Genomic DNA, 53,841 nt, shown 5'->3' with positions numbered 1-53,841 from the left:
GAGCAAGGGGAGGGGATTGCGGGGGATTCCCAGGTTGAACAGGAGCCTGCTCTTGCGGCACCTGTTCAAGAGACACCGTCAGCCACCAAGGAGCCGTCAGTAAGTGAGCAGAAGCAACCTCAAGAGCAGAAACTGGAACGGGTACAAAGCGAGGTACAACAAGTCAGCGTTCAGACTGAACCGAAGGCGCAGCAGAATGAACAGTCCGGCAATAAGACAAAGGGCAACTTTGCATTCAAAAAGTGGGGCAAACCCCGGGCGAAGAGTTTTCCTTCCGCTACTGAAGAGAACAAGGGAACAGCAGATGGAGGGCAACTGGACGGGAAAGAGGAGGCAGCCGCTCCGCAGCCAGCCGAAGGCGAAGCAACGGGTTCGAAGGCTAACGAGACTGGGAAAGAACAGCCGGTGGAAGCTAAGGACACCAAGGACGCCAAGGACGGCAAGGACGCCAAGGACGCCAAGGACGCTAAGGACACCAAGGAAGGCAAAGATTCAAAGGAAGGCAAAGATTCCAAGGCAGATGTGGAATCGCAGTCGGGAAAGGAAGCGAAGGAAGCCCAAGGGGAACCCGCGCAAAAGGGAGCAGCGAAGGAACCTTCACTCGGAGATGCTCTAGGGGCTTTAGCAGGAGAGGATAAGGAAGCACCCGCCAAGGCCAAGAAGGTGAACATCCACGGCGAAGATCCGGGGCAAATCCTCGATCAGCTGACCCGGATTCAGCCGACAGAGATGGGAGACGCCTATGCCCAGGCGGTGGATGGTTCCGCAGAGGCTTTTGCTAAGCAGAAGCAGAAGACCCGGCAGGGGCTTCCGCTAATTCCTGCACCGACGGGACTGAAAGGCAAAGTCTTTCAAGCCCGGAAAAAGCCAGCGCCACTAAAACACTCCACACCGGAGGGGTATAAGAGTGAGCGTACCGGTGGGACCGCAGCTACGGGGAACCTGGAGCGAATGAACATCAGATCTTCCAGCCCGGACGGTAACCCTGAAGCTATGTTGGGCGAAATCCGTTCCGCTGTGGCTCAGCCGCCAGGCATCAGCATGACTGGCGAGGCAGATCCATCCCAGCTCGAAGGCTTCAATCAGGAGGCCTCCCAGCAGGTAGGAGCAGCCAAGCAGGCGGAGATAGGCCAGATCCACACTCCGTTTGGTGAGAATGACATCTATCCCGAACCGGACGGTTCTACGCTGAAGGCTTCCGCAGAGCTGCAAGGCGGAAATGCACCCGGAGCCAAAAAACTGCCCGCACTGGGAGTGCCTGCGGACATGACTGCCGGGCTCAATCGCAGCCTTGCTCCAGAAATGAAGAAGCAGCTTGGCGCGAAGCAGGCTGAATATAGCAAGGAAAAAGCAAAGTTCGACAACAAGGTGCTGATCTCCAAAGCAGACAGCCACGCGCAAATCCAGCAGGCGGAAGCCGATGCCAAGAACAAGCAACTCAGCCAGCAGGCCGGGGCCAAGGCGGAAGTCGACAACCTGCGCGGCGAATGGAAAAACGAGCTGGATGCAGCCGAAGCCGACTATGCCGGACAGGCAGGAGCGGCCGCGCAGCAGAAAAAGGGCGAGATCAACAGCATCCGGACCGAAAAAGAACGCGAAGCGCAGAAAAAGCAGACCGAAGCGGAACGGGAAGCCACCCAAGCCTACAGCAAAGCCAAGAAGGATGCGGACGGCAAACATGTAGAGGAAAAGGCCAAGGAAGAAAAGAAAGGCGGCTTCCTCGGCTGGGTGAAGGACAAGCTCGAAGCGGTGGTTGAGGTCGTTAAGAAGGCCGTCAACTTCATTTTCGAAGGCCTTCGCAAAGCGGTGAAGTTCATTTTTGAAAAAGCCAAACAAGCCGTGCTGGGCATTATCGAACTGGGCCGCAAACTGATCACCACCCTGATCAAAGGCCTGGGTACGCTGCTCAAAAAACTGGTCTCCGTGGTGTTTGCCAAATTCCCGGGCATCGCCGCCAAAATATGCAGTAAAATTGACGGTGTCGTCAACAAGGCCGTGAAGGCCGTCAACCAGCTGGCGCAGAAGCTCAAAACCAAAGTCACACAGGTCATGGACTTCCTGGCCGCCAAGGTGGATCAGGCGCTGGCTGCGGTGCAGAACTTCTACACCCAGTTAATCTCAACCCTGGGCAACCTGCTCATTGCTACATTTCTCGATGTGCTCGCACGGATTGGTGCGCTCGGCAAGGCGGCGAAGCGTTCGCTCAGCCATTTGGAAGGCAAGATGTGGGAGTATCTGCTCGGAGTAGACATCTCCAAGCCGATGGGAGCAGGGACGGCAGAAGGCGGAGCAGCAGAGCATACGCAGGACACCGGTCAGCCTCAAGCGGACGAGAAGCTCACCGCAGACGACATCGAAATGGAGTCGGTCGAAGCGGGTGAGATGGACCCGGCACTGGTGCAGGAAGCAAACCTCAAGGACGGGGAGAGCAAGCAGGTGTCAGGCAGCCGCGATCCGGCCACCATGGACAGCATCATGGCGGAATTCGATACCGGAAAAGCAGATCAAAGCCTGGGCGACAAAATAGCCGATGGCGCGAAACTTCGTGCGGGCAATGCGAAAATGCTGTTTGACCAGATTAAATCATATGTAATAAAATGGATGAAGAATAATGGATTGAAGCTTTTGGCTGCCATTACAGGCATCTTGGTTGGCGTGGTGGCTGCGGAGATCATCACAGGCGGGGCTATTACCGCTGCACTCCCGATGATCATCAACCTGATCACGGTGTATCTGCAAGCAGATGCGATTAAATCCGTCGCCCAGACTATTGTCCAAGCTTCGGGCTACATCGGCACCTATCTGAGCCAAGGCTGGCAGAAGATGATCGAGCCGGCCGCCATTGCGCTGGCAACCGCACTGGCCATGGGACTCGTGGAGCTGGCGATGGAGCTTGGCTTCAAAGCGATCGGCAAAGGGCTGAACAAAGCCGGACAAGCCGTGAAGAAAGGCGTTGGAGCTGCGGCCACTGGTGCGAAGACCTTAGCGGGTGCAGGAGTCAAGGGCATCAAGAGCTTGCTGAAAACCGGAGCCAAGCTCGCTTCCAAGAGCGGCAGCATGATCATACGCAATGGCAAAATCGTGATCAAGAGCCTGCAAAAGGGGCTCATGAAGGGGGCCAAAAAGCTCCAGGGTCTGGTGGACCGGATTCTGCAGAAGTTTAAGTTCAAGCGGTTCAAGCTTGAGCGCAAGGGTAAGCATATCCGTCTGTATGGCGAGGTTAATCCTTGGGTGCTGCTGGTTGACGGGACGATGAAGGACGTCGATGAGAAGCAATATAAAGAGCTTGAACTTGCTGGGAAGAAACCGACTAGTGAAATTAGTGAAAAGGTCCTGAAAGGTAAAGAAGTTTATGGACCTCATTATGACGAAGCAGTTAAAAGATATAAAGAAAATCCAGATTGGTTCCCAAATCCAGACGAATCGATAATCGTAAAAAAGAATGATTTGAAAGTCGCACGAGAAGAGTACAACTCTTTGGTGAGTAGTGGTGACCTTGAAAAAGGACATCACAGACAAGGATTGGCTTTTGGCGGAGAAAATATTCAAGACAACATCCAATTTACTGGTGAATCAACGATTAAGAAAAAAGAACTTTCTGACCTGGATCTAGATTTCTATCATGAAAAAGGATTAGGTAAAGAAAAGGCGAAAATATTAAAGGTTCATCAGACAGAAAGTGGAATCTATCTTTTTGGAAACAATCCTAACCATACTGAAGCTACGGTTTTTCAGAATAAAGTCTTAAAGTGGCAAAGAGATTCCGGTTTGAGATAATAAAATAGGAGACTAGAAAATGGGCCAATCTAGCAATTTGATAAAGAGCAATTGGTATGGAGAAAAAAATTCCAGTGATGACATCGCTTCTTTGAGGAATTCTCTAAAACAAGCAACGACAGAACATGATAACATGTTGTTAATAATTGATTTATTGAAATTAGGTGATTTTACAGTTAAGGAAAAGATGTTACAAATTATGAATACTACCAAAGACGAAAACATAATGAACTTGTGCATTCGGTTGTTTTGTTCGGTAGCGTCGCATAAAGATCTATTGAATAGTGGAAATTTGCTGTTTCTTTCGGACTTATCAGAATACAATGCTGATACTTTTGCAGCAAGTGCTTTGTATACTTTATCTTATGATGCCGTTCCTTATCTGCTGGCAATGCTAGAGGAATGGGAGGATACAAACGTAGAAGGAACGATTAGAAATTCATTGGATATTTTTCTTAATTATTCAGATGAACTAACCGAGGAAGCACCTGTCGAGGAGATCGGAAATTTTTATCTTGATTATATTAAAAAGGTAGAACTGGATAACTACTATTACTATGGAGATCCGGCTTTTCCCGGATCTCTAGCTAAAAAGATTATTGAGAAATCAGTTATATCTTTAAATAATACAATTCCTATTCAAACCAATGTAATTCCATCATTACTCTCAATTTGGAGCGGAGTAAAATGTCCTGTTCAATATGATACAATCGTTGATGTTGATCAGCTTGGAGATGTCTACCGGTATGTTGATATAATTTCAAAAATGGAATGGGAAATCGGGTCTAAGTATTTTTATGGACATCGAGTACTTTAAAATAACAGACCATATGTTGTAATAACTAAGCCACTCTTGCGTAACTCACATAGAGTGGCTTAGTTTTGTATTTTTCCCGGAGCCAAGCTTGCATTCAAGAGCGGAAGTATGATTATACGCAATGGCAAAATCGTGATCAAGAGCCTGCAAAAGGGGCTTATGAAGGGGGCCAAAAAGCTCCGGGGTCTGGTGGACCGGATTCTGCAGAAGTTCAAGTTCAAGCGGTTCAAGCTGGAGCGCATGGGCAAGCATATCCGTCTATATGGCGAGGTTAATCCTTGGGTGCTGCTGATGGATGGAGAACTTCGGGACATCAAGGAGCAGAATCTCGAAAAGGAATTAAAGAAACTAGAACTCGATGGCAAGAAACCGATCAAGCTTAGCGATGCGGAATATAGTAAGCTTAATAACATAGAGCCTAATAAGAGAGCAGAAATCTCAAAAGGTGCAGATGGAGATAAAAGTAAGATTGATTTTAATAGCGTTAAGGGAACGGATAAAATTCCTAAAGTAACAAAAGGTTATGATGTAACACCTTTGAAGAGCACTTATAAAGAAAGGTTGAATCAAACTCCCGTAAGTAATGGTAAATGGACTGGTGAAAGAGGTGAATCAACTTTTATTTCCGATAGTCCCGAAGTAAAACCATATTTTAATGATGCTGGCGTTCAAGGTGTAGAATATAAGAATGCAGTACCAGATTTATCTCCGTTTTCTAAGGCGGAATTTGAGATTACGGGTATGTCTGGTTCAAGAACTTCTAATTTTTCAAAAGCTGACGAATTGCTCGCAGAGCAGTGGTCAACACCAGAGAAGCAGTGGACAAAGGCTGAAGTGGCAAAATGGAGAACACAAAACAAGTACACTTGGCATGAACTTAATGATGGGAAAACCATACAATTGATTCCAAGTAGTATTAATTCTAAATTTGGTCACCTTGGTGGAGTAAGTGAAGTTAAATGAGAAAGGACGATACTCTGAAAATGGAAAAGGATGAGTTGTTTGGAGAAATTGTATATGAAGATTTGTGGATCGGTACAACTGAGATAACCATGTTTGGAGAAAATCAAAAAATACTTTTGAATATCTATGGTGAAGAGAATGAGGAAATTACGCCGAACCAACGGGACGCTTTTTCTCAATTCAAAGCAAAAATGCCTGACATAGTAAAGGAGAGCGAAGATAAGATTCTTGAGTATTATTTAGATAATTGTGAAGATTATCGAGCAATGCAAAGTAATAGTGAAGAACTTGAAAAAATTGCTCCAAAGATTTCATCACTAGACGAGTTGGGGAAACTTGTTACGCCTACAAGTTTGCTAATAAGATATGATTTCGAAGATGGTATTAGACGAGTAGGAATATTATGTGATTGTACATGGGAACGAGAACATGGATTGGGTATTAGTGTTGAAAATGAAGAAGTAGTAGAAATAGGTCTTCAAGATATTGTTCTTTAGCCTTAGGATATGTCAAGGTTTTGTGTAACCTCACTTTGAGGGATACAAATTGAATTACGAAAAGTTAAGGAGATTTTAATAAAAAGAATTCTGATGAAGGAATAATTATGGTTCATTTTCTATGATTTTTTATTCAATAGACTCAGTGATGCTAAAGCGAACTGGGAAGAAAAACTAGTGCTTTGAACAGATGGGGTTTCAGTCTTCAAAACTCTAGCTTGCCACGTGCCTGCTAAGTGGTTCCTTAAAAGAGGCGGTTGAGGCAATAAATTGTCATTATACTGAGTTCAATCTCAGTGATTTCCACCGTTTCAATGCTTTAGGGGAGGTATTTCCACCGTTTCGACTCAGGGTAATGGACTTCCAGCATTCTCTGGATCTCCTACCCAGGCGAATCTGGTGTGTCATCCGTAGCGACCCTCTACATGGAACAGAACCTCGTATTTTTTGTTTATTTGCTAGTCCTCCTGAATATTTCCTAATAGGGAGGTGGTGAAATCTGAATAGGTCAAGGCTAACCAGTTAGCCCCACCCGGGTGTAAACGCACCCGGGTGTTTTGTTTTTTGACTTATTCCTAAATAGTAACTCTCCTCAAAAATCCCCTCTCTCACACAGTTGTTATGAAGCCTCAAACAGCCCTCTTCTTGGTGTCAAAGTGTGAGTTATTTGACGCTTACGGTCTCCGTGGTGTTTGCCAAATTCCCGGGCATCGCTGCCAAAATATGCAGCAAAATTGACGGAGTCGTCAATAAGGCCGTGAAGGCCGTCAACCAGCTGGCAGAGAAGCTCAAAACCAAAGTCACACAGGTCATGGACTTCCTGGCCGCCAAGGTGGATCAGGCGCTGGCTGCGATACAGAACTTCTATACCAAGTTAATCTCAACCCTGGGCAACCTGCTCATTGCTACGTTTCTGGATGTGCATGCCCGGATTGGGGCGCTCGGCAAGGCGGCGAAGCGTTCGCTCAGTCATTTGGAAGGCAAAATGTGGGAATATCTGCTCGGAGTAGACATCTCCAAGCCTATGGGGGCAGGAGCGGCAGAAGGCGGAGCAGCGGAGCATACGCAGGACACCGGTCAGCCACAAGCGGACGAGAAGCTCACCGCAGGCTACTTTTTGCTTTCTTACACAAACTTCTTGACGCTACCTTATAACCAGAGTTGGCCTTTATTTACTTCCATTTTTGATTATCAATTTTAAAAAATACTGTAAAATGGATGGAGAGTGATAGGTTGAATCTTATGGATTAGACTTGTGGAGCTGGCGATGGAGCTTGGCTTCAAGGCGATCGGCAAAGGGCTGAACAAAGCCGGACAAGCCGTGAAGAAAGACGTTGGAGCTGCGGCCAAAGGTGCGAAGAACGTAGCGGGCGCAGGAGTCAAGGGCATCAAGAGCCTGTTGAAATCTGGAGCCAAGCTCGCATCCAAAAGCGGCAGTATGATTATCCGGGGCGGCAAAATCGTGATCAAGAGCCTGCAAAAGGGGCTCATGAAGGGGGCCAAAAAGCTCCAGGGTCTGGTGGACTTTAAGTTCAAGCGGTTCAAGCTGGAGCGCAAGGGTAAGCATATCCGTCTGTATGGGGCTGCTAATAAATCTTATTCAGCAGCCCAATCACTTCATCAAGGGTGAGGCCAAAGGACTTGTAGTAGGATGTATCGCCCTCCATTTGCTTTAGGACCATTTCGTTACGTATCCGCAGCATCTCGTCGGGCGAGAATTCGGCTACGAAACATCCTTTACCTGTTACCGTATTGATCAAACCGCTCCGCTCAAGTTCCTCCCAAGCTTTCTTAACGGTAATGACACTAACATGAAGCTCCAGGGCTGCCTGACGAATGGGTGGTAGACAATAGCCGCTTTCTAGCTCGCCTTTCAGGATTTGTGCGCTGATCTGTTCGTAAAGCTGCTGATAAATCGGTTTCTCGGAAGTATTCGAAATCGTTACGTTCATATTATCTCCACTCTTTGGAATCTCTTTACCGCAATCCGATAGGCAATCAGGGTGAATGCAATGAAAATTACGAGGCCCGCCATCAGAATGGATAGTTGAAGCGCGATATTATCCGTTCCGGAGCCATAGAAAATGTCGTTTACCCAAGGACTTTGGATTCCGGCCCATTGGGCAACTCCGGCAAATAGTATAGCGGCCGTAGTGGATGCGGTCGTTGCCGCGCCATACTTATACGCTGTCTTGTAGTACATAGATATAAATACGATGTTGAAGATCGCCAGCATGATGAAACATAATCCCCAAAAACCCATATGCGGCGGATAGAAAATGTAAGTCAGATCAGGATACAAACGAAAAGTAAATATACTGAAGATCATTGCAACGAGAAGATGCATGAGTTCAAGAATGACAATAACGGTTATCCTGGACTTCACGATGTCTGTTTTGGTCACAGGCATCATCGTACTAAACATCAAATCATTCTGGCTTTTAAATCCGCTAAACATATTCGGTATCGTTATGAAGCAGAAATATAGCGGTACGATAAAGTAGACCCAGCCGGGAATAAGCATTAAGCAGCCAATAATTAAAGGTAATACGAAGAACCAAGGGTTTACTCCTAATTTCAAATCTTTCATCACCAAATTATACATATACATCCTCCTTTTTTTTCGCGAAGTAGATCATGATTTCATCGAGGCTCGGCGTGGTTCCCCTTAGGTTGGAGAGTGGATGAATGTCTTTGGCATGAATCAATCCGGTAAAGCCGAAAGAGTTGATTTTGTAGGAAATCAAATGTTCCTTCACTTCGCCCAATTGGGCTTCGCTGCCACTGAGTAAACGGTAGGACTCCTTAAACTCGTTTTTCTCGGAACTGGCAATGATTTGCCCGTGTTCAATGTAGGTTATAAAATCCGCACACCGCTCCAAGTCGGATGTAATATGAGTAGAGAAAAGAATGCTAATCTCGCCGCCAATAACGAGTTCCTGAAAGATATCCAGCAGATCGTCTCTTGAGACAGGATCGAGTCCGCTGGTCGGTTCATCTAGGATGAGCAGCTTGGCGCCATGCGATAAAGCAAGGGCTAAGTTGTACTTTACTTTCATGCCTGTAGACAGCTCTGCTATTTTTTTGTTTTCATCCAATTTGAATCTCTTCAGATAGTTGTAGTAGGCTTCATCGTTCCAATTCTTATAGAACTTCTTTGTAGCATTGGTCAGCGTTTTGAGCTTGCTGCGGGTATAGAAATCAATATCACCGAAGGCGCATCCGATTTCCTGCTTCAATTCGATTTCGTGTTCAGCGATGTTCTTGCCCAAAATGCATATTTCGCCACTATCGACTTGAACCATGTTCAAGATCGATTTGATCGTGGTCGTTTTTCCCGCGCCGTTGACCCCGATAAAACCCATAATATAACCCTGCTCCAATTGAAAAGATACATCTTTGATCTGAAAATGGGGATATTTTTTATTTAAATTTCTAATATCTAATGCCAGCATACTCTACCTCCTCGAAAATTGTGTATTCCGTGTATGCACAATGTATCACGAGGCTTTTACGAAAGTCAATTAGTATTTCGCATACTCTTCCAAAATTTCCTCCCCACCCAGTTGTAATTCCCCTCCCCAAACTTACTTTATATATGAACGAGAAAATATAGAGTGAGGACAGAAACAGGCGATGAAATTCAAAAAATTGGCCAGAACCTTTCGTCAGGAAACACGGGAAGCCGAGTGTAGGGAACGAGAAGCTGCACCTGCTCTTAATCCGGCACCCGATTGTACTCTTGCTTCCGAAGCCATTCCCGAACCGGAGGACAATGAGGCTGCCCCACCCTACAGCTCCAACCACGAGTATCTGGCAGAGGAATTGCAGCGGCTGGAGCTTCGGCTCAAACTCAGGATGCTGGAAGCGCCCCAACTGGACTCCGGGTTGTCTCAAATGGACGAAGAGATCCACTATTTGCTGGATGTCCAGTCCACGGATGAAGACGACACAAATCTGCTAACAGCGAAGATTAATCAGTTAGAGCAACGTATCGCTTCCAGACTGAGGGCCAGTCATGGGCAAGAGGTCCGGCTGATCCTCCCGCAGGTGGCTTCTACGCTTAACCTGTCTTCTCTAGAGGTAAACATCGTTATCGCATGTCTGGCAGCTGAACTGGACCGCAAGTATGAACGGATCTACGCCTTTTTACAGAATGATATGACGGACAAGCGCCCTTCAGTTGAGTTTGTCCTGGGGTTGTTTACCGGGTCAGAGGAGGAGAGGGTTGCGGCCCGATTGCTGTTCGATGCCCATGCCCCTTTAATGAAATTTCTGCTGGAACGAAAAGGCGAATTCGCTGACAGCCGCACACCGCTGATCGCCAGACCGTTGAAGCTGGAGGATTGGGCGGTGAACCTGTTGCTCGGTTATGAGGTGCTGGACGAGCGGTTGACGAAGGCAGCAAGCCTGGACACTCTGGTCATTCCGCAGCGGACAGGATTCCCTGAAGAGCTGGAGCAGAACCTGCTGCGGTTTGTGAAGCATTACAGCAGCGGCGAGGAACGCAGGGCCGGCAGTCTCCTGTACTGCAGTGGTCCAGATGAAGCCGGGAAGCTTAGCGGCATTCGAGGTGTCTGCAGCAAGCTGGGATTAACTGTGCTGGTTGCCGATATGGACAAGCTGCTGCTTCCAGAGGTGGATTTCAGCGAAATGCTGAGGCTGCTTGGACGGCATGCGCTCCTGGAACATGCGGCTCTTTGCTTCACAGGCTTCGACAGCATGGTGACCGAAGACGACCGTTACCGCGTGAAGATCCGGCTTCTAGTGGAAATGCTCGATACTTATGCACCTCTGACTTTTATCCTTGGAGAAGCAGAGTGGGGTATAAGCTTAACCGGGTTTCAACTGAATTTCATGCAGATCGAATTCCCCTTTCCGGACGCGGCGGTCCGCAAGCAGGCTTGGACGAACTTTGGGCAGGACTACAGGCTGTCTCCGAAGATCGAGCTGGCGGATTTCAGCGGCAGCTTCCGATTCACTTCCGGACAGATCCGGGCCGCGCTGAACGGCGGCGAGAATATCGCCGTATGGAACGGTTCCAGCGGGGCTGAGGTAAGCGCCAAAGATCTGTACGAGGCTTGTTACTTCCAGTCCAGCCGCAAAATCCAGGCGCTGGCAACGAAGATCCGGGCCATGTATACCTGGGACATGCTGGTGCTTCCTGGCGAACAGCTAAGCCAGCTGCGGGAAATTTGCCACCAGGTGAAGTACCGCTCGCTTGTCTATGGGGAGTGGGGCTTCGCGGGACGGCTGTCCCTGGGCAGAGGGCTCAACATTCTGTTTTCCGGCCCGCCGGGCTCCGGGAAGACGATGGCAGCTGAGGTGATCGCCACTGAGCTGAACCTGGAAATCTACAAAATCGATGTCTCGCAGATTGTGAGCAAGTACATCGGGGAGACAGAGAAGAATCTGTCGCGGATTTTTGATGAGGCAGAGACCTCCAATGCCATTCTCTTTTTTGATGAAGCGGATGCCTTGTTCGGCAAGCGTTCAGAAGTCAAGGATGCCCATGACCGGTATGCGAATGTGGAGATCAGCTATCTGCTGCAGAAGATGGAGGAGTATACCGGGATCGTGATCCTGGCTACCAATTTGAATCAGAACCTGGATGATGCCTTTGCGCGCAGGCTGCATTTCAAGCTGGAATTTCCTTTCCCGGAAAAAAATCAGCGTGCGCAGATCTGGCGGGGCATGTTCCCGGTGGGAGCGCCGCTTGATCCGGATATGGATTACGATTTCATGGCGGAGAAGTTCATTCTTGCCGGAGGCAATATCAAGAACATTGCCTTCAACGCTGCCTTTTATGCTGCGCACGAGGGCTGTGCAATCGGGATGAAGCAGATCATGCTGGCAGCGAAGCGGGAATATCTCAAGCTGGGCAAAACCTTTTTGCAATCCGATTATGCTCCGTATCACAAACTGATCGAGGTGAAATAAGCATGGCTGTGGATACCGGTACAGTAATTAGAGATGTCAGCACCAGTCTGAAAGCACTGCTTAAGGCACATGTGCCTGAGCTGAACGATGACAGCTTCATCAGCTTTGGCTCCCCAAGCGACATCGACAGCTCCACAATGAAGCTCTCGATGTGTCTATATTATTTGAGCCACAGTCCGAGCATGCGCAACAGTGAGAAGGAAGAGATCAGCGGCACGAACCAGTTCAATTATCCGCCCGCTTACCTCGATTTATATTATCTGCTCACCCCGTATGCCAAGGACAGAGAAACGGAGCAGCTCATACTGGGCAGAATTTTTCAGCTGTTCCATGAGCACCCGGTGCTCAGCGGCACAGACCTCAGGGGAAACCTCGCCGCCTGCGGTAATGACAAGATCCGGATTTCGTACAACAATCTGACGATTCAGGATATCAAGCAGCTGTGGGAGGTTTTTCCCGGCAAGCCTGCCAAGGTAAGCCTGTCTTATCTGGTATCTCCGGTAAGGCTGCCTGCGGATAAGTCGATTACGATTCCTCGGGTACAGGTAAAGGATCTGGGCATTCACCCCATTTAAATAGACAGGTCCAGGCTTCTTCTTTGAAAGGAGTGATTCATGGAGGGAACCCGTTGCAAGTCAACCGGAAAAGCGGATTTTCCGCAAAATCCAGCACATGCTCAACAGGAGTATAGGCTAACAAAACTTTGGCGTATGCTTTCAAAGCGAGTTTTGTCGAAGCGATCGCTCAGGAGTATAGGCTAACAAAACTTTTAGGAGGGTAAGAGATGGCAAATTATTTATCGCCAGGTGTGTATGTAGAGGAAGTCTCAAGCGGTGTCAAACCGATTGCCGGCGTAGGCACATCTGTAGGGGCTTTTGTAGGGATTTCAGAGAAGGGCGTGATCGGCAAAGCAGTGCTGGTCACGAACTGGAGCCAATTCGTCAACGAATTCGGCCAGTTTATTCCGAATGGCTATTTGGCTTATGCCGTGTATAATTTTTTCGCTGAAGGCGGTACCTCCTGCTATGTGGTAAGAGCGGCACCTACAGATATTCAGCCTGCCTCCCTTGCGATCAGAGACACCGATAACCTGGATCTGTTCAAGGTAGTAGCACGCTCGGAAGGGGTATGGGGCAACCGGATTTCGGTCAAGGTCAGCCAGTCCTCCAATAAGCAGCAATTCGGTTTCAAAATGGTCGTGCAATATTTGGAAGACAGTGATTTTAATGATGAATACAACGGGGAAGATGAAGCCGGCAAAATCGTCGAAATCTTCGACAATATGCTGCTGATCAATTTCGTGGAGAAGGTCAACGAGGTTTCTGCTTTTGTAAAAGTGAAGCCGCTGGTCGATCTGACCATCCTGGAGAACATGGAGAAAACTCCGGCCTTTAATGAAACGGCCTTGTCGCTCAGCGGTGGTGTGAACGGGATGTCTCCGATTGATTTCCTGGGAGATTCGGTTAGACGGGCCGGGATTCACGCCTTTGACACCATTGACGGCATCAATATTGTGGCTGCTCCAGACCTTGCGGATATGGCCTACAGCCGGGGCACGATCCTGGACATGCTCAATTATTGCAAGCTGCGAAAAGACTGCATCTTCATTGTTGACCCTCCACATGGACTGACCCCGATGCAGGTCAAGGATTTCAAGGAAGGCGCAGGCAACTATTCAGGTAATTCGTTCAACACCTCCTATGGTGCCCTGTATTATCCTTGGGTCTACATTAACGATCCGCTCACAGGCAAGCAAAAGCTCGTACCGCCGTCAGGCGCGATTGCCGGAACCTATGCTTATGTGGATTCTGTTCGAGGTGTTCATAAAGCACCAGCCGGAACTACAGATGGCTATCTGGATACGGTTGTGGGCATTGAGAAGATCATCACCAAAGCAGAGCAGGAGCTGCTCAACCCGGAAGGCATCAACGTGATCCGTTCCCTGCCGGAAGGCATCTGTGTATGGGGGGCCAGAACCCTGTCCTCCGATTCCGAATGGAATTATGTCAACGTCCGGCGGCTGATGATGTACATTGAGGAATCGCTTGACGAGGGCAGCCAATGGGTGGTGTTTGAACCGAATGATCCAAGCCTCTGGGGCAAGGTGAAACGCAACCTGACAGCCTTCCTGACCCGGGTCTGGAGAGACGGCGCTTTGTACGGAACTACGCAGGAAGAGGCCTTTTTCGTTAAAGTGGACGAGGAGAATAATCCTCCGGCTGTACGGGATGCCGGCCAGCTGATTATCGAGGTCGGTGTGGCACCGGTCAAACCTGCTGAATTCGTAGTCATTCGGGTCAGCCAGAAAACCCTATCCAAATAAGAGATTGAGAGGAGATTTATCCTATGGCAACCGGCAAAAGAATGGACCCCTACCGCAATTACCGCTTCCGCGTCGTGATTGATGGTATTCAAACTGCAGCATTCGCTGATGCGACAATTCCAGATACCTCTACTGAGGCTGTGGATTACCGTGAGGGCATTGATGCTCCGCATGCACGCAAGCTTTCAGGGCTGACCAAATTCGGCAACATTACCTTGAAAAAAGGTCTGACCGACTCCCTGGAGCTCTACAACTGGCGCAAGTCGATTGAAGACAAGGGTGCCCTGAAGAACCGCAAGAGTTTGTCGATCATTCTGGTGGATGAAGAAGGCAATGACAAGGCGCAGTGGGATATCCTCGAAGCCTGGCCGATCAAGTATGATGTCAGTGCACTCAGCGCCAAAGGGAACGAAGTTTCCGTTGAATCCATGGAGCTGGTTCATGAAGGTGTACGCAGAGTGAAATAGCTTTTTGCATTTTCCCCATCGTCACAAGGAATTTGATACGATACGCCAAACATGAGATGGACGGTATAGGGATCAAATTCACAGCCTGAGGATGCGGGCGAAGTGAAGGAACTAGAATTTTCTGAAGCGAGGGATAACACTTGGAACTTTTGCAAACCGAATTCAGCTTCACATTGCCTAAGGGCTATGTGGATGAGGCAGGCACTCTCCATAAGCAGGGAACGATGCGCCTGGCCACCGCAGCAGATGAAATTACGCCGCTCCGGGATTCCCGGGTCCAGTCCAACCCGGCGTATTTGACGGTCATCCTGCTCTCCAGAGTGGTAACCAGCCTGGGCGGGCTTGGCATGATCACGCCGCGAGTGATTGAAGAATTGTATACTTCGGATTTTGCCTATCTACAGGATATGTATAACCGGATTAACCAGAACGGCACCAATACCGTACATGCCAAATGCCCCAAATGCGAGCAGCCGTTTGAGATTGAACTGGAACCGCCGGGGGAATAATCGGCTACCCCCTTGACCGCCTCTATGAGGAGGTAGCCTTTCTAACCTACTATCTGCATTGGGACTATCCAGCCGTGCTGAACCTCGAACACGCTGAACGGGACCGCTGGTGCAGGGAAGTCAGCAAAATCAACCAAAAGCTGGGTGGCGGGGAAGAGAAGAAGAACTTCTTTGAGGCTTAGGAGGATAACATGAAGGCGAATATTTTGAATATCGGTGCAAAAAGCAATTGGGTGCCCGGCTATCGTGAGGACCCCTATCTTGCCTATAACTTCATCGTGGAGATTGACGGGATATCCGTCGCCGGTTTCTCCGATGTCTCAGGCCTCAGTATTGAGACACAGGTGGAACGGAAGAACTTCGGAGGCGAGAACCACAAGGAATTTGTCTTCCTCGGCCAGACGAAATATTCCGACCTGACGCTGAAAAATGGGGTCACGAACGACGAATTTCTATGGAACTGGTATCAGAATGTGATCAATGGAGTCGTGAAACGCCGCAACGGGTCTATCTGCCTGCTGGATCATTCCGGCACACCAAAGGTGTGGTGGAACTTCATCGAAGCCTGTCCCATCAAGTGGGAAGGACCGGCATTCAGCGCCAGCAGCAGTGCAGTGGCAGTGGAAAGTCTGGTGCTGACCCATAACGGGCTGTACAGGTACCGGTAAATGGATACAGTAACATCTGATCAGAAAAGGCAGGATTTCGTCCAGTCCATTCTGGGGAAGTATGGCATCACCAGATGGCGGAGCCGGTTTCAGAATCTGATCCTGCGGCAATTCCCTTTGCTGTTCACAGAGCCTGAGGTGGTGAAATCCGCAGGTGCAGTTATTCATCAGGTGAGCCTGATTCAGCACACGCATATCCATCAGTCAATCATCCATCCGCTGACACAGGTTATGCTGCAGCAGCAATCTCCAAATCGAAAGTTGCAGATCAGTACAGGCAGCAGTGGAGCTGCAAAGGGCATTCCTGATTCCTATCCGGGAAACCAGGGTAGCGAACAGAATACGCTTCACGGAAAGACCGGTAATCTGAACCTCATCCATGCCTTACAGGCGAGAGTCAGCAAGCAACAAAACAGGGATGTAATTCATGTAACAACGGAATATCGAACTATCGGGCTAGCTGAAAGTGAACCGGAACCTATAAGCCCGCAAGATACACGGGCTCTGAAGAGAACAGCTGAAACAAGGCAGTTGCACCTGTCACCCGTGCCGGAATCCCCGGCAGGCGGAACAGAGCAGGTAGAGCAGCACCAGGAAGATGGGATTGTGCCGCATGCCCGGAAATCCCGGCAGCATGAATTCCTCAAGGACGATATCCCGCAGCCATTGCGGGCCGTCCATCAACAGTTGCATACGCTGCGGACCCACACCTTATTCCAAGCTGTTGACGCCTTGAACACTCAGCGTCATCGGTCGCAGAAACGGGAGCTGGCGGCTAATCGGGATGCGCAGTCAGGTCAACCTCCTGCATGGGTGCTAAAGAATAGCATAGAGGTTGTCTCCAGCTCTGGCGGGACCGCTGCGAATGCACAGCATAACTCTTCTCCATGGATCTTCATGCCAAGTCAGGATTTCCTCCCTTCCGCAAGCCCCGGTATTCATCTGGGCTTAGGCCCAGGGATTGCGGCAGTGCTGGAGAAAATGGAGAGCAGACAGGTTCCCCGGAATCCGCTGCCGCAGGAGTCTGCTTCACTTCTCAACAGGCTGCAGCCCTTGGCCGTCCAGCCCATTCTGCTTCTTGCCGCTCCATTAGAACCCCAAGGTGGAGCTCTGCGGCAGGTTTCAACCCTGCTCAGCAGCACTGCACGCCGAGGGAACGCTAAGGGCCTCCCGGCAGATGATCCGATACCCGGCTTAATCCATATGGCTGGGGAGCCCGCAGTGCCTTCCGCGCAGCGGAGGAGCGGACGCGGTAGCTGGCCTTACATTGCTTCTCCGTCGCAAGAGGAGATGCAGCAGCCCGCAGGCAGACATTCCAGCCTGATTCTGCGGAAGCAGGAAGCACCTAAGGCTACAGGGCAGGAGACGGTCCAGCCGCTGCAGGAGGTGATGCCCCAGGAGCAGGCTTCCCAGCAGATTAAGGCTCAGCCATCCCCCAGGGCGGCAGCCCCTGCTGCAAAGATGGACACTGCGGAACTGAATCAGCTGGCTGAACGGGTCTATCAGGTGCTGGAGAAGAAAATGGCGATCCGCAAGGATCGGAGGGGGCTTAGATAATGGCGGAAAAGGCGAAGATTATCCCCCTGGATATGGGCGGCGGAGCCATTGAGGTGATGTTCAACCCCAATGAGTACACCGTTTCCTTTGAAGGAAAATATACCGGGGAGAAGAACAACAAGCAATTTCAAATCACGGAGACACCGGAATTCAAGGTTTCTTTATTCTATGACACATATGAAAAACGCACGGATGTGCGTAAGAAAACCAGGCTGCTGACCTCGCTGCTTGATCCCAAGGTCAGCGGGAAAAGCACGAAAAAGCCGCCGGTATGCATGTTCGTCTGGGGCGGCTTCACCTACCGGGGCCTCCTCAGCAAAATTGAGCAGAAGTTCACGATGTTCATGGAGAATGGCACACCGGTCCGCTCTCTGCTTGACGTTACCTTCATCACGGACGAGCCGGACAAAACCGTGGAGGACAGCCAGGGCCTGAATGCCTGCCGTAAGCTATGGGTGGTTAAAAGCGGTGACCGGCTGGACCTGATCGCGAATGAGGCGCTGAAGGAGCCGCTGGCATGGCGCAGGATTGCCGAGCTGAACCGGATTGTGAATCCCGTCGGCTTTCCTGGAAAAAACGATATCGGGAGGACCTTGGTCATCCCGGATTAAGGCGGGGGTTGCATGGGCACCAGTGTAGTGAATTATAAGATAGAGCTGAATGGAAGCAAGCTGTCCGCAGAGCTTACTGCCGCGGTCGAGGGAGTTACGCTGGAGGATGAGATCAATCTGCCGGCTTTATTTTCCATTCAGATGAATATGGTCAATTCCGGCAGCGGGATGTGGCGGGGAACTGATCTGAAGAGCATCAAACCGGGGGACAAAGTGAAGCTGTCGCTTGGTCTCGACAAGCCCCAGCCGCTGATCAGCGGAGAGGTTACTTCGCTGGATCTGAATTTCTCGGAGCACTCTGTACTGGAGATTCGCGGGTATGACCTGCTGCACAGGCTGCGGATGGGGACGAGAAGCAAAGTGTTTGCGAAGAAAAAGCTCAGTGATATCGCCTCGGAAATCGCTAAGGAGCATGGCCTCACCCCAGTGGTTGATGATACGGGCACCGTCTATCCCTACCTGTTCCAGAACAATCAGAGCAACTACGAGTTTCTGCTGGAGCGGGCGGCCATGCTGGATTATGAGCTCTATGTAGACGACAAAAAGCTGTATTTTGTCAAGTCGCGGTCTGTGAAAGCTCCAGGGCTTCCCGAGATGACCTTCAAGAAGGATTTTGAACGACTGAACCTGGAGCTTCGGACACTTACGCGGGGGAGTAAGGTGAAGGTCAAGGGCTGGGACGTGAAGGAGAAAAAAGAGCTGGAAGCCGAAGCGAAAACCGGAGACGAGACGACCAAGATGGGCGGCACCGAATCTGGGTTCTCTATAAGCGCCAAAGCCATCCAGGAATCACCAATCTCCATCATGGCTGAAAATTTGCTCGATATGAGCGAGGCCAAAACACTGGCTTCTGCCGCCTATAACAGCCGTCTGCGCGATTTCATTGCCGGGGAGGGGATGTGCTGGGGGAATCCGCTGCTCCGGTCCGGCCAGACGGTGAAGCTGATGGGCATGGGCGACCGCTTCAGCGGTATTTACTATATTGTCTCTACGGTTCATAAGATTGACAGCAAGGGGTATACAACGACTTTTAAGGTGAAGAGGACTGGCCTATGAATGAGGGACCCGGAATTACCAGTTTTGTCGATAGCATCATCAGCGAAGGACGGCTCTTCGGGGTAATGGTGGGGATTGTGATTAACAATGACTCCGCGAACCATGCGGATAAACCGGGACCTGGACGGGTGAAGGTGAAGATCCCGCTGATGGGCATGCCGGAATCCAACTGGGCCCGGATGGCCTCATGGATGGCCGGGAAGGAGCGGGGGGCTTTTTGCCTGCCTGAGGTGGACGATGAGGTGCTGGTGGTCTTTGAGAACGGGGATGTTAACCGCCCTTATGTGATCGGTTCTCTGTGGAACGGGAAGGATACACCGCCGGAGACCAACAAGGACGGCAAGAATAATATCCGAATGTTCAAGTCACGCAGCGGACATATCCTGCAGTTTGCCGATACCGAGGGGAAAGAGAACATTACGCTCACTTCCGCCAAAGGTCATGTAATCAGGCTGGATGACAAAAGCGGCGCAGAGCAAATCCAGATCATGGATAAATCAGGAAAAAACAAAATCGTTCTTGACACCAAAGCCAATAAGATATCGGTCCTGTCGGGACAGGATATTGAAATTTCCGCCCCGAGCGGCAAACTGTCCCTCTCCGCCAAAACCATTGAAATGAAATCATCAGCGGACACCAAGATTGAAGCGTCGGCGGGCATGGATGTCAAAGCAGCGGCCAGTATGACGATCAAAGGGGCAACGGTCAACATCAATTAATAAGGAGGCTAAATGATGGGACAGCCTGCCGCGAAAAAAGGCGACCGCATTCTGGCCACCGATACGCATATCGTGATGCTTCCTGCCGGAGCTGCGCTTGTACCGACACCTCTGCCTCATCCGTTTACGGGGATTCTGGACGGTGCGCTCAGCACGAACGTCAAGATTATGGGCCAGCCGGCAGCTACAGTGGACTCCACGGCAACCAATACACCGGCACATGTCCCGCAGGGAGGCCCGTTTCAAAAACCTCCCAAAAATCAGGGGAAAATCATCGCCGGAAGCGCAACAGTAAAAATCAACGGGAAAATGGCCGCCAGAAACAGTGATCCGGCGCTGACGTGCAATGATCCGGCCGACCTGCCGGTAGGCAAGGTGGTTGCGGCGGGAACGGTCTTAATAGGAGGCTGAGTTATGGAAGTCGTAGATTTTTTGGGACGGGGCTGGAAGTATCCCTTCGCTGTCCAAAGAGGCAGAATCAACGCATCGGAGGGAGAAGACTCCATCCGGGAATCGGTCATTCTGATCCTTTCCACCGCCCGTGGCGAACGGGTAATGAGACCGGACTTTGGCTGCCGGCTGAACGAGCTGGTATTTGCGCCGAACACGATGAGCACTGCCACATTGTTAAGAAGTTTTATTGAAGAAGCACTGTTGAACTGGGAGCCGCGGATCGAAGTGGATGATATTACAGTCACACCGCGCTCCGACCAGTCTGAGCTGGAAGTGTCCATTGACTATACCATCAGGGCCAGCAACAGCAAATATAATCTCGTCTATCCATTCTTCCTTGAAAGCGTGGGGAAATAATGACAAACATTGTACCTACCATTGACAAGCGGAATCAGGAACAGCTGGTTCCAGAGCTGAGACGCTTAATCTACCAATACTGCAGCAGGGAATGGACAGATTTGACGGAGCTGGAAGCGGACAAGAAGGTGGACGCTCTGGTTCATATCTTTACCAATATGACGGGTAAGGTCATCGACCGGCTGAACAAGGCACCCGAGAAAAACTTCATCTCCTTTCTGAATCTGATCGGCATTCATCCTACACCGCCGAGAGCAGCCAAAGTACCGCTGCTGTTCAAGCAAAAGCCCGATGCGGACCCTATTAATACGATTCCGGCAGGGACCAAGGTATCGGCACAGCCTGAGAATCAGGCGGAGGTTATTTTTGAAACGGAAAAGGATCTGACGGTCATCCAGCCGCGGCTGGTGAGAGCCGTTAGCCTTGATCCAAAAGAGGACCAGTGGAGCAATCAGGATTACCTCTTCTCAGAGGAGCCTTCCGGCCAAAGCGCCAAATTGTTCAGAGGTGATTCGACGGTAATCCACAGGCTGTATCTGGGACAATCGGAGCTGCTGGGGTTCGGGGAAGAGAGCAGCCGCTTGTCTGTGTACTTCAACAAGCCGGAAGCGGCATTGTCTATGGCTGTGCAGAATCAAGGTGTGACCGAAGCTCTGGTGCTGAATATGGATTGGTTCTGCTTCGATGAAGAGGGCAATACTGTTCAGCTCCATCCGGAGATGTCCGGGACCCTGGAGGATACTGCATGGAGGGCTGTGTTCCGGTTCAATCATCTGTCCGGGGTTCATGCGAAGACGATTACCGGCTATGAACAAGCCGAAGTTCGGCGTAAATGGTCCAATAAGTGGATATTTGCCGAACTGAAGACACCTATAACAGCCTCTACATTGATGCCGGATATCGAGGACATCCGTATGGAGCTGAATGTAGCAAGTCCACTGCCGCTGACTCCGGATTTGACGGTCCACAACGGCAACCTGCTGGATATGGGCAAGGATTATTATCCTTTCGGGGAGAAGCCCAAAGTGAACGATACCTTTTACATCGCTTGCAGGGAAGCTTTCTCCAAAGCAAATGCACAGATTACGCTGACGATTGAGCTGTCTGATCCGGAGATCAGCAAGCTGCCGGATACTTCATACGTGCGGCTGGGCTGGGAGTACTGGAATGGCAAGGAATGGCTCGTGATCGGCAGCCTGGAAGAGCTTCCGGGTAATGATGCTTCTGCTGAAATCGGTAACAAAGGAAGTGTAGCCAGTCTTACAGCAAGCGGAACCCTGAGATTTCAGTGTCCCGGGATCAAACCGCTGACCCTGAACGGTGAGGAAGGCTACTGGATTCGTGTCCGCATCACCGGCGGCAATTATGGTGAGGAAGCGAAATATGAATACGAAGATGAAGCGGTCAAGCTGGGAGAGGGAAGCATCACCGTAGCCCAGCTGAAGGTTACGCAAGCGACTTATGCGCCACCTTCGATCCGCAAACTGGGTATTGCCTACAGCTACACGCTGGAGGCGCATCCGCAAACAGTGCTCACAGAGAATAATTTCAGCTTTGAGGACAAGACAGCCGAATGCCTGAAGGCCGGGGAATTTTTCAAGCCCTTCTATCCCTGTACCGAGCTTGCACCTACATTCTACCTGGGCTTTGACCGTGACATCCGCAATCTTCCGGTTTCGCTCTTTTTCCCGTTAACCGGTGAACAGCTCGGGCGTCCGGTTGTGGCCTGGGAATACTGGGACGGCAGAAGATGGCTGACCTTAAGTGTCAATGACGAGATCCGGGGCTTCACCCGCAGGGAGATTCTGCAGTTTGCCGTGCCATCGGATATCGAGAAACGCGCGCTGTTTGGAACCGAGCAGTATTGGATTCGCGCCCGGCTGGATGAAGGACGCTTTGAGATCTTTCCCCAGGTAGATGCTATCCCCTCTAATGCGGTGTGGGCCCGCAATTCTTATTCGGTTGTAGGCGAGATTCCGGGATCAAGCAACGGTGAAGAGAACCAGAACTTTCAGTTGTCGAAGTCACCTGTTCTGCCAGGCCAGAGTCTTCGCGTCCGGGAGGCCTCGGGCCAAGGGGAATGGGTGCTGTGGGAGGAAGTCGCCACCTTCTCCTTGTCTACATCGGACGGCAGGCACTATATGCTGGACAGAAGCAGCGGAGCAATTATTTTCGGTGACGGCAGGAATGGGATGATCCCGCCTACCGGAATTGATAATATCCAGTGCGACTACAAGCATGGAGGCGGGGCTGCCGGCAATGTTGCGGCAGGTGCAATAACGAAGATATGGGACAGCTTCAGCTGGCTGGATTCGGTGACCAATCCGGTGGCGGCGGATGGCGGATTTGACCAGGAGGAGGCGGATCAGGCTGAGATCCGCGGGCCGCATACGCTGAAAAGCTGGGACCGGGGCGTTACCGCAGAGGATATGGAGTGGCTGGTGCGCGAGGCCATGCCCCAGATTGCCAAGGTAAAATGTCTCAGCGCCATGAATCGTGACCTGGAGTTCGTTCCCGGCACAGCCACAATCATTGTGGTCCCGGATACAGACGAGCCGAAACCGGTTCCCAGCCAGGAATTGCTCAGTGAGATTGAAGCCTATCTATGTGACAGAGCTTCAGCGACGCTGGACACGAATGTGCCGGGTATCGCAGTGATTGGCCCGGATTATGTACAGATCGGCGTAAAGGCAGCAGTTGCTTTTACCTCGGTAGAGCAGCGTAAAGTGGCGGAGGGCCGGATTATAGATAACCTGAAGCAGTTTTTTCATCCGCTCTATGGAGGGGACGGGAATAAGGGCTGGGAGCTGGGCCAAAACCTTTATATTTCCGAGGTCTATGCTGTGATTAAGAATACGCCAGGCGTTGATTATGTTTCCGGTATTGTCATCAAAGCTTCAGTGCAATGCTTCACTGTAAGTCTTGAACCCTTGGAGAACGGACCGTATAAACCTCTTGCCCCTTACCCGAAATACAGCGCGGTCCGGTCTGACGATAATTCCATTCAGTACGCGCTTGCTGAGCAGGTGGAGGCCGGAAGTGGGGTGAAATCGCTGGTGCTTAAGGGCTTCAAGAAGAATGGGGTGATCAGGCTCCGCTACAGAACCTATGAACCGGTACAGCTGATCGTTGTCTCCATTGACGGTGACATTCTGGAATGCCAGACTCTGGACGGACAACCGCTGGAGCGCAGCTATCCTGAGGGCAGTGACCTAGAATTTGATATCACCGATGATTTGACGGTCCGTACCTATATTCTTAACAGTCTGGCTTCGGGTGCAACTTCGTTTTTTGTAAAAATCGCTGTGTTTGAGCGGGGGGACATCGTCTTTTTAAGCCGGGCCGATGAGTATGTCAACACTACGCCGCTTAAGATCCGTGGAATCCACTCGGAGAATATCTTCCTTGAGGAAGACGAGCTGATCTATGGAGGGACACACCTGATCAACAAGCCGGAGGAACATCTCTTTTCATATCTTCTGGATAAGAACACGGGCCTATTGCATGATTTGACCGGGACAACGGCAGATTGCAGGCTTGCGGCGATCCTCAAGGAGGACCGGAAGTTTCTGACCGAACGGGCTGCTGCTCCGGGGTCAGCGGTACATTGCCCTTATTGTTTTCCGGCGGAGCAGTAAATTGACCATAGAAAGGAAGAAGACTTATGCCGCTTCCAGTACCGAGTCTGGATGATCTGGGCTTTGACGAGCTTGTGGCGGATGCCAAAACGCTGATTCCGCTCTACGATCCGGACTGGACGAATTATAACCCCTCGGATCCCGGCATTACGCTGATTGAGCTGTTTGCATGGTTCAGTGAAATGGTTCTCTACCGGATTGACCAGGTGACAGAAGCAAGCCAAGTGCAGTTTCTCAAACTGCTGGGTGTAACCTTGACTGAGGAAGAAGAGCTGACAAGCGGGATACGGCGCGGGGTGAAGCAATTCTCAGAGTGCTATAGAGCAGTAACTTCGGCGGATTTTCAGCTTTTGGCGGAACAGGGCTTGCTGGAAATCCCAGGCATCCGGAAGACATATCCTGACCTAGCGGTGCGTATCCTCTGTCTGATCAATACGGACATGGAGAACGGCACTGGCGTGAACAAAGAGGCTTTCGGTCATGTCTCAGTAATCTTGGTTCTGCAGACAGCGAATCAGAAGGATCTGCTCAGAGAAATGACGGCAATGAAGCAGAGTGTCAAAGCCTATCTGGATGCCCGCAAGCTGCTGACCACCCGTGTCCATGTGGTAGAGCCCGATTACCGGGATGTTGCGATCGAAATGGTAGTTTCAGCCATGGACAAAAGCATCGGCAGCACGGTTACCGACAGCATTACCCGTTTTTTAGATCCGGTAAGCGGAGGAGAGGAAGGCCTGGGCTGGCTTCCGGGAAGAAAACTGTACGCCTCCGATTTGTATCATCTTGTAGAAGGCCTATCCGGAATCGATCATGTGACGAGTGTGACGCTGGACGCTCCTGACCTGCTGCCGTATCAATTATTTAAGCTGAAGGATCTGAAGGTTGAGGTGGAATCATGAGCAGTCCGAACGATTACAGCTATGTGCAGTATCTTCCAAGAGTATTCCAGCAGAAAGCGGGGGAATCCGACGAGAAGTTTTTTCTGGGCCGGTTCCTGAAGGCCTTTGAAGCCATGCTCTCTGGTAAAACAGGCGCAGCAGGTCAAGAGTCACTTGGAATTGAAGCGCTGCTGGATAACTTGCATCAATATTTTGACCCGGGCAGGGCACCTTCCCAGTTTCTTCCTTGGCTGGCAGGCTGGGTGGGCCTGGAGCTGGAAGAAGGGCTCGAATATGACGGAGAACAGGATAACCGGGAAAGAATGCTTTCCCCCCGGCAGATTTTGCCGCTTCCAGCCGCCCGCAGTACGGTCAACCGTAATTTGATCGGCAGCATTGTCCAGCTCTACAAAAAACGCGGAACCCTGGATGGGCTCGCAAAATACTTGCAGGTGTATGCGGGGGAAGAGGCTGCCATTCACATCAGTGATTTCGAAGAGCCTGTCCGCTGTGGCCAGTCGCAACGTGTGGGAATCAATACGATGGTTGGAGCGGCGGAGCCAAGCTACTTTTCTGTTCATGTCATCCTTCCCGCATACAGCCGGAGCCTTCTGCAGAACAAAGTGCAAATCCTGCAGGAGGTCATCCGGAAGGAAAAACCTTTTCACACCAATTCCAGCCTGAATATTGAAGTTCCGCACATGTGCCTGGGGGTATATGGACGCGTGGGAATGGAGACCTTGCTCGGGGGTATGACAGAGGAATAGAGAATAGAGAACGGAGGCAAGCGAATCATGGGAAAAGAATTTGCAAGAATGCGTTACTTTGACGGGCTCTTCCTGAATGCGGAGGATTATAGGCTGGACCAGGATTTCTACCTGCGTCTGCAGCGGCTGCATAACCGTTATCTGCATACCTGGGGTATTGTTTGCGGCCTGAAGGTGCTGCCTTTGCTGGATCAGGGCGAATACATGAAGGTAAAGATTGCGGAAGGCCTGGCTTTGAATCAGGCAGTGATTAAGGGGACCACCCCCCAGAAGAATGAGAGCATCAGCCAGGAGATCCTTATTTATGAGGGGCATCCGGACAATCCGGTGGATCTTTCCGAGTATAACGCCAACGAAAGTATCTATATCTGGGTCAGTTATGAAGAGATGGAGACCGACCGCAATATCGAACGGGGCCAGGGAGAAAAGATTCATATCTGGGAGCGGGGACGGATCAGCCACGGCACCGTGAAGCCCGATAGCTCTGAACATATTGTTCTGGCCCGGGTCGTCCCGCGCAAACAGGGAATTGAAACGGTAATCGACAGCGCATGTATCTTTGACTACGACAGTGACGCTGCCCGCACGCCCCTTCGAACCTACGCAGGCGCAGCCGGTAAGAAGATGGTGACAGAGAAACTGATTATCAAAGCAAAAAGTGAAGACAGCATCGACAATATGCAATTAAATGAAGAAACGCTCGCTGCGATGCCATCAGTCTATACGCTGCAGGAAGGCAAGGTGCTGGAGGTCAACGCCCCGGATACCCGGTTTACAGGAAACCTCCTGGTTGCCGGTGACTTAACCCTCCAGGGGGAGCTCATTCTGCAGAGCAAGGATAAATCGCAAAGTGAAATGCGGATCATGAACAGCTTCGTTGAGGTTAACAGTCCTAATACGGATGATCCGAACTATGAATTTCCCGGCCCGCGGGACGGCGGACTTGAGGTCTACCGCGGCGATGGCGGCACTCATGACGCACGGATTGTCTGGGTAGAGGCGGATCAATGCTTCAAGGCCGGGATTGGCACAGATCTCAAAAAAATCGCTTATGGCAACGAGTGGGACAGTCTGATCAAGTATGAGTTCGCTGACCTGTTGCACAGACACAGCAAGCTCTCGTCGCCGGGCGGATCGTCGGTTGGCTTCAACAGCTCCGGCAAGCTGTACAGCGATGCAGATCTGGCGCTGAAGGACGGGACCACCTTATGGCTGAAAGGCACAAATCCGGACACCATTGACAGCTCGCATGGGCTGGGCTGGTTCGGAACCGGCAAGCCTTTTGCCGCTGCTGAGGTGGACGGGCCTGTATTATTCGGGAACAGCGGCGGTGTTCTGGGCACCAGAACGGCAAATAGTGACGGCTCCCGGACAGACAAGACGGTACTTTCCTGGAACAAGACCGGGTATGTCGGGATCGGCCCCCGCAAAGCTTTGGAGGATTCGCTGGATGTCGATGGCAGCCTGCGGATTCTTAGCGGTAAAAATCCGGTCCGGTTCACTTCCGTATGGTCAGGCTTCCCCGATAATCAAATGAATGGCGCAGAGATCAGCAATGACATCACCGATCACAAAGCATTGATGATTGTGGGCAACCAGTCCGCCGGCCAGGGAAGAAAGGTTGCAATCTGGGACCGTCTAGATGTGAACGGATTTTTGTATGTGAACGGTAAAATGCAGGCATCACAAGAAATCATTCCAAGTGCAGGTAAAGGTGAGCACAACGGTATCATTTTCCCGGCCAACCCTGGAGGCGGCGGTTCGGACCTTGCCTGGATCAAATACTATCCGCGCACAGGCGAGGATTGCACGCTGGAAATCGGCACCTCGAATGATGCCAATGATCACATCTCACTGAATGCTTCCGGGAATGTCGGAATCGGTACGCTGACCCCGTCGGACAAGATGGATGTCGCCGGGGAACTGCGTGTCCTGAGCGGCAAGAATCCGATCCGGTTCACATCAGCCTGGTCAGGATTTCCGGACCAGGCCCGGAACCAGGCGGAGATCAGCAATGACACCACAACCTACAAATCCTTGATGCTTGTGGGCAATTCCTCCTCTCCGGACGGCAAACGGAAGGTTTCGGTCTGGGACCAGCTGGACGTGAACGGATTTCTGCAGGTGAATGGCGGCGCCCGCATAACAGGAGATCTGCAGATTACAGGCAGCATCAAGACAGATGTGTTCAACTTTGACGGCAGATTCAAAAAGCTGGATGTCGCTGATAATTTTGCAGCCTATGTACGTTGTGCCGATTTCTATATCGGCTACTCGGGCCGCCGCGGAACGCCCGGCAGAGCCTTAGTCGATAACGGAAGCCATCTGGTGCTTAATTACGGCAACGACTGGTCTTATGCTTCCGTACACAGCAGTCTTGAAGTGAAGAATGCGCTGAATCCTAGCGCGGGCAGCGGGAATAACGGCATTATCTTCCCGTCCGACCCCGGCGGGGGCAGCGGCGACTCGGCTTGGATTAAGTTCTATCCGACCAGCGGGGAGAACTGTGTGCTGGATATCGGTGTATCCAATGATGCCGGGGACCGTATCTATCTGCATGCCAGCGGCGGCGTTTATGCGAACGGCAGTATGTACTGGTGGTCCTCACGCGAACTCAAGGACAACATCGCCGATATTCCTGTCAAAGAAGCAAAGCAGCTGCTCGACGGGCTGAACCCGGTTTCTTTTAAGTACAAAGGAAGTACGAAGGAAAGAACCCTTGGTTTTATCGCTGAAGAGGTGCCTGCAGTTCTGGCGGACCCCGATCAGCGGGCGATCAGCGGGATGGATATCATCGCTGTTCTGACCAGTGTGATGAAAGACCAGCAGAAGGCTATCGCAAGAATGCAAAAACAAATCGCAACCCTGCAGGGTGCGTAAAAATTGGAGGATAAAAAGATGAAGGAACAACTGGAAGCACGTATGAATGAATTGAAGGCAGAACTCGAATCCGGCCGGCAGATGATGCAGGAGCTGGACGAGAAACGCAGTAATCTGGGCTATGCCATGACACGGATCAGCGGGGCCATTCAGGTGCTGGAGGAGCTGGCTGCGGGGGAAGAAGAGTCCGTTCAAGCCTGAACAAGCTGTAACTATGAAAGCCGGGAGGAGTGGGATTGTGCCAAAGGATATGAAACGCATGAATTATTTCAACGGGCTGCTGCTAAAAGAAGAGGACTTAACACTGGATCAGAAATATCATAAGCGCGTACGCGGGCTGCATAACCGTTATTTTCATAATTGGGGAGTCGTAACCGGACTGAAGGTTAATCCAAAAGAGTTGACCAAAGTAGAGATTGATCCGGGGCTTGCCTTGAACCGCGTCACGGACCCGGACAACAATGAAGAGATCAGCCAGGAGATTCTGGTCAGTGACACCCATCCGGCGAGGGTTCTGGATCTGTCCGGATACAGCACCTCGGATCAGATCTATATTTCAGTCAGCTATAAGGAAGAGCTGGCAGACCCTGATCTGCTTAAGGGAGGCGGGAATAAAATTCATGTGTGGGAGATCGCGGATATCAAAGCCAGCTCCCTGAAGCCTGAGGATGTGCGCAAGGACATTCTGTTGGCCCGTGTAACCCTGAAGCATAATCAGGACGGAGCGCTTAGCATCGACCGGATATATGAGACTGACGTGGATGGAACGCTGCTTGTGACCAGAGCCGTGGGCGGCGAAACGCTGAAGGCTAACAAAATTATTCTCGGTTCGAAGGAAGATCCCGACCAGCCCTTCTTGAGCAACTCTGTGAAAGAGGATGGTAAAGAGGGGAATAAGCTTAATATTCATGCAGGCCTGACCGAATTTACGGGCAATCTGAGAACCGGTGCGATTAGTACCTACGGGACTCTGGATGTAAACGGCGAGCTTATTGTCACTGCCGGCAGTGAGCAGGTGTTCAAGGTCAATGATTCCGGGGACGTGGATATGACGGGCTCCGTTGCCGTAGCAGGGCCTTTGTCCGCAAAAAGCGGGATCGAAGTCAGCGGAGGCATGGCTGTACTGGATGTATCTCAGGTTATGGTTGGCGGAAATATGGTTACGATCAACAAAAATGCCAGTGCGGAAAATAGCAGCGGTATTGAAATCATCCGCAAGGACCAGCCCAGTGCCAAGCTGCTGTGGGATGAAAAAAGCAACGGGTGGATGATAGGGACTGCTGAGAAAGAGGGTGACCCGGCCAGCGGCATGTTCCATGTAGCCTATGGCCACGAGTGGGAGCAGCTGCATGGGGGCGCGATAGCGGATAGCCTGCATACCCACAGTCAGCTGCATTCGGCAGACGGAAAGCCGGCTCTCCGTACCGACACAGCGGGAAATATCCAGATTGACCAGACATTGACGGTGTCCGGAAGTCTGGTGTCCAAGCGGGACGGCTTGGAAGTCTTCCGGGGAGAAACGCTGCCCAATGCCAAGATTGCCTGGAATGAGAAGGCCAAATCCTGGCAGATCGGTACGGTTAACGGGGATATGTCCAACATTCCTGACGGGAAGCAGTGGGATGAGCTGACCGGTGGCAGTAATGCGGATGCTCTGCATACCCACCGACAATTTCATAATGAAGACAAGACCCTGCTGGCTCTGGAAATTGGTGCGGACGGGAATGTGAATATCCCTCATGAGCTGATGGTCGGTGAGACACTTACGGTCAATAAGCTGATTGTCAGAGAAGAAGAGATCGTCATCAAAAAAGTCGAGCAAGAGGTGACGGACAGCTTCCTGACCGTAAACAAGGCGGAGACTGACGCGGCACTCAGCAGCAAGGGTGGTCTGGACGTGTACCGGGGCAGCCACAATCCGAAGGCCCGGATGGAATGGAATGAGACAGACCGCAAATGGAAAATCGGAATCGAAGGCAGTATGTCTGACATTCCGTATGGAACCCAATGGGATTCCTTGACAAACGGTTCAGTGGCCGACACCGCTCATAAGCACAGCTCCCTAAGCACCCCTTCAGGCGGAACCGTACTATCTGCCGACGAGCAGGGGAAGCTGTCAGCTTCAGGGAATATAGAGATTGCCGGAACCCTGAAGGGCAAAGGCAATGCGGATCTGAATGCCGATCTGAAAGTAGGCGGTTCTGCTACTATCGAAGGCAACCTTACGGTAAAAGGCAAAACCACCTATGTCAATAAAGAAGATATGGTTGTCGTCAGCAACCGGATTGAACTGAACAAGTTCGAAGGCAACAGCTCCGCCTTGAAGCAGAGCAGTATTGAAGTCTACCGCGGCAAGCTGAATCCGAGCGCCAAGCTGGTCTGGAGCGAGACGGACGGCAGATGGAAGCTGGGGCTCGGAGATGAGCTATCTAATATTGCCTACGGCAGCAATTGGGATGCACTGACCGGAGGAGTGAGCTCGGATGCGGACGGTCTGCATCGTCACAATTCGCTGAGTGACAGTAAGGGGAAGACTGTCATCCAGGCAACCGCTGAAGGCAATATTGAGATTGCAAACAGTGCGGAGGTACAGGGAACCCTTACTGTCAACAATGGCGCGGATATCAGCGGCGGTCTGGCCGTGGAGGGCTTGCTGAAGGTAGACGGCAACCTGATTGTCAAAGGTACCACGACGACCGTTAAGCGCGACGATCTCGTCGTTACCAATAATGTGATCGAGATTAACAAGTTTGAAGGCGAAACGCCACCCGCGAACGAGAGTGGTATTGAGGTTTACAGGGGTGAATCACAGCCCGCCGCCAGAATGATCTGGAATGAGAGTGAACGGAAATGGAAGGTGGGCATCGGCGCTGCGCTGGAAAATATCGCAAGCGGCAGCTCCTGGGACAAGCTGACACAAATGGTTAGTGCGGACTCCTTGCATATCCACAGCCAGCTGTATAATCCGCAGACCGATATTCTGGCGCTTAGCGCCAGTGCCGAGGGTGATGTGGATGTTCATCATGACCTGACAGTCGGCAGCAATCTTACTGTGGCCGGTGATCTGGAGGTCCGGGGGAAATCTGCCAGCATTCATACGGATGAGCTTGAAATCGGAAGTCCATGGATCACGATCAATCAAGAGGGTGATCATGTCTCTTCCCTTTCCGGCGGAGGATTGGAGATTTATCGCGGTCTGAATGCGCCGGCAGCCTCCATCTCATGGAACGAGGATAAGGATCAGTGGCAGCTTGCAACCCCTACGGAATCCGCCGCATTGGTTGTAGATACATCCGGCAATGTCAATGCAACCGGGGGGCTGAAGGCGGTGAACGCCAATATCCTTGGTGCGGTTACCGCAGCCAGTGCTGCTATTGCCGGAACGGTAACCGTCGGTGATGGGCTTGAAGTTCTCCAGGGAACGGAGACCAGTGCACAGATCAAATGGGCGAAGGACCGCTGGAAGCTGGGGACCGCCGGCAAGACCGTACTCAGTCTGACACGCAGCGGGAAAATGGGTGTGGGCACGGATAATCCCACCGAGGTGTTGGATGTAGCCGGGAAGGCGATCTTCCGGACGGAGGCGGAAATTGCCGGTGCAGCAACTTTTTCAGGCAAGGTCACTGCAACAAATGAAGCGGTCTTCGAAGGAGATACTTCATTTAACAAGGCACTGAGTGCTGTAAATGTTGCAGTAAGCAAGAATGCAATTGTAGCTGGCAGTGTTGTGGCAGGTGGATTTGAAGCCCCGCGCGGGCTGGACAGCAACGGTAAAGCCCTGCCGAATGCGCGGATCGTCTGGAATAACGTCCAGAAGGCCTGGTTCTATGGCGACGGAGATACGCTATCGGAATTTGGAACAGGCAAAGGCGGCCAGAACAAACTCTATAACGCGCTTGGAGATACGATTGCCTTGTTTGCCGATTCCGAAGGCAAGGTAGGGATAGGTACCAACACCCCGCTATCACTGCTGGATGTGAAGATCAAGGGCGGGAATACAGCTTTCAGTGTAACCGGAACCGGGAATGTCGGCATCGGGACTTATGCTCCCAAAGTGAAGCTTGATGTACAAGGCGACACATCAGTTACAGGAAACCTTACGACTACTGGAACTGTTACTGCGGCTAATGCGGTCATCTCTAAGGATTTAACTGTAACCGGCAATCTAACCGTGAACGGTGATACGGTAACCCTCAACGCCGCTACGCTGGAAGTGGAAGACAATATCATCAGGGTCAACAAATATACACCACAGGCAACCCCGATTGTGGCAAATGCCGGGCTGGAAGTATTCCGCGGCGGGACTGCACTTCCTGCCCAGCTTCTATGGGATGAAACCGCTGATCAGTGGCTGGCTGGTCTCTCCAATTCGCTGAAGGCGGTTGAATTCAAAGGCCATACTCATCCGGAGTTTGCCGAATTATCCGGCGCATTTACAGTGGAGTCCGGGAATATCGGGATCGGTACGGCGACACCAGCCGCCAAGCTGGATGTCAATGGCAATGTGGCTGTCTCCGGTAAGCTGAACGCTGCAGACGTTGCTGTTAGTGGTATATTAACTGCCAAAGATGTTGCGCTAACCGGTACGGCAGCCTTAAAAGACGCAACGGTAAGCGGTGTACTTACTGCAAAGGTTACCGTACTCAGTGGTTCATTGACGACTAAGGATGCGGAGGTTAGCGGCAAGCTGACCGTTAAGGATGTTACCCTCAACGGTAGCCTTACGCTCAGCCAGGGCATCGAAGTGAACAGGGGAACAGATCCGAAAGCGCAGATTCTCTGGGACGAGTCCACGGATGCCTGGCAGGTGGGCGTAGCTGGCAGTCTGAAACAGCTTGCGTACAGCGGCCATACCCACCAGGAGCTGACAGATTTGACCGCAGTTCTGAAGATTGCCTCCGGGAATCTCGGGATTGGCACTGCATCGCCAGCCGCCAAGCTGGATGTGAACGGCAATGCGGCTGTCTCTGGCAAGTTGACCGTCGCCGACGCCAGCCTCAGCGGTACATTAACCGCTAAGGACGCTACAGTGAGCGGCATATTCACAACGGCCAATGCCTCGGTCACCGGTAATCTGTCAGCCAAGGATGCATCCATCAGCGGCAGCCTTACGCTTACCCAGGGCATTGAAGTAGGCCGAGGTACAGACGCGAAAGCCCAGATTTTATGGAACGAGGCACTGGACGAATGGCAGGCGGGCACGGCCGGGAGCATGAAACAGCTCTCGTACAGCGGCCACACGCACCAAGAGCTTACAGATCTGGCTGGAGTGCTGAAGATTGCTTCCGGAAATGTCGGAATCGGCACCGCAGTACCAACTGCCAAGCTGGACGTAACCGGCAATGTGGCAGTATCCGGTAAGCTCTTGGCAGCCGACGCCGAACTAAGCGGGAAGCTTATTGCGAAGGAGGCTTCGCTAACCGGTCTTCTGAAGGTGAAGGAGGCTGAGATCAGCGGCAGTCTGACGGTTAGCCAAGGCATCGAGGTGAACCGGGGGACGGATAAGAAAGCCCGGATTTTCTGGGATGCGTCCAATAATGTATGGCAGGCTGGAATGGAAGACAATATGCAGACCCTGGTCTGCAAAGATGCCGTCTATGACGAGCTCATCCAGTTGGCCGATGTGGTAACCGTAGACTCCAAAAGCAATATAGGGATCGGCAAAATCCCAACTGATGATTACAAGCTGGACGTGAACGGCAACCTGCGGGCGACCAATTTTGCACAAACCTCTTCCAGAACCTTCAAGGAGAACATCACCAGTCTTCCGGTGAAAAAAGCTATGGAGCTGCTGAACAAACTAAAGCCCGTTACCTTCAACTACAAAGCAGAAAATGCCAAGCAACAGAACATCGGCTTCATCGCCGAAGATGTACCGCAGATCTTCTCGACCGCTGATCACAAGTCGGTTGTCCTGATGGATATCATCGGTGTACTGACTACTGTTGTACAGAAGCAGCAAAGAGATGCCCAAGACATGCGGAAGCAGGTGAATGAACTTCAGATTCAGGTGGCAGCCCTCGCTGGCGCGTAACCCGATAGACACTTCTAAGAATTAGATTAAGCAGCTCCTTCAGCCATAGTGCTGTGGGGCTGCTTTGTTTTTTTATGAGTATGGTCATTCAGGCTATGAAAACAGGCAAATGATTTGAAAGTTTGATAACATATATGCGTAGCTACGGAGTGAAAAGTGTGATGAATTGGGCACACACAGGGTAAATGGGAAATAGGTGTTGTTTTCAAGGAGGTAAGACATGGAGTACATTTCTCCGAAAGAAGCGGGAGAACAGGGGGAACGCTGGCCTAAAGATGCCATTGCGGCGGGGCATCGTCATACCGCCCTGCTTAAATCTGACGGTACGGTGATGGCTGCGGGAGATAATAAAGTTGGCCAATGTGATGTGAGCGGCTGGCGCGATATTGTGGCAGTTGCGGCTGGTAATGTTCATATGGCGACGAATACGGGTAATGCTCACACCATTGGTCTTAAATCTGACAGAACTGTGGTAGCTGTGGGTTGGAACAAGCATGACCAATGCAATGTAAGCGACTGGGGCGATATTGTAGCGGTTGCGGCGGGTTGGCGTCGTACCATTGGGCTTAGATTGGATGGCACGGTGGTAGCAGTAGGCCGAAATCATGAAGGCGAATGCAATGTAAGCAGCTGGAATGATATGGTGGCGGTCGCGGCGGGGGACTGGCATACTATCGGTCTTAAATGGGACGGCACGGTGACGGCTACCGGCAATAACCGGTATCGGCAATGCAATGTAAGCGGCTGGTGCGATATGGTTGCGGTTGCGGCGGGTTATCTTCATACCATCGGTCTTCGATCGGACGGTACGGTGACGGCTGTGGGTTTGAATAAACATGACCAATGCGATGTAAGCGGCTGGAGCGGTATTGTGGCGATAGCGGCGGGCAGTAATCATACCGTCGGCCTTAGATCAGACGGCACGGCGGCGGCTGTAGGCTCCAATGAGTATGGTCAATGTAATGTAAGTGATTGGCGCGATATTGTGGCGATTGCGGCAGGTTGTGCCCATACCGCCGGGCTTAAATCAGACGGCACAGTAGTTGCTGTGGGTAATAATGAATATGGCCAATGCGATGTAAGCGGCTGGCGCGGCCTCCAACTACCCGGCAATTAGTTTTGCAGTCTGTTTTCTCATGAGCTAGTCAGTCTCTGGAGTGTGAATTCGCAGAAATAAAGTGTAAAATGGGCAGTAGATGAACACCGCAGGAGGAACAAGGAATGTCAAAAGAGTATTCGCGCACGTATATTGAGAGTGTAAAGCTGGAATTGCTGAGTAGGCTTGGCCTGAAGCAGGTATACTATAAGGGACAGGCAGGCGATGATCTTCTTTATGAAGCCACGGGCTTTGACAAAAAGACACAGCATAAATTCTGCGTCAGAACCAAAACCGGGACCATCGACGAGTTCGTTGCCGGGAAATGGATGAAGGTCCGCAGCTTTGAGATTAAGAGCAAGCAACAATAGAAGAGAGTTAAGGCATTTGCACACTCAGATAAAATAAAACAAGCCGCCAAACCCTTATCATGGGCTAGGCGGCTTGTTTTGCTGCATTTTACATAGAGAAGTCATTGCCCAGATATACATTTGGCGCAGTCAGATACAGCTCACGGACCACTACGTTCTGCGGCTGCTGCAACGCGTAGACTACGGCTCTCGCGATATCATCACCACTCAAAAAAGTCTGTCCCATCGCCCCGCGAATCCGGGCAATCAGCTCTTCCGGCAGATGGTCTCCCTGGTTGAACTCCACCTCCATCCCCAGCTTGCGGGCAAGCTCCACGACCGTCTCAGGTTCCAGGTTGCGGCCAAAGTTCGTCGCCACAGCACCGGGGAGAATGGTTGTTACCTGAATGGGTTCTTTGGCCAGTTCATGTGTCAGTGCTTGTCCGATGGCATTCACCATATGTTTGGTGGCACTGTAGAAATCCCTACCAGGTTCGTAGGCGTTGCCTGAAGAGATATTAATAATATGTCCTGGCCCACTGCCTTCATTGAGACGCATTTCATGAACCGCTGCCTGTGACCCGGCAAGAAGCGCGACGATATTGACATCGATCATCTCCCGCCAGTCGTCCACCTTTGTATCCACAATATTGCCATGAATATGCAGGCCCGCATTGTTGACCATAATATCCAAATGACCGGTCTGCTCGCGGGCCTGATGAATAAAGCCCTGAAGCTTGCCGGTATCGCGGAGATCAAACGCACTATACGTCGCCTGACCGCCAGACTGTTCGATTTGCGATTTCAAGTCCTCAAGCTGCTCTTGGCTTCTTCCGGTGATGAAGACATGAACACCTTCCGCTGCAAGCTGGCTCGCAATGGCGCGGCCAATGCCGCTGGATGCTCCTGTAATGACGGCTGTTTTATGGTTTAACATGAATTTTTCCTCCTTCAAATAATGAACATTATGTTGATTTATGAACCCTGTGTTTATTATAATCAGAGTAAAATACACTTACAATCGTCACTATTTCGAATAGTGTTCATTAAGGCTAACAGGAATGAATGGAGGAGACTCTCATGGAAAAAGCCGCTGATCTGCGTGTAATCCGAACGAGAAAACTGATTGATGAAGCTTTCCTCTCACTAGTGGAGGAGAAAGGGCTGGCAGGCGTGAATGTAAGGAGTCTGACCGCCAAGGCGGGTATTAACCGGGGGACCTTCTATCTGCATTATCAGGATATTTATGACCTGATGGACAAAATAGAGGATCAGATTATAGAAGAGATGGATCGCCTTCCTGTCCGAAGTGAACCTGAACAACTGCTCACCAGCGGGTATGTAGAAGAACCTTTTCCATCGATTGTGGAGTTTATCCGGTTTATGAATGAGCAGCACCGTTTTTTTGCAATTTTTTTCGCCCAGGATGGAACGGCATTTGGCAAAAGATTAAAAGCACTCATTCGCAGCCGCATGTATGAAAAACTCCCCCGGCAGGTCTTGAGTCCGGATGCGCTCTCTGTACCTGACGAATATATCGTCGCTTATTTCAGCTCAGCACATTTTGGGGTGATCCGGCACTGGTTTGAAACAGGAAGAATATTACCCCCGGAGCAAGTGGCCTTGATCTTAACCCGTCTGGTCCGTGATGGTCCGCTGATGACTGCCTTTAACCGCAAGCCGGAGCAGCAGCTTAAGTGATTGGTCCTCGAAAAAAGGAAAGATAGCCATCGCTAATCGTCACTATTCTAGAGAGTGTCTGATAACAGACAGTTTGTCAGGCATTGTACTTTGTCTTTTGGGCTGAACGGCAGTACACTGATTCCACGACGTCGTGCTACTATTATCTAGAGGATGAGTGGAGATGAGTGTAGACAACATACAAGTCCATATAAAAAAGGGCCCGCTGCTGTTTGTTATGATTCTGGGCGCGTTTATTGCAGTGCTGAATCAGACAATTATGAGTGTGGCCACCCCTGAGCTGATGGGGGATTTTCAGATTTCGGCGGCTACCGCTCAGTGGCTGACCACCGGATATATGCTGGTTAACGGGGTATTTATTCCTGTTACTGCTTATTTTATGCAGCGTTTCACAACACGCGAGCTGTTCCTGTCGGCAATGCTGATTTTCCTTGCGGGTTCGATTCTCTCCGGAGCGGCTCCGAGTTTCGAACTGCTGCTGACAGGACGTCTGGTTCAGGCTGCCGGAGCAGGGATTATAATGCCCCTGCTGATGAATGTCGTACTCGCGGTATATCCTGTCGAGAAGCGCGGAGGAGCGATGGGGATGATCGGATTTGCCATCATCTTTGCTCCTGCAATCGGGCCAACCTATGCTGGCTACATGCTGGATCACTATTCCTGGCGATCGCTTTTCTATATCATTATTCCTTTTGCCCTTATGGTGGTGGTTCTCGCCTGGTTCTACCTAAGGAACGTGACGGAGCGGAGCTATCCCAAACTGGATGTATGGGGGCTGATTTTATCAACCCTAGGCTTCGGAACATTATTGTACAGTTTCAGCAGAGCGGGAAGTATCGGATGGTCAAGTACCGAAGTGCATTCTACGCTTGCTGCAGGCGTGGGGCTGCTAATCCTATTCTCTTGGCGACAGCTCACCGGAAGCAATCCGTTACTGGAGTTAAAAGCATTCAAATATAGCATGTTCATGTTAACGACCCTGATTAATGTGGCGGTAACCGTGGTCATGTATGCGGATATGATGCTGCTGCCGTTGTACCTGCAGAATATGAGAGGCTATTCCGCTCTCGACTCAGGGCTGCTTATGCTTCCAGGTGCGCTGCTGATGGGTGTGATGATGCCGCTCGCCGGGAGATTGTTTGACCGCTTTGGCGCCAAATGGCTATCCATTATCGGGATTACTATAACAATTCTAACTACATTCGGCTTCATCCACCTTACTGATTCTACGGGGTACGCATATCTTCTGCTGATGTCAACCGGGAGACGGCTCGGTATGGCGCTATTCCTTATGCCGGTCACAACCGCAGGGCTGAACCAGCTTCCGGAATCCATGAATGCACACGGTACCGCAATCGCGAATACCGTGAAGCAGGTAGCCGGTGCGATCGGAACGTCACTGCTGGTCACGATTTTAACGAATCGTACCCAGTTTCATTTGGCGGATATGACAGCTTCTGGAGCTTCGGGCGAGCCCAAGCATATGCTGCTGCAGGCTTCCATTTCCGGGATGAACGATACCTACCTCGCTGTTATTGTGTTTGGAGGGATCGGACTGATTCTTTCATTCTTTATCAAGCGGACGGGCGGCGTGGATACAGGGGAGCAGGAGCTAGTTCCGGTGCGGTAACTCTGATTAGCAGAAAAACATATAGGATTTCATAAAAAAGCAACCCCGTGAACCTGAACGGAGTTGCTTTTTTTATGAAATAGAAGAATTTATATGCTTCGCGCTATAAATTTCCTTCTATTTCTCGCTAAAACGATACCGTCCTTTTAAAGGACAGCGAAGCTGTGTCTGCTTGTCACCTGCCGTAGATAAGTCAATTTGGGGGAATATTCAATAATAGGTTGACTGGGTCAACTTATAGCGGTATAACATAGTTGACTAGATCAACCATGGAGGCGGTAAAATGGAGCTTTTAACTCAGGCAAGAAATGTAGGTATACTCCACAGACAAACTCAGGCGTACATAACGGCGGTTTCCAGTCCTATGGGTATTAGCTTCTCTGAGTGCATTCTTCTGATGAACATTTACGGCAATGAGGGGATCAATCAGGAAAAGTTGTCCACCTTGTTGTTTATTGATAAGGCGGCTACGACGAGGTCGATCCAATCTCTTGAGAAGAAGGGAGTGATCAGGCGGGTAACGGGAACGGAGGACAAAAGAGCCAAGAAACTCTTTGTTACGGGTAAAGGAAGAGAATATCAAGCTTATATCTTCAAGTGTTTGGAAGCGTGGGAAAAGGTTACGACCGAGGGAATGGATGAAGCGGTAAAGGATCAGGTTTTCAAAGGGCTGCAGATGATGGCAGAGCAATCCATGCGGACAGACCTAAGTGAATGTTCAGAATTCAAGGAAGAAGGCCATAAGGATGCCATTGAACCCGAAGTTGAGTAAATTGCTGGAGACTGATTTTGCCCAAATCTATGCGCTACCGCTGGAGCAGCAGAGAGATTGGTACGACCATAGCTGGGACGATTGCAAAGGGAGTCTAGTAGAGGTTGGCAATGTACAAGATATTACCGTCACCACTTCTATCAGAGATACCCGGATTCGAGTTTATTCTCCCAAAGGCGATGGCCCTTATCCAGCATTCATTTGGATTCATGGCGGCGGTTTTGTGTTTGGAAATATTGAGGTGTATGACCCGATATGCTGCAGGATAACAGCTGCTGTGAAGTGTACGGTGATTTCCATCGAATACGGCTTGGCGCCGGAGCATAAGTTTCCCCAGCCAGTGGAAGAGTGCTATCAGACAGTACATTGGATATTCGAGCATGCGGAACGCTTGAACATTCTCGCTAGCCAGATCGCGGTTGGAGGCGACAGTGTCGGCGGGACCCTGGCGGCAGTCATTTGCCAGCTATCCCGGGATTCAGGAGAATTCAAGCTTGTGTATCAGGTCATCATCAACGCCATGCTGGATTTACTGGGTGCCACAGAGCCAAAATCACGCGTGGAGAATGTCGAAGGTTATAGACTGACCACCAAAGGCATCAAATGGTTTGTGTCCCAGTACTTGAATGAAGCAAGCGAAGCACGGGATCCCCTGGCTTCACCGTTGCTTGCTGAATATTTTGGAGAGCTTCCTGCCGCTTGTATAATTACCTCGGAATATGATCCGCTGAGAGATGAAGGGGAGATGTATGCGCGGCGCCTGAATGCGGCAGGGGTTGAGGTGTGCTTGAAAAGATACGATGGCGTTATTCATGGTTTCTTCAACATGCAGGAGACTTTGGAAGAAGCGCAGAATGCCCTGGCGCTGGTATGTGCGAAGCTGACGGAAGTATTCGGGAAGGAGTTGCAATGATGTTTGAACTTAAGGTATTACGTGCAGGGAAAATCGATCTTCACAGTCATTACCTGCCGCCGGGATACAGGGAAGCACTGCTGAAATACGCTGAACCCAATCCCGATGGGTTTCCAACTCCCGCATGGAGTGCGGAGCTTCATTTGGAGGCGATGGAGCATTTAGGGATTGCGACCTCACTGTTGTCTCTGTCTTCTCCCCATATTCATTTGGGGGACAGAAATGCTGCCAAAGAATTGGCCCGAAGCGTGAATGAGTACGGTGCGGACCTTGTGCGGAAATATCCCGGGAAGTTTCGCTTGCTGGCCTCATTGCCTGTGCCGGAGACTTGTGATTCAATTGCGGAGATTAAATACGCACTGGAAGCCCTGCACGTTGACGGATTTACACTGCCTACCAATGTTCTGGGGGTATATCTGGGCAATCCCTGCTTGAATGATATTTTTGCAGAGCTGAACATGCGAAAAGCCATTGTCGCCCTTCATCCCAATAGACCCGCTCTTGTTCCAGAGCATGTTCTGGAAGGATTGCCTGCTCCAATGATGGAGTTTTTCTTCGATACAACCCGCACGGTCATGAACCTTATCTTAACCGGAACCTTAAGCCGCTTCCCCGGCATTACCTTTATTGTCCCGCATGCTGGCGCGTTTCTGCCGATACTTGCCGACCGGATCGCACCAGCCCTGCATATGATGCCTTCGATATTTGGAGAGCACATGGGGGATGCTGGGGTGGATATATATGCCTCTCTAAAAGGACTGTATTATGATCTGGCCGGAGGGTGCCTGCCCAGACAACTGGGTAACCTGCTGCAATTGGTTGGCACGGACCATCTCTTATACGGCAGCGACTACCCGTACACCCCTGATCTCGCCTGCAAATCTTTAGCGGATGACCTGGACAGCACGGACTTGCTGACGGACGAAGCGCGCGGTCAGATCTATTGCGCGAATGCGCTGCGTTTGTTTCCAGGGCTGTAACCGGTTTCCTCCGAGATTCCGGCCGGATTTGCATGAACCCCGCTTTGATCATAGGATCAAGGCGTTTTTTTATTGTATAGGAAATTATACAATGCAAAAAAATGTGGATGCTGGAATGATTGTTTTTTGGAGTGTGGCGGTTCTTCTGCTTCTGCTTGTGATCCTTCGGCAATACCTGCGTTTGCGGGAGCATTTCCCAGCTCGACTATATCCATACCAAGCTGACGGACATTATGGACCGGGGATCCATGAAAGGCTGTTTTTGTTCAGTAATGATCCTCATGTGCAAATACTGCTTACCGATCTGAACCGTCTGCTGGACGTCAACAACAGGAGAACGGACTGGCGCTGACCATCACCTTACGGTTGACAGAACAGATGAACTGCACTATTACCTTGCGCAGCGAACCTCATGTCAAAACGGCATTTACACTTTCTTTTCGCAGGCAGACCTGCTGAATGCTCTTATTGGTCCGGCGGCTTCGCCAGGGCTTATGTCTGCAGCTTAAGAATTTTGTAAGGTTCAGGTAATAAAAAAGAAAATTCCGCTGTGTACAATAAGAACCAGGAAGACAAACGAAGAAGCCAAAGGGGATAACGGGAATGACAACCATATTGCATACATGGGAGTTAACCAAGGAGTATCAAGGCAAAGAGGCTGTTAGCGGTGTGAACATGAATATCAAGCAAGGCGAAATTTACGGGTTCCTGGGACCGAACGGAGCGGGCAAAACCACGGTAATGAAAATGATCACCAATCTGGTGAAGCCGACAGAGGGGTATATCGAATTTTTTGGAGTGAGCATGACAGACCATTCCTATGAATTGCTGAAACGCATGGGCTGCATTATTGAATATCCGGTGTTCTACGACAAGCTGACGGCGAGAGAAAATCTTCAGCTGCACGGAGAGTACATGGGGTATTACGATGCGAAGGCTATGGAAGAAGCACTGGAGCTGGTCAAGCTGAAGGGCGTGGACAAAAAGCCGGTCAAGCAGTTCTCCCTGGGGATGAAGCAGCGGCTGGGCATCGCCCGGGCGCTAATGACCAGACCGGAGCTGCTCATTCTGGATGAGCCGATCAACGGGCTGGACCCCATGGGCATCAAGGAAATGCGTGAAATATTCCGCATGCTGAGCCGGGAATATGGAATGACGCTGCTGATCTCCAGCCACATTCTGGGGGAGATTGAACAGGTCGCCGACACCATCGGCGTGATCCGTGACGGAGTTTTGCTGGAGGAAGTGGCGATGGATATGATCCGCAGCCGGAACACGCAATACATCGAACTGATTACCGGAGAGAGCAGTAAAGCGGTGTATGTGTTGGAGTACAATCTGGGCCTCACCAACTTCAAGATGCTGGACCCCAAGACAATCCGCATTTACGATGCCGTACAGCAGCTTGAACTGACTAAAGCCCTGATAGAAGCAGGCGTGGAGCTGGAAAGCTTGAGTAAAAAGAATCATTCGCTCGAAGATCATTTTGTGGAACTGATGGGGTGGTGAGGGCATTGCTTAAGCTGAAAACACTGGTGATTTCAAGTCCTATGGGAAAATGTTCGAAGGTGTCTAAGTCCTGCTGTGCTTTTTTGTAATTTTCATATTATTAATTTGCAGGCAGGGAATAATCATCCGGAAGCGTCAAACAGAGGAAAGGTTCTTATTGAAAATAGATTTTATTAGTTGTTGGAGGAAGGATGAATGAATTGGAACTGAAAATTGGAAAAAATATGGTGCAGTCGCTCTGGATGGCATGGGAAAAGGTATTTGCGCTGGGTTCACATTTTCGCGGGGCCGGGACTTTACACTTTGGGATTTGCAGCGTGATGCTCAAAAAACACAGAGGGCAGGCTATCGTATGCGAGGATTCTACGGTGATTCATGATGGGGAATGGGTAGGCGAGCTGCACCTTGATAATGGCAGCATCCTGAAGCTGATTCAGTCGGAAGGTTCAGACCGGGCTGCACTGCGCACGGCAAGAATGCTGCGTCAATCGATGCTCCAGATTAATGAAGCCTTCGAATCGCAGTCAGAGTTCAAGCAGGTCAAGGCTTTGTTAGGCGTTACGCTGCTTCACCGGGGTCTTACACATGGTCTGGGGTTTGAGCAACAGGCTCTGCAGCCAGGGATTTTTAGACGGATGACTACCGTTTATTTACGTCTGCTTCTTTCTGCACTACATCCAGAAGGAAAGAACAGAATCAGTCAACGAACGGAAAAGCTGGTCCCGATGCTGCTGATTCATTCACGTTCCTCACTGAAAAACCGTTTTTCCCCCGGAGAGAAGCTGCCAGGCTAATCTAATATACATAACGGATGAAGGAGGAAGCGATGCTCATTTATCTAGCAATTGGAATGGTCACTATCTTTTTTCTGTACATGTTAGCACCAAGTCTGATCACAAGGTTGACCGGATATGGTGTATTGCGCCAAGGGACGACTCCAAAACAGGTGGCCTTTACATTTGATGACGGGCCGCATCCGGAGTATACGCCCAGGCTGCTGGATCTTCTGAAGCTGCATCAAGTGAAAGCCACCTTTTTCGTCCTTGGTGCTCAAGCGGAACAATACCCCGAGCTGATCCGAAGAATGGACCGTGAAGGCCACCAGATTGGTATTCACAACTATGTTCATACGTCCAATTGGCTGATGCTTCCAGGCACCATCCGGCACAGACACCTGGAGCGGACTGCAGATATTGTGGAGTCTATTATCGGAACCAGGCCCAATCATTACCGTCCGCCCTGGGGACTCATCAATGTGTTTGATTTCTTGCGGCTCAGGCAGTACCGGATTGTGCTGTGGTCGATAATGGGACATGATTGGAGCCGCGAGAGATGTCAGACCTCCCTGCGCTCCACATTGTTAGACCGGATGAAAGACGGGTCGATTATTTTATTGCATGACAGCGGGGATACACTGGGGGCAGATGGCAATGCTCCGCATTATATGCTGCAGGCTTTGGAGGAAGTATTGCTGCAGCTGAAGACCAGAAATCTGAGATGTGTAAGGCTGGATGAAATGGCTTAACCTGTTAGCGTCTATTCGTCCAATGCCTTAATTTTATAAAGATAAAAAGTGATAGACACAATTTCGTGAAATTAATCACGTTGTTATTATTAAAATTTTAATATATAATATGAATATACCAAAAACAGGGGGAATTATTGTGAAGCTAGTAAAAGGATTATTGGTTGCAGGTGTGGCGGCAGCGTTGTTGTCGGGTTGCGGAAATAATAATAATACTACGAAAGAAGCGGCTAGCGCATCACCGGCTGCAAGTGCAGCGGCAACTACTACAGACGCACAAAGCACAGCATCCATCGTGAACCAAGCAGATGCCTTTACCAAAGCCGTTAGTGCAGATGGTAACTGGATTGTAGCGATTCTGAATGACCTGACTGTTGACACTGATGTGGTTGTTGCCGGTGAATTCCATGATAAAGGCAAAGCAGAAAATGCTATCTACCGTAAACTGGCTCTGTACGCACAGGATGCAGACCACAAGATCACTGCCAGCTACACGCTGACTGCTCCTAAGGTCACTGTACAAAGTGAAAACTTCAAAGTGCAGGGCGGAACGATCAAAGGTGACGTTTATGTAGAAGCCAAAGGATTTACTCTGGATAAAACAGCAACAATTGACGGCAACCTGTACTTTAAAAGCGATGATCTGAAAACAAGTGCTGTTCTTGAAGGTAAAGTTACCGGCGAAACAGCCGTTAAATAATTGAGCTTCTAAATCATAGCTATTATAAAATCTTATTGAAAAGCCTGTAGAGCTGACCCATTCCGGGTTCAGAATCTACAGGCTTTTTTTGCAACAGGAATAAAAGACTGTCAATCTCTCAATTCAGCTGTGACCTATATTCATAGGCCGTAATGCCGAACATACTTTTGAAATGCCTGTTGAGATGGGTCAGATCCGTAAATCCGCATTCGGTGACGGCGGTATAGACATCCTTGGTCCGCTCGATGGCTTGCTTGGCATGCTCTACTTTGCAGTTCAGGAAGAATTGATATGGTGAGATGCCGGTATGGCTCTTGAATGCCCGGATGAACTGGTATTTGGACATTCCAAACTCCTGGCAAAGATCGTCCAGCTTCAATACGTGATCTATGCTGAAATACATTTTTTCTTTTGCTTGCTCGACAAGCTTGTTATTCGTTCTCTGCCCCGTATCGAAATGCGTCTGTGAGACGAGACCGGCTATTTTCATTAGCAGCTCGCTGCACAGCACTTCATCTTTGCCCGACTGTATGGCATAACTCAGTCTTAATATGCACGACGCTAACTCTGCATCGTAGACAATGGGAGAGGAGAAGCGCAATTCTTGGCCGCCGAGGATCTCCGAGAACAAGTCCGGCTTGATGTACAGCATCACATAGTCAATGCCTTCCCTGTCATAAGAGCTGCCGTCATGATACTGTTCCCGGTTGAACAGCATGACGCCATTTCTATGGGAGGCCTGATAGCTTCCCTCCAGATTATACTGCTGTATGCCGCGCAGGGTTACGCCGATGGCATATTCCTCGTGGCAATGCTTTTTATAAGTGAAATCAGTAAAACTTGCCGACAAAGCCAGGATATCTGCTGATTTGGCATAGTTGAATTTCTCCACGCGGCTCACCTCCAAGTTAGAATTCCCGATACCATTACTGCAGAATATAACATAAACAAGGCCATTAGAGTATTAATCAACCGGTGATGCTCCTGCAGCAATCTTCTGAAGACAGCGCCGCACACGACCCAGGTCACAAACGCCAGAAATCCGATAACTGTAATCATCAGCACAAACAGAAAGGAAGCGGATGATGAAGTATCATAGGGCAACACGTAGCTGGGAATTACAGTTAGAGTGAATAGCAGCACCTTCGGATTGATAAACTGCATCAGCAGGCCTGAGGTAAAACTGGTTGTCTGCACCGGCGTGGCGTCCGCTCGCCCCATTCGATAGATCTGATAAGCAAGGTAGAGCATATATACACTGCCTGCGATCTGCATGATGCCAAGTATATTTGGAATAATTCCGGTAAGCACACGGTTAAGCAGAGCGGAAGCAGCAAGCAGCAGACCAAAAGCAATTGTCGCTCCCCACACATACTCCATAGCTTTTCTGGCACCATAATGCTGTACGGATGATAGAATGACAATATTGGTAGGTCCGGGTGTAAAGGTGACCACAATACAGTACAGAATGAAGGATGCGATGTTCATAATGACCTCCTATACAAGTAGTCACATGAATATACACCCTGAAGGCTAATGACTATAGTATATTATTGCAGCAATCAAATCAAAGGGGAATGACCCGTCAATATGGTGCACCAACTGTCGGAACCGGGTCCTGAAGGGCTGTTATTCTAGGAATGAGGGGAGGAGGAAGTGAAATGAATCTGCTGGAGAACATGAATGATGCTCTAGCTTACATTGAAGCACATCTCAAGGAAGAGGTGGATCTCAAGGAGGCTGCCAGACGAGCATTATGCTCCGAATATCACTTCAAGCGGATGTTCTCATTCCTTGCGGGAGTGTCACTGTCGGAGTATATCCGTTTCAGACGCCTGACGCTGGCCGCATTTGAGCTGCAGCAAAGTCCGCGGCGGATCATCGATGTAGCTCTGAATTTTGGTTACAGCTCACCGGATGCGTTCACGAAGGCGTTCCAGCTTTTTCACGGAGTGACTCCATCGGAAGCGCGGGCGGGCGGGTTCTCCCTGAAATCCTTCCCTCGGATGACTTTTCAGTTGACGATTAGGGGAGGCAGTGAAATGAATTACCGTATGGAGGAAAAAGAGGCTTTTCGCATTGTTGGACTGAAGAAGAGGGTTCCGATTCAATTTGGCGGCGTGAATCCGGAGATTGCTGCCATGTGGCAGAGCCTGAATATGCAAATGATTACCGAGCTTAAGGGGCTGTCGAATATCGATCCGGCCGGGATGATCAGCGCATCGGTGAATTTCTCTGAAGGGCGCATGGAGGAAAAAGGAGAACTGGACCACTATATCGGTGTAGCTACCTCGCTTGAAGGTCCGGGGCACTACGCGCAGCTTGAGGTTCCCGCTTCCACATGGGCAGTATTTGAAGCGGTTGGGCCGTTCCCGGATACTCTCCAGAATATTTGGGGCCGGATTTACTCCGAATGGTTCCCTTCTTCCAATTACGAGCTGGTAGAAGGGCCGGAGATTTTATGGAATGAGAGCAAGGATACGGCCTCGCCGGCGTACAGAAGTGAAATTTGGATACCGGTTCAATTGACCCGCCTGTCGGGTTGATATGGTAAGGTATGATTACATCCTAACATCGACAAGGCAGGTGTAATAGAAATGGTTCAGGCTAAGGAAGTGCTCAGCAACCAGCTGCTCGCAAATGCAAATGACCCTAGCTGGTATGTTACCTTTACAGAATCGGTGCAGGGGTTAAGCGAAGATGAGGCGCTGTGGAAGGCGGACGAAGACAGCAACAGCATTGCCGAATTGGTTCAACATCTGCTGTATTGGAATCAGACCTGGCAGACTCGGTACCTTGAAGCCAGTGTTCATGCCGTACCCTCTGTAGAGAGCAACAATCTTACATTTCAGCTTCCCCAGAGTACCTCTTTTGAGCAGCTTCAAGCAAGGTTGCTGGAGGTGCTGTTGAATTGGCGGAGACTGTTAACCGAAGCACAGCTGGCGGAAGACGTGCTGGAGTTCCCCGGCAGCCAGTGGTGGGAAATCGTCGGGAATGTGACTACCCATAATGCCTATCATATCGGCCAGATCGTATTTATCCGCAAGCTGCAGAAGAGCTGGAAACGAAGTAGGGAATAGAACCATAGGTACTAGAAGATATTTCGCTTGATATATTTAACATGTAACAACCAGATTAGAGCATCTCGATTTTCTGAGGTGCTTTTTTTGAGATTATTTTGGTGCCTGCCGTGGCGTTTTTTACTCTCGGATATGATCCGGGGGACCTTTTCTGGAGTACAAATGCCCCTACCTTTTAGGTCCGGTTGTTTATTTTGATTATAGTTGGGTTGAATCTATCTGAAGAGCTAGTTAATATTGGAATTAATAACCATACACGCTACAGGGTAAAGAAATTAAAGGTTTTCATAATATTATGTGATTTTAAACGGAGGGGAAGACTTGAATAGAAAAAGAGGACTCTTTATTGTTCTAACAATACTGCTTGCTGTGATTTTAGTCGGCAGCTGTTTTTTATTGACAGGATTACCGCAGAAAAAAAGTGGAATTGCAAATGAAGTAAGAGAATATCTTATCAATGAACGGTCATACTCTGTTGATGAATTTCAAAAAGTTCAGGGAGTCTATAGTTTTAAATCTGATGATTATCAGGCTACCGTAAGATTCAAAGATGAGCCTAATGTAAATTATACATATGAAAAAATAGAAGGTACGTACAAGCTTGTTGAAACTTCAAATATACATGGAAATCATATAGATGAAACGTATAATCAATAAATATTTGTAATCCCGTTGTAGTGCTTGTGAACCTTCTTCACGAGTTATTAGCACCAACGATTAATGAAGATGATATGTTATAATAAGGAAAATCAATGGATTGGAGGTGATACCAGCATGAGAATGAGATTGCCCATAGAAGTGCAGATTATGGCATTGTGTTTTGTAGTTTCTTGTATTGCAACCTCTTGTGATTCAGGTGACCCATCTGGCAAAGTATCGGAAGAGCTCCCCCATAAGTTAACTTCTGAGCAAGCGGGTGCATTGATTCTGGCCAATAAGAACTTATCAACTTCCAGTGAAATGGCCTCACACCTGATCGACATCACCCCCTCTGACATTTGGGAACAAACAGGGCATCAGCTTTTTAAAAATATTGAAGCGACTTCGAGCTGGGATACCTTTGCCGTGTCTGATGGGAGTGCTGTGCAGATCGGTATGGGGTTCGGCGGATTTGGGGTAACAAGCGCTGTCCCTTATGATGTCAATAAAGACGGTACAGTGGATATAGTCTATGCATATTCTTTTGGCTCAGGACTTCACCGCTCGGTTATTGCGTGGCTGGACCTGCAGAATTCCACCGAGCATATCATTTCAAGCAAACCGGCACAAACGGATTTCCGCCAGTATGATCTGATCCTGAAAACTGAAGATAAGCAGATTGGAGTTTACCGTATTAAAAATACGGGTACGAGTAAAACCAGTTTAGATGTATTACGTACATACCCTTCCAAGACAGATATTGAGAATATGACTCTAGTTAAGGAAGGGGAACTGGTTTGGGAGAACGGTGAATTCTTTAACATTCCTGTGGATTGATTACTATAAGGATTTCAAGGTGGAATGCTTGAATCTTGGTTAGGGGGATCATCATGTTTCATCCTGTAAGCCTAATAATACCGCTGATGATATTGCTGCCTAATTTGCTATTTTTCAAATTTGAGCCTCAGAACATGCCTGGCGAGACGGCGAGGAATCTTCTTTTGACTGGAGCAGAATTCATTGGGCGAATGGGTGTGATCACCGTTCCACTTTTCTATTCCCTTCATTTACAGAACGTTTATGAGGTCCTGTCTCTGGTAGTGATGTTGCTCTCGCTGGGCATGTACTACTTCGGATGGGGAAGATACTTCATGAACGGAAGAGCGTACAGATTGCTGTTCACACCGCTCATGGGTGTTCCTGTGCCTTTGGCGTTAAGTCCGGTCCTCTATTTTCTGTCCGCTTCAGTGATTCTGCACTCCGGCTATCTGCTTATCTTCAGCATAATACTTGGAGCGGGACATATTCCCGCCAGTCTCAGTGATTATAAACGGAATACATAAGCCCTTTCACGGAGCAATCAATGGAGTAATATGGGGGGCAGGAGTTTGAGCCAGATCATCTATGAATACAGCGCCCAGATAACGGGCGGAAGAGAAATATGGGAACCGGTGTGGGGACTTAGGACAAGGTTAACGAAAATCGAAGATGCCCTGCTGCAATCATCTCCTGTACGCAGGCTGCATTTCATTCACCATAACGGCTGCAGCTACATCAATACTCAGCATGTGGCAACACGTCTGCAGCACACCATTGGCGTGTTCTCTCTCATTGCCTATTTTTGTCCGGAATCGGCTGAGCTTAGGATTGCAGCGCTTCTGCATGACATCGGACACAGTCCCTTTAGCCATGTACTGGAGCAGATCGAAGGGATCGATCATCATACAAGAACCCGTGAGCTGTTATTCTCCTCTGAGATTGGTGATATCCTTGCAGGATACAATGTCGATCCAGTTGCTATATTAGATTTAATAGAAGGCAATACCGCAAGTCCTTTAAGAAATAAAGAAAACAAAGTCCATTTGGACCATCTGGATTCATGGCTGAGGAGTGCACAAATGACAGGACTCGTTCCGTTGCCGGGAATGCTCTTAGGCCAAATCACAAGGGAAGGCAATCACATCACGATGGATGTCGAGACTGCCGAAACAGTGCTGCAATGTATCCTTTCCGAGGCAAGGTTTCATTGTTCTGTAGTAAATATCGGGCCGAACGCAATTTTGAAGCATCTGGTTTCGATTCTACTTGAAGCAAATATAGTTTCAGTTGAATCACTTCTAGGAATGACGGATGCCAGAGTTCAATCTATTTTGCTTGACGCCAGGCAGACTTGTGAAGAAGCGTACCGTCTTTTTTATCACCCGCATGAAATCAAGGTCACCCGCAGTGCAAGCAATCTTCCTGCTAATTCACATATCATTGTCCGAAATAAGCTCTATCTCTCAGAACCGCTAATTACCCGCCGGGCAGCATCAGTTCAATCTCTTCCGTCTTATCCGCTAATGGATGAAGTTAGCTCATTGCTGGGGACGTATTACGTTTACTGGAAGCCATAAGGAATCAAAAGATGCGAATAGCATCTAAATATACTCTCCAAACAGCTGAACCAGAATATCTCTGTTCACGCCAAGCTTGCCTTGCCAGCCAGCCCAAGGCATCTCCATATCGGAGCGGCCTTTGGTATTGTTTAATTCATGCTCCCCATTCAGGATCTCTTCAATATTCGTCCAATAACCTGGGGCTAGCGGTAGGATGGCGTTCGGGAGTACACCTAACATGGCTAGCGATTGCAGAATGTCCCTGCGTGTGCCTGCGGTTCCTTTGAGCAGCTTGGACGAAGTCAGACGTTTCTCGAATTGGCCGGGTGTTTCTTCATCTGCCGCTGCTTCAAGCATCTCTAGGAGCTGTTTAAACAGTTGAATATCTTCGCTCTTCGGGGACCCATACCCACGCTCCAATAATTCATATAATTCGGTAAGATCCGTATATGCCCCAGTGGTGCTGCCGTAGGTGTTACCTAAATGAATAGCGTACCTGATCCGGGACAGGTTCTCCCATTGATCGCGATGGAACCCGCAGTATTTGCAGCACACAAAGCGTTCGGCTTGTTCGTAATCATGCTCCTGCATATGGATCATCCGCTGATAACTCATGAGAGAAGAAACGCCCCTGGGGAAACTTCCGCCAACCCCCGCAATAAAAGCTCCCGCGATACGGGACCAGCTGGCACGCCCGTCCGATTGGAGAGCAATCAGCATCCGGTTGATATCATGATGTGTAATTTCATGCGTGTCATTGGCCTCCCACCTGTACTGCTCCAACTGCTTGCGCTCAGCAGGCTCCAGGGTATCCGTTCGATACAAGCTAACTCCACGTTCTACGTCATATTCGGAATTCGTATGATGGTAGAGTTTCTTTTAGGGCATCCAGCATTTTTTTGTCCATTCATATAGTCCTCTCTGCGCGGAGATGTCTCTGTGTCTTGACTACTAGACTAATAGGAGTTCCTCCAAAAGCAAAATACTGCAGTACTGTGCATACCGATTGGATACTTTAGGCGAACAGGAATGTTTTACAAAATAGTATTGAGAATGATAACTTTATGCCACTTTTACAGCAGGACAATCGTTTATTGTGAGAAATATACAGGAATATAGGAGGAGGATTGGTAATGCGGAGAGGATTCTGGTTGAGGAAAATCCCTTGGTTTGGAGCGTTGCTATTGATATCGTTATCGGCAATGTTTGTCTCCGGAATCAGCGAGGGCAGCAGTGTAGCGCTCAAACCGGGGACGGTATATACACGCGATTCGGCAGGGGAGCAGGTCATTGCCTATAATGCCGGTCATTCGTATTCGCTCGACAAGGATGGTCATGTGATCATTTCATACAGCAACGGCAAATCGAAGGTCAAAGCCCCATTGACCCTGATCCCGGGCTATCGAGAAGACTCGGGAATGTCCGAACATGAAACGGGTTTTTTTATCTCCATAGACAAAACAGCTATTACTTATGGAGGCTCCAGGGGAACTCCGGTTCAGGTGCTTATCTCCAATAATCAGGGGAAAACATGGAATACGTACCCAGTGACAAAAGAGCTCATCGGCACGACCAAAAACATCGGATTCATTTCCAAAAATGAAGGCTGGATAGTGCTCAGCAGATTCAACGGGATGGGCAGTGAAAATCATTATAT

At 49.9% G+C, this 53,841-nt stretch carries 51 protein-coding genes (1 of these 51 cut by a window edge); 44 read left to right on the top strand and 7 right to left on the bottom strand.

All coding sequences use genetic code 11. The annotated features are described in order from the left end of the window. The 6 genes from A3844_RS15345 to A3844_RS15320 form a co-directional block, all read left to right on the top strand. Nucleotides 1–3,777 (top strand): hypothetical protein (locus tag A3844_RS15345; protein ID WP_244169781.1); only part of this gene is annotated, 3,777 nt, incomplete at its 5' end. Nucleotides 3,778–3,796: 19 nt separating this feature from the next. Next, nucleotides 3,797–4,594, top strand: coding sequence for an Imm47 family immunity protein (gene imm47 / locus A3844_RS15340; RefSeq protein ID WP_074087017.1), 798 nt, complete (start codon nt 3,797–3,799; stop codon nt 4,592–4,594). 108 nt (nt 4,595–4,702) lie between these two features. Further along, nucleotides 4,703–5,557, top strand: a complete 855-nt coding sequence (locus A3844_RS33465; protein WP_083606864.1) for an HNH endonuclease — start codon at nt 4,703–4,705, stop codon at nt 5,555–5,557. A gap of 20 nt (nt 5,558–5,577) precedes the next feature. Continuing rightward, nucleotides 5,578–6,054 (top strand): DUF6985 domain-containing protein, encoded by a 477-nt coding sequence (locus A3844_RS15330; RefSeq protein WP_083606867.1) that lies wholly within the window; start codon nt 5,578–5,580, stop codon nt 6,052–6,054. Nucleotides 6,055–6,712: 658 nt separating this feature from the next. Continuing rightward, nucleotides 6,713–7,255, top strand: a complete 543-nt coding sequence (locus tag A3844_RS15325) for a hypothetical protein (protein ID WP_244169780.1) — start codon at nt 6,713–6,715, stop codon at nt 7,253–7,255. Nucleotides 7,256–7,309: 54 nt separating this feature from the next. After that, nucleotides 7,310–7,684 (top strand): hypothetical protein, encoded by a 375-nt coding sequence (locus tag A3844_RS15320; RefSeq protein ID WP_074107830.1) that lies wholly within the window; start codon nt 7,310–7,312, stop codon nt 7,682–7,684. On the opposite strand, the gene A3844_RS15315 is transcribed toward A3844_RS15320, so the two are convergent. The 3 genes from A3844_RS15315 to A3844_RS15305 are packed head-to-tail and all read right to left on the bottom strand — an operon-like array spanning nt 7,641 to nt 9,509. Then, complete coding sequence (locus A3844_RS15315) at nt 7,641–8,006, bottom strand: GntR family transcriptional regulator (protein WP_074102518.1); 366 nt, start codon at nt 8,004–8,006, stop codon at nt 7,641–7,643. The two genes, A3844_RS15320 and A3844_RS15315, sit on opposite strands and share 44 nt — an antisense overlap. After that, nucleotides 8,003–8,659, bottom strand: coding sequence for an ABC-2 transporter permease (locus tag A3844_RS15310; RefSeq protein WP_074107829.1), 657 nt, complete (start codon nt 8,657–8,659; stop codon nt 8,003–8,005). Before A3844_RS15310 ends, A3844_RS15315 begins: the two co-directional genes overlap by 4 nt. Further along, nucleotides 8,652–9,509 (bottom strand): ABC transporter ATP-binding protein, encoded by an 858-nt coding sequence (locus A3844_RS15305; RefSeq protein WP_074107828.1) that lies wholly within the window; start codon nt 9,507–9,509, stop codon nt 8,652–8,654. The genes A3844_RS15310 and A3844_RS15305 overlap by 8 nt, the downstream gene beginning before the upstream one ends. A gap of 181 nt (nt 9,510–9,690) precedes the next feature. Here A3844_RS15305 and A3844_RS15300 point away from each other — a divergent pair, with 181 nt between their 5' ends. The 21 genes from A3844_RS15300 to A3844_RS15200 all read left to right on the top strand — a co-directional run bounded on the left by A3844_RS15300 (nt 9,691) and on the right by A3844_RS15200 (nt 36,378). After that, a complete protein-coding gene (locus A3844_RS15300; RefSeq protein WP_083606863.1) occupies nt 9,691–11,994 on the top strand; it encodes an ATP-binding protein in 2,304 nt (767 codons plus the stop codon). 2 nt (nt 11,995–11,996) lie between these two features. Beyond that, nucleotides 11,997–12,569 carry a Pvc16 family protein gene (locus A3844_RS15295; protein WP_074087855.1) on the top strand — a complete coding sequence of 191 codons (573 nt, stop codon included), beginning with the start codon at nt 11,997–11,999 and terminating at the stop codon, nt 12,567–12,569. Between the two features lie 209 nt (nt 12,570–12,778). After that, entirely contained in the window at nt 12,779–14,317 is a 1,539-nt protein-coding gene (locus A3844_RS15290; protein WP_074087857.1) for a phage tail sheath family protein, read from the top strand. A gap of 23 nt (nt 14,318–14,340) precedes the next feature. Continuing rightward, on the top strand, nt 14,341–14,784 hold the full coding sequence (locus tag A3844_RS15285) for a phage tail protein (protein WP_074087859.1): 444 nt from the start codon (nt 14,341–14,343) through the stop codon (nt 14,782–14,784). 140 nt (nt 14,785–14,924) lie between these two features. Then, nucleotides 14,925–15,293, top strand: coding sequence for a hypothetical protein (locus A3844_RS15280; RefSeq protein ID WP_074087861.1), 369 nt, complete (start codon nt 14,925–14,927; stop codon nt 15,291–15,293). Next, nucleotides 15,290–15,475 (top strand): DUF6760 family protein, encoded by a 186-nt coding sequence (locus A3844_RS33905; RefSeq protein ID WP_074087862.1) that lies wholly within the window; start codon nt 15,290–15,292, stop codon nt 15,473–15,475. The genes A3844_RS15280 and A3844_RS33905 overlap by 4 nt, the downstream gene beginning before the upstream one ends. Before the next feature lie 9 nt (nt 15,476–15,484). Continuing rightward, the gene (locus A3844_RS15270) at nt 15,485–15,961 is read left to right on the top strand and encodes a phage tail protein (protein ID WP_074087863.1); all 477 of its coding nucleotides are present in this window, start codon (nt 15,485–15,487) and stop codon (nt 15,959–15,961) included. After that, nucleotides 15,962–17,518, top strand: a complete 1,557-nt coding sequence (locus A3844_RS15265; protein WP_074107827.1) for a hypothetical protein — start codon at nt 15,962–15,964, stop codon at nt 17,516–17,518. After that, nucleotides 17,518–18,129: a CIS tube protein gene (locus tag A3844_RS15260; protein ID WP_074087865.1), complete on the top strand. Its 612-nt coding sequence runs from the start codon at nt 17,518–17,520 to the stop codon at nt 18,127–18,129. Before A3844_RS15265 ends, A3844_RS15260 begins: the two co-directional genes overlap by 1 nt. A 12-nt stretch (nt 18,130–18,141) precedes the next feature. Next, entirely contained in the window at nt 18,142–19,185 is a 1,044-nt protein-coding gene (locus tag A3844_RS15255; RefSeq protein WP_074107826.1) for a phage late control D family protein, read from the top strand. After that, entirely contained in the window at nt 19,182–19,904 is a 723-nt protein-coding gene (locus A3844_RS15250; protein WP_074107825.1) for a phage baseplate assembly protein V, read from the top strand. The genes A3844_RS15255 and A3844_RS15250 overlap by 4 nt, the downstream gene beginning before the upstream one ends. A 12-nt stretch (nt 19,905–19,916) precedes the next feature. After that, nucleotides 19,917–20,315 (top strand): PAAR domain-containing protein, encoded by a 399-nt coding sequence (locus A3844_RS15245; RefSeq protein ID WP_244169779.1) that lies wholly within the window; start codon nt 19,917–19,919, stop codon nt 20,313–20,315. Between the two features lie 3 nt (nt 20,316–20,318). Then, entirely contained in the window at nt 20,319–20,714 is a 396-nt protein-coding gene (locus A3844_RS15240; RefSeq protein ID WP_074087870.1) for a GPW/gp25 family protein, read from the top strand. Continuing rightward, nucleotides 20,714–24,352, top strand: coding sequence for a putative baseplate assembly protein (locus tag A3844_RS15235; protein ID WP_074107824.1), 3,639 nt, complete (start codon nt 20,714–20,716; stop codon nt 24,350–24,352). The genes A3844_RS15240 and A3844_RS15235 overlap by 1 nt, the downstream gene beginning before the upstream one ends. Before the next feature lie 26 nt (nt 24,353–24,378). After that, on the top strand, nt 24,379–25,251 hold the full coding sequence (locus A3844_RS15230) for a baseplate J/gp47 family protein (RefSeq protein WP_074107823.1): 873 nt from the start codon (nt 24,379–24,381) through the stop codon (nt 25,249–25,251). Beyond that, nucleotides 25,248–25,997, top strand: a complete 750-nt coding sequence (locus A3844_RS15225) for a phage tail protein (protein ID WP_074102510.1) — start codon at nt 25,248–25,250, stop codon at nt 25,995–25,997. The genes A3844_RS15230 and A3844_RS15225 overlap by 4 nt, the downstream gene beginning before the upstream one ends. 27 nt (nt 25,998–26,024) lie before the next feature. Then, nucleotides 26,025–28,877, top strand: coding sequence for a tail fiber domain-containing protein (locus tag A3844_RS15220; protein ID WP_074107822.1), 2,853 nt, complete (start codon nt 26,025–26,027; stop codon nt 28,875–28,877). 18 nt (nt 28,878–28,895) lie between these two features. Beyond that, nucleotides 28,896–29,078, top strand: a complete 183-nt coding sequence (locus tag A3844_RS15215; protein WP_074107821.1) for a hypothetical protein — start codon at nt 28,896–28,898, stop codon at nt 29,076–29,078. 37 nt (nt 29,079–29,115) lie between these two features. After that, nucleotides 29,116–34,911, top strand: a complete 5,796-nt coding sequence (locus tag A3844_RS15210) for a tail fiber domain-containing protein (protein WP_074107820.1) — start codon at nt 29,116–29,118, stop codon at nt 34,909–34,911. Nucleotides 34,912–35,131: 220 nt separating this feature from the next. Next, nucleotides 35,132–36,028 carry an RCC1 domain-containing protein gene (locus A3844_RS15205; RefSeq protein WP_074107819.1) on the top strand — a complete coding sequence of 299 codons (897 nt, stop codon included), beginning with the start codon at nt 35,132–35,134 and terminating at the stop codon, nt 36,026–36,028. A gap of 104 nt (nt 36,029–36,132) precedes the next feature. Continuing rightward, the gene (locus A3844_RS15200) at nt 36,133–36,378 is read left to right on the top strand and encodes a hypothetical protein (protein WP_074087884.1); all 246 of its coding nucleotides are present in this window, start codon (nt 36,133–36,135) and stop codon (nt 36,376–36,378) included. Between the two features lie 88 nt (nt 36,379–36,466). Here the strand turns inward: A3844_RS15200 and A3844_RS15195 are convergent, their stop codons facing one another. Beyond that, nucleotides 36,467–37,294 (bottom strand): SDR family oxidoreductase, encoded by an 828-nt coding sequence (locus A3844_RS15195; protein ID WP_074107818.1) that lies wholly within the window; start codon nt 37,292–37,294, stop codon nt 36,467–36,469. 143 nt (nt 37,295–37,437) lie between these two features. Here A3844_RS15195 and A3844_RS15190 point away from each other — a divergent pair, with 143 nt between their 5' ends. The 10 genes from A3844_RS15190 (at nt 37,438) to A3844_RS15145 (ending at nt 46,087) form a co-directional block, all read left to right on the top strand. After that, nucleotides 37,438–38,058, top strand: a complete 621-nt coding sequence (locus A3844_RS15190; RefSeq protein WP_074107817.1) for a TetR/AcrR family transcriptional regulator — start codon at nt 37,438–37,440, stop codon at nt 38,056–38,058. Nucleotides 38,059–38,221: 163 nt separating this feature from the next. Then, nucleotides 38,222–39,688, top strand: coding sequence for a DHA2 family efflux MFS transporter permease subunit (locus tag A3844_RS15185; protein ID WP_074107816.1), 1,467 nt, complete (start codon nt 38,222–38,224; stop codon nt 39,686–39,688). 283 nt (nt 39,689–39,971) lie between these two features. Continuing rightward, on the top strand, nt 39,972–40,460 hold the full coding sequence (locus tag A3844_RS15180) for a MarR family winged helix-turn-helix transcriptional regulator (RefSeq protein ID WP_074107815.1): 489 nt from the start codon (nt 39,972–39,974) through the stop codon (nt 40,458–40,460). After that, entirely contained in the window at nt 40,435–41,373 is a 939-nt protein-coding gene (locus A3844_RS15175; protein ID WP_074087893.1) for an alpha/beta hydrolase, read from the top strand. The genes A3844_RS15180 and A3844_RS15175 overlap by 26 nt, the downstream gene beginning before the upstream one ends. Further along, on the top strand, nt 41,370–42,353 hold the full coding sequence (locus A3844_RS15170; RefSeq protein ID WP_074107814.1) for an amidohydrolase family protein: 984 nt from the start codon (nt 41,370–41,372) through the stop codon (nt 42,351–42,353). Before A3844_RS15175 ends, A3844_RS15170 begins: the two co-directional genes overlap by 4 nt. 91 nt (nt 42,354–42,444) lie before the next feature. Further along, nucleotides 42,445–42,705 carry a hypothetical protein gene (locus A3844_RS15165; protein ID WP_074107813.1) on the top strand — a complete coding sequence of 87 codons (261 nt, stop codon included), beginning with the start codon at nt 42,445–42,447 and terminating at the stop codon, nt 42,703–42,705. Nucleotides 42,706–42,956: 251 nt separating this feature from the next. Then, complete coding sequence (locus tag A3844_RS15160) at nt 42,957–43,862, top strand: ABC transporter ATP-binding protein (protein WP_074107812.1); 906 nt, start codon at nt 42,957–42,959, stop codon at nt 43,860–43,862. A 191-nt stretch (nt 43,863–44,053) separates the two neighbouring features. Beyond that, on the top strand, nt 44,054–44,656 hold the full coding sequence (locus A3844_RS15155; RefSeq protein ID WP_074107811.1) for a YkoP family protein: 603 nt from the start codon (nt 44,054–44,056) through the stop codon (nt 44,654–44,656). Nucleotides 44,657–44,688: 32 nt separating this feature from the next. After that, entirely contained in the window at nt 44,689–45,387 is a 699-nt protein-coding gene (locus A3844_RS15150; protein WP_074102498.1) for a polysaccharide deacetylase family protein, read from the top strand. 139 nt (nt 45,388–45,526) lie between these two features. Beyond that, nucleotides 45,527–46,087 (top strand): polymer-forming cytoskeletal protein, encoded by a 561-nt coding sequence (locus A3844_RS15145; RefSeq protein WP_083606860.1) that lies wholly within the window; start codon nt 45,527–45,529, stop codon nt 46,085–46,087. A 118-nt stretch (nt 46,088–46,205) separates the two neighbouring features. Here A3844_RS15145 and A3844_RS15140 read toward each other — a convergent pair whose 3' ends face one another. Both A3844_RS15140 and A3844_RS15135 read right to left on the bottom strand, forming a co-directional pair. Continuing rightward, entirely contained in the window at nt 46,206–46,979 is a 774-nt protein-coding gene (locus tag A3844_RS15140) for an AraC family transcriptional regulator (protein ID WP_074107809.1), read from the bottom strand. 5 nt (nt 46,980–46,984) lie between these two features. Further along, complete coding sequence (locus tag A3844_RS15135) at nt 46,985–47,575, bottom strand: LysE family translocator (protein WP_074107808.1); 591 nt, start codon at nt 47,573–47,575, stop codon at nt 46,985–46,987. A gap of 173 nt (nt 47,576–47,748) precedes the next feature. Between A3844_RS15135 and A3844_RS15130 the strand changes: the two genes are divergently transcribed. From A3844_RS15130 to A3844_RS15105, 6 genes are all read left to right on the top strand, one after another. Further along, complete coding sequence (locus A3844_RS15130) at nt 47,749–48,633, top strand: AraC family transcriptional regulator (RefSeq protein WP_074107807.1); 885 nt, start codon at nt 47,749–47,751, stop codon at nt 48,631–48,633. A gap of 51 nt (nt 48,634–48,684) precedes the next feature. Beyond that, on the top strand, nt 48,685–49,167 hold the full coding sequence (locus tag A3844_RS15125) for a DinB family protein (protein WP_074107806.1): 483 nt from the start codon (nt 48,685–48,687) through the stop codon (nt 49,165–49,167). Nucleotides 49,168–49,488: 321 nt separating this feature from the next. Next, a complete protein-coding gene (locus A3844_RS15120; RefSeq protein WP_074107805.1) occupies nt 49,489–49,824 on the top strand; it encodes a DUF3139 domain-containing protein in 336 nt (111 codons plus the stop codon). A 129-nt stretch (nt 49,825–49,953) separates the two neighbouring features. Further along, nucleotides 49,954–50,643, top strand: coding sequence for a hypothetical protein (locus A3844_RS15115; protein ID WP_167374685.1), 690 nt, complete (start codon nt 49,954–49,956; stop codon nt 50,641–50,643). A 53-nt stretch (nt 50,644–50,696) separates the two neighbouring features. Next, nucleotides 50,697–51,149, top strand: coding sequence for a hypothetical protein (locus A3844_RS15110; RefSeq protein WP_074107803.1), 453 nt, complete (start codon nt 50,697–50,699; stop codon nt 51,147–51,149). Nucleotides 51,150–51,194: 45 nt separating this feature from the next. Beyond that, on the top strand, nt 51,195–52,202 hold the full coding sequence (locus A3844_RS15105) for an HD domain-containing protein (protein ID WP_074107802.1): 1,008 nt from the start codon (nt 51,195–51,197) through the stop codon (nt 52,200–52,202). 24 nt (nt 52,203–52,226) lie between these two features. Here the strand turns inward: A3844_RS15105 and A3844_RS15100 are convergent, their stop codons facing one another. Further along, nucleotides 52,227–53,009, bottom strand: coding sequence for a hypothetical protein (locus A3844_RS15100; RefSeq protein WP_208619432.1), 783 nt, complete (start codon nt 53,007–53,009; stop codon nt 52,227–52,229). Between the two features lie 308 nt (nt 53,010–53,317). On the opposite strand from A3844_RS15100, the gene A3844_RS15095 reads away from it, so the two are divergent. Continuing rightward, nucleotides 53,318–53,841 carry the 5' portion of a WD40/YVTN/BNR-like repeat-containing protein gene (locus tag A3844_RS15095; RefSeq protein ID WP_074107801.1) on the top strand. 379 nt of this gene lie beyond the right edge of the window, so the window shows 524 of its 903 coding nt (coding positions 1–524); the start codon lies at nt 53,318–53,320; its stop codon lies beyond the right edge, outside the window.

The sequence above is a fragment of the Paenibacillus helianthi genome (assembly GCF_001909055.1).
Taxonomy (GTDB): domain Bacteria; phylum Bacillota; class Bacilli; order Paenibacillales; family Paenibacillaceae; genus Paenibacillus_AQ; species Paenibacillus_AQ helianthi.
This window is presented reverse-complemented; position numbering and strand designations above follow the sequence as displayed.

What these genes read in the sequence shown, in the direction of transcription:
- imm47 (WP_074087017.1), top strand. Translation starts at nt 3,797, where the DNA reads ATGGGCCAATCTAGCAATTTGATAAAGAGCAATTGGTATGGAGAAAAA.
- A3844_RS33465 (WP_083606864.1), top strand. Translation starts at nt 4,703, where the DNA reads ATGATTATACGCAATGGCAAAATCGTGATCAAGAGCCTGCAAAAGGGG.
- A3844_RS15330 (WP_083606867.1), top strand. Translation starts at nt 5,578, where the DNA reads ATGGAAAAGGATGAGTTGTTTGGAGAAATTGTATATGAAGATTTGTGG.
- A3844_RS15315 (WP_074102518.1), bottom strand. Translation starts at nt 8,006, where the DNA reads ATGAACGTAACGATTTCGAATACTTCCGAGAAACCGATTTATCAGCAG.
- A3844_RS15310 (WP_074107829.1), bottom strand. Translation starts at nt 8,659, where the DNA reads ATGTATAATTTGGTGATGAAAGATTTGAAATTAGGAGTAAACCCTTGG.
- A3844_RS15305 (WP_074107828.1), bottom strand. Translation starts at nt 9,509, where the DNA reads ATGCTGGCATTAGATATTAGAAATTTAAATAAAAAATATCCCCATTTT.
- A3844_RS15300 (WP_083606863.1), top strand. Translation starts at nt 9,691, where the DNA reads ATGAAATTCAAAAAATTGGCCAGAACCTTTCGTCAGGAAACACGGGAA.
- A3844_RS15295 (WP_074087855.1), top strand. Translation starts at nt 11,997, where the DNA reads ATGGCTGTGGATACCGGTACAGTAATTAGAGATGTCAGCACCAGTCTG.
- A3844_RS15290 (WP_074087857.1), top strand. Translation starts at nt 12,779, where the DNA reads ATGGCAAATTATTTATCGCCAGGTGTGTATGTAGAGGAAGTCTCAAGC.
- A3844_RS15285 (WP_074087859.1), top strand. Translation starts at nt 14,341, where the DNA reads ATGGCAACCGGCAAAAGAATGGACCCCTACCGCAATTACCGCTTCCGC.
- A3844_RS15270 (WP_074087863.1), top strand. Translation starts at nt 15,485, where the DNA reads ATGAAGGCGAATATTTTGAATATCGGTGCAAAAAGCAATTGGGTGCCC.
- A3844_RS15265 (WP_074107827.1), top strand. Translation starts at nt 15,962, where the DNA reads ATGGATACAGTAACATCTGATCAGAAAAGGCAGGATTTCGTCCAGTCC.
- A3844_RS15260 (WP_074087865.1), top strand. Translation starts at nt 17,518, where the DNA reads ATGGCGGAAAAGGCGAAGATTATCCCCCTGGATATGGGCGGCGGAGCC.
- A3844_RS15255 (WP_074107826.1), top strand. Translation starts at nt 18,142, where the DNA reads ATGGGCACCAGTGTAGTGAATTATAAGATAGAGCTGAATGGAAGCAAG.
- A3844_RS15250 (WP_074107825.1), top strand. Translation starts at nt 19,182, where the DNA reads ATGAATGAGGGACCCGGAATTACCAGTTTTGTCGATAGCATCATCAGC.
- A3844_RS15245 (WP_244169779.1), top strand. Translation starts at nt 19,917, where the DNA reads ATGATGGGACAGCCTGCCGCGAAAAAAGGCGACCGCATTCTGGCCACC.
- A3844_RS15240 (WP_074087870.1), top strand. Translation starts at nt 20,319, where the DNA reads ATGGAAGTCGTAGATTTTTTGGGACGGGGCTGGAAGTATCCCTTCGCT.
- A3844_RS15235 (WP_074107824.1), top strand. Translation starts at nt 20,714, where the DNA reads ATGACAAACATTGTACCTACCATTGACAAGCGGAATCAGGAACAGCTG.
- A3844_RS15230 (WP_074107823.1), top strand. Translation starts at nt 24,379, where the DNA reads ATGCCGCTTCCAGTACCGAGTCTGGATGATCTGGGCTTTGACGAGCTT.
- A3844_RS15225 (WP_074102510.1), top strand. Translation starts at nt 25,248, where the DNA reads ATGAGCAGTCCGAACGATTACAGCTATGTGCAGTATCTTCCAAGAGTA.
- A3844_RS15220 (WP_074107822.1), top strand. Translation starts at nt 26,025, where the DNA reads ATGGGAAAAGAATTTGCAAGAATGCGTTACTTTGACGGGCTCTTCCTG.
- A3844_RS15215 (WP_074107821.1), top strand. Translation starts at nt 28,896, where the DNA reads ATGAAGGAACAACTGGAAGCACGTATGAATGAATTGAAGGCAGAACTC.
- A3844_RS15205 (WP_074107819.1), top strand. Translation starts at nt 35,132, where the DNA reads ATGGAGTACATTTCTCCGAAAGAAGCGGGAGAACAGGGGGAACGCTGG.
- A3844_RS15200 (WP_074087884.1), top strand. Translation starts at nt 36,133, where the DNA reads ATGTCAAAAGAGTATTCGCGCACGTATATTGAGAGTGTAAAGCTGGAA.
- A3844_RS15195 (WP_074107818.1), bottom strand. Translation starts at nt 37,294, where the DNA reads ATGTTAAACCATAAAACAGCCGTCATTACAGGAGCATCCAGCGGCATT.
- A3844_RS15190 (WP_074107817.1), top strand. Translation starts at nt 37,438, where the DNA reads ATGGAAAAAGCCGCTGATCTGCGTGTAATCCGAACGAGAAAACTGATT.
- A3844_RS15185 (WP_074107816.1), top strand. Translation starts at nt 38,222, where the DNA reads ATGAGTGTAGACAACATACAAGTCCATATAAAAAAGGGCCCGCTGCTG.
- A3844_RS15180 (WP_074107815.1), top strand. Translation starts at nt 39,972, where the DNA reads ATGGAGCTTTTAACTCAGGCAAGAAATGTAGGTATACTCCACAGACAA.
- A3844_RS15175 (WP_074087893.1), top strand. Translation starts at nt 40,435, where the DNA reads ATGCCATTGAACCCGAAGTTGAGTAAATTGCTGGAGACTGATTTTGCC.
- A3844_RS15170 (WP_074107814.1), top strand. Translation starts at nt 41,370, where the DNA reads ATGATGTTTGAACTTAAGGTATTACGTGCAGGGAAAATCGATCTTCAC.
- A3844_RS15165 (WP_074107813.1), top strand. Translation starts at nt 42,445, where the DNA reads ATGCAAAAAAATGTGGATGCTGGAATGATTGTTTTTTGGAGTGTGGCG.
- A3844_RS15160 (WP_074107812.1), top strand. Translation starts at nt 42,957, where the DNA reads ATGACAACCATATTGCATACATGGGAGTTAACCAAGGAGTATCAAGGC.
- A3844_RS15155 (WP_074107811.1), top strand. Translation starts at nt 44,054, where the DNA reads ATGAATGAATTGGAACTGAAAATTGGAAAAAATATGGTGCAGTCGCTC.
- A3844_RS15150 (WP_074102498.1), top strand. Translation starts at nt 44,689, where the DNA reads ATGCTCATTTATCTAGCAATTGGAATGGTCACTATCTTTTTTCTGTAC.
- A3844_RS15135 (WP_074107808.1), bottom strand. Translation starts at nt 47,575, where the DNA reads ATGAACATCGCATCCTTCATTCTGTACTGTATTGTGGTCACCTTTACA.
- A3844_RS15130 (WP_074107807.1), top strand. Translation starts at nt 47,749, where the DNA reads ATGAATCTGCTGGAGAACATGAATGATGCTCTAGCTTACATTGAAGCA.
- A3844_RS15125 (WP_074107806.1), top strand. Translation starts at nt 48,685, where the DNA reads ATGGTTCAGGCTAAGGAAGTGCTCAGCAACCAGCTGCTCGCAAATGCA.
- A3844_RS15110 (WP_074107803.1), top strand. Translation starts at nt 50,697, where the DNA reads ATGTTTCATCCTGTAAGCCTAATAATACCGCTGATGATATTGCTGCCT.